The organism is Asaia platycodi JCM 25414 (assembly GCF_000614545.1).
In the GTDB taxonomy this organism is placed as follows: domain Bacteria; phylum Pseudomonadota; class Alphaproteobacteria; order Acetobacterales; family Acetobacteraceae; genus Asaia; species Asaia platycodi.
Genome location: NZ_BAKW01000011.1, coordinates 57,517 through 104,049, shown reverse-complemented (window position 1 = coordinate 104,049; position 46,533 = coordinate 57,517). Strand labels below are relative to the sequence as shown.

Sequence of the window (46,533 nt, the reverse complement as noted above, 5' to 3'; positions counted from 1 at the left end):
CGAGCTACGCCACAGAATCGGGCCGGTTGGCCCCGGCCTGCCTGACGAGCACGAGTTTCCCGCCGATCTCTGGGCACAGATCCTGCGCCGTCAGGCACGACAGGCCCGTGGCGATGAAGCGGGGTATGGCAGCTATCATGGTGCGCGTGCTCTGCGTGAAACGCTTTGCGCGCGTCTGGCCAGCGACCGCGGTCTGACCGTCACGCCAGAGCAGATCCTGATTACCCCCGGCACGCAGGCGTCTCTCACGCTCGTCACCCAGATCATGACCGATCCGGGGGACACTATCGCGATCGAAGACCCCGGTTATGTCGGCGCCAAGGCCAGCTTTCTGGCAGCTGGCGCGACTCTCTACCCCGTGCCGGTGGATAGACATGGCATGCAGATCGAGGCGCTGCCGCAGGAAGCGCGCCTCGTTTATATCACGCCCTCCAACCAGTATCCGCTTGGCGGACGCATGGGGATCGAGCGACGCCTCGCGTTACTGGAACATGCGCGCAATCACGGCGCGCTGATCATTGAAGACGATTACGACAGCGAATTCCTCTGGCACGGTCGAGAAATCGCGGCTCTGGCCGCCCATGGCAGGGGCGCCGAATGCGTCTATCTCGGCTCAGCCTCAAAGGCGCTGCTGCCAGGCCTCAGGCTCGGCTGGATGGTCGTACCCCAAGCTTGATCGACCCGATGCGTGCGGCACATCGCAGCATGGGGTGCGCCGCCAATCTGCACGCCCAGCTGGCCTTGTCGGAATTGATGGAATCGGGCCAGTACCGCAGGCATCTGCGCCATATTGCGCGGCTCTATCAGGCCCGTGGCGAAGCGCTTTATGAGGCGCTGCGCAGCTGCGAGGGTGTCTCGGTCACCCGGCCGCGCGGCGGTGTACAACTGGGTCTGCGTTTCGAAAAAAAAGGGAGTGAATCGCGTAGTCAGAAAGCACTGGCCGAAGCGGGGTATCGCGTTGCCCGGCTTTCAGCCTTTGCCTCACCACGCCGCAGGAAGGACTCGTGATCGGTTTTGCCACACTCCGCCCGGACGACCCGGCGCGCATCGCGGCGGTGCTCGAAAAAGCCCTTTCCGCGCCGCTGCAAGCCTGACGCACAGGGAAACTCGCGGGCCAGCTAGTTTTTCTGCCACTGCCCGAGCTGGCAGAGATATTCCCACTCGCTTTCGCGCACCGGCGCTACGGAAAGACGCGACTGACGCAAAAGTGCCATTTCGGAGAGGGTTGGATCAGATTTGATCATGGCAAGCGAAACCGGATTGGCAAACGCGCCACGCGCCTTCACATCGACGCAAACCCATTTTCCGCCCTCGCCAGTCGGGTCGGGATAGGCCTCACGCACCACCTCGACCACACCGACGATCTCCTTGTCGGAGACAGAATGGTAGAAAAAGGCCAGGTCGCCACAGCGCATGGATGAGAGGTTGTTACGCGCCTGATAATTACGCACCCCTGTCCAGGGTTCGACCTCGTTTTCAACCTGCTGCTGCCAGGAAAACGTTTCTGGCTCGGATTTGATCAACCAGTATTGCATCAACGCGCCTCTTCCATCGGCCAAGCCTGTCGCGAACGGCCAGATTAATTGTTCCAGCCTGCTCCCCCCGTCGATTTTTTTGCCGTATCAAAACGAATTCCGATCGAAAAAACTGCATCGGACGGGGACGTTATCGGGCTATACCATGACCGAACGCCGCAGGAGAGAGGCCAAGAGTGACGAAAGCGACGCATCAAACCCTGCCAGGGCGGCCCGTGCAGGGAGGCTTCCTGCATCGCTTTGCCAATCCCGGTCGCTTTCTGCGTCTGTCTCGCTGGCTCTTCCCGTTTCTGTGCGTCACCTCCTGCTTTTTTCTCGCCATAGGCCTGATCTGGGCAGTGCTCTTTTCCCCCGCCGACTGGCAGCAAGGCGATGCGGTGCGCATCATGTATCTGCATGTCCCGATGGCGGTTCTGGCCTCGGCAGCTACGCCGCGCTGGCGCTGTGCGGTGTGCTGTCACTCGTCTGGAAACATCCTCTCGCCGATCTCGCCGCTGTCGAAATCGGGCCGGTCGGCGCCGTGGTGACGGCGCTCTGCCTGATCACGGGGGCTCTCTGGGGCAAGCCCATGTGGGGCGCCTGGTGGGTCTGGGACGCGAGACTGACCTCTGTGCTGGTACTGTTTTTTCTTTATCTCGGTCATATCGCGCTCATTCAGGCTTTCGACGACCCGCAACGCGGCTATCGTGCCGCCGCTGTTCTGGCGATTGCCGGAGTGATCGATCTGCCGATCATCAAGTTCAGCGTAAACTGGTGGAATACACTTCATCAGCCTGACAGCATCACCCTTACCCACGCACCGACCATGCCGTCTTCGATGCTGCTGCCGCTCTCGCTCTGCATGATCGGCTTTTCGACCGGATTTGCCGCACTCGTGACAGGGCGCGTGAAAGCCGCCATTCTCGAGACACGCGCCCAACAGATGCTGACCAGACGCGCCCGCCCTCTGAGCGATGCTGCATGATCCATAATCTTCACACCCACTGGCCCTATATCGCCGCCTCTTACGGCTTTGCGCTGCTCGCCATTCTCTGGCTGAGCGTTCAGCTTGCCCTACGCCTGCGCCGCGCTACCACGCAACTGGCCCTGCTCGAACGCCATGATGCGCGCAAAAGGCCGGGTTCATGACGTTACCCTCCTCTCCAACCGGAGCGGCACACCGCCAGACAGGCCGCCAGACACGACGTATGACCCGCAAGAGCCGCCGCCTCTGGCTGGTCCTGGCCTGTCTGGCCTCTTTCGCCGTGGCTGCCGGGCTGGTTCTGAACGCATTTTCGTCCAGCATCGTATTTTTCATGGCGCCGTCGCAGATCCTCAAGGCTCCCCCCGCCTCCGATCGGGTGATCCGTCTCGGGGGTATGGTAGTCGCAGGGTCTCTCAAGCGCAGCATCGACGGGCAGACCCCCGTCAACCTGTTCGAGATCACGGACGGGCAGGCCGCCATCGATGTGCGTTATGAGGGGATTCTTCCCGATCTTTTCCGCGAAGGGCAGAGCGTCGTAGCCCTTGGCACCTATCAACGCGGCTCCGCTTTCATCGCCTCGGAAGTTCTGGCCAAGCATGACGAGACCTATATGCCCAAGGAAGTCGCCGATGCCCTGCAACGCAGCGGCAAATGGGACCCGAGATTCGGCAAGCCACCATCGAGCGAGAGTTTGAACAGCATGGCCCGTGGGGCAACAGGTGGTTCGGGCGGTCGATGAGCAGTTTTTTTGGACCTGAACAGGGGCACTACGCTCTCGCACTCGCCTGCGTTCTGGCACTCACCCAATGCGTTTTGCCCCTCTGGGGGGCCTGGCGCGGGCAACGTTTCCTGCTCGATCTCGCGCCGCGTCTGGCCTTCGCCCAATTTCTGGCCCTGGCCTATTCTTTCATCAGCCTGATCGCCTGTGCGGTGCAGGATGATTTCTCGGTTCAGAATGTCGCCGCCAACTCAGCACTGAGCAAACCGCTTCTCTATAAAATCACCGGCGTCTGGGGCAATCACGAAGGGTCGGTGCTGCTCTGGGCCCTCATTCTCGCCCTGTGCGGCGGGGCCGTCGCCCTGCTGGGGCGGAGCTTGCCCCTGGTTCTGAAAGCGCGCGTTCTGGCCATTCTCGGCGGAGTCTCGACAGGGTTCCAGCTTTTCTGCCTGCTGACGTCGAACCCGTTTGCACGCATCTGGCCTGCACCAGCAGAAGGACAGGGCATGAACCCCCTGCTTCAGGACCCCGGCCTCGCCTTTCATCCCCCCGTTCTCTACACCGGCTATGTCGGCTTTGCTGTGCCCTTCGCCTTTGCCGTAGCCGCCTTGATCGAGGGCCGTGTCGATGCAGCATGGGGACGGTGGGTGCGGCCCTGGGCCGTCGCCGCCTGGTGCTTTCTGACCTGTGGCATCGCGATGGGCTCGTGGTGGTCGTATTATGTGCTCGGCTGGGGCGGCTACTGGTTCTGGGATCCGGTCGAGAATGCCTCGCTCATTCCCTGGCTGACCGGGACGGCGCTGGTCCATTCAGCCATCGTGGTCGAAAAACGCGACGCGCTGCGTATCTGGACCGTGCTGCTGGCCATCGCCAGTTTCTCATTTTCACTTTCCGGCACTTTCCTCGTGCGCTCGGGAATCCTGAATTCCGTTCACGCCTTCGCCAATGATCCGGCACGGGGTGTCTTCATTCTCGGCCTGCTGGCGCTGGTCATTGGCGGATCGCTTCTGCTTTTTGCCTGGCGGGCCCCCAGCCTTACAGCCGGAGGAATTTTTGCGCCCATCTCGCGAGAGGGCGGGCTGGTGCTCAACAATATCCTGCTCTGTGCGCTTTGCGCCGTGGTCGTGACCGGCACGATGTATCCACCCTTCATGCAGATCCTGACCGGGCGCACGCTCTCTGTCGGCAAACCCTTTTTTGACGCTACCACCATACCCCTGGCCCTGCCGCTGATGGGCGCCATGGCGCTTGGAACGTTGTTGCCGTGGAAGCGCGGCCATCTTCGCCCCCTGCTGCGCCGCCTGCGGATGGCAGGGGCGATCGCGCTGCTGGCGCTGATCGTCGGCAGCTTTCTGCTGAACGGCATTTTACCCGCTCTGTGCGCTGCCGCTGCCCTCTGGGTGATCATGGCGAGCGTGACCGATCTGGCCGCGCGTCTTGGCCTGCGCGATGGCGTGACCGTCATGCGCCAGCGCCTTCGCCGCCTGCCGCGCGCCATCTGGGGAAGTGCCATCGCCCATATCGGCATGGGGGTCACGGTACTGGGCATCACCGGCATGTCTCAGGCACATCACGCTGTCGTCGAGATCGGTATCGGCCAGACGCTTCAACAAGGCACGCTCGACTGGCGCCTGATGTCGGTCCGGCAAGAGACCGGGCCGAATTACAAGGCGCTCGTGGCGGATCTGACGGTTTCACGCCACGGCCATGTGATCGCCACACTGCATCCCTCGCGACGTGACTTTGTGAGCCAGCATCAGGTGACCACCGACGTCGCCATTCGCACCAATCTTCTGCGCGACCTCTATGCCGCCCTGGGCGAAAGTCACGGGTCCGGCACCGATGCGCGCTATGTGCTGCGCCTGCATAACAACCCCCTCGCTCCATGGATCTGGCTAGGCGGCGTCATCATGGCTCTCGGTGGCGCCCTCTCTCTCACCGACAGACGCCACCGCTTCGGAGCGCCGAGAAAGGCGCGTGATGGAAAAGATCCCGCTCCCATGGTTCAGGAAGGCCGCTCATGACGATTTCGACAAGGCGACGTCTGCTCATGACCCTGCCGGTCGCCGGGGCCGGACTAGCTGGTTTCGGATGCTGGAAAATGCTAACCGCCATGCAGGACGGCTCTTTCGACCCTCATGCCATACGCCGGGACAAGGGCAGCGCGATCGTGCCCGATTTCGCACTGCCCGGTCTTTCAGGCGCGGGTGACGGGTTCGATGCCGCCGCGCTCAGTCAGAATGCCAGACCTGTTCTGGTGAATTTCTTCGCCTCTTGGTGCATCCCCTGTGTCGCCGAAATGGCAGCGTTGAGGGGGATCGCGCGCCAGATCCCGCTCTGGGGCATTGCCTATAAAGACAAGCCTGAAGATGCCCGTCGCTTCATCACCCGCGACGGCTCGCCTTATACGCGGGTGGCGCTCGATCAGACCGGCATGACCGCCATCGATTGGGGGGTGAGCGGCGTTCCGGAGAGCTTTCTGATCCTGCCCGGCGGCCGTATAGCCTGGCATGGCGCTTCGGCACTCGATGAAACGCTGCTTCGTCGCGAAATCCTGCCGCTGGCGAACGCTGCCCTATGAAGAAACTCGCTGTCTCTGCCTGCCTGGCGCTCGGTCTGGGCGTTCTGGCCCTGCCCGCGCTCGCCCTCGATGATCCGTCCGAGATGTTGCCCAACCCGGCACAGGAAAAGCGGGCTGAAGCGATAGGCGCGCAACTGCGCTGCCTGGTCTGCCAAAACGAGTCGATCGAAGACAGTTCGGCGTCTCTGGCACGCGATCTGCGCCATGTCGTGCGTCAACATGTGGCTGGCGGAGAGAGCAACCAGCAGATCATGGCCTGGATGACGCAGCGTTATGGCGAATTCATCAGGCTGAAACCCCGCTTTACCGCCTCGACCCTTCTGCTCTGGGCGATGCCGGTTCTCGCTCTCGCCCTCGGAGGGATACTGGCTGCGCTGATGCTGCGCCGCCCTCGCAGCACCGAGCCCCTTGATGAAAGGGAAGAGAAGCGTCTTGCCGAAATTCTTCGCGAGCAGGATATTTCACGATGAACTGGCTCGGCTTTCTCATCCCCAGCTTCGTCATCCTGCTGCCGCTTCTGGCATTGCTCCTGCCTGGGCGAAGGGCCGTCACCGCCCCGGTCAGCGCGCGGCTTTCCGCGCTTACCCTCTACCGTCATCAGCTGCGCGATCTCGACCGCGATCGTGAAAACAGCCTGCTTGGTGACGACGAAAAAGCCCGCGCCGAACTTGAAATCCAACGACGCATTCTGGCAGCAGACCGACTTGCAGAAGCTGAGCTGACGGCACAGCCGCACCAGAAGCTGCGTTTCGCCTTGCTACTGGTGGCTCTGCCGTGCTTCGGCTTCGCGCTCTATCTCACCAATGGCCACCCCTCTCTGCCCGCTCAGCCTCACAGGGCCACGACACTCGCCGTGCCGCCCGCCATGCAGGCGCTTTTCGAGAAACTCGCGAGGCAGGTCGCAAACATGACGCCCGACGACCCCGATTATGTGCGTCAGTCTGTTCTGCTCGGTCAGGTCGATGAGGCGCTCAACCGCCCCGCTGACGCGCTGCGCGCCTATCGTCAGGCGCTGTCAGCCCACTTCATACCCGAACTGGCTGTGCAGATCGCCGAGCTTCAGACCCAGCAGGACGGCCATATCTCGGCCGACAGCCTCGCTTTGTATCGCAAGGCTCTCGACTCGGCGCCCTCCGATGCGCCTGGCGCCTAGCTGTTGAGGCCCGCATTGCCGCAGGGGAGCATGATCAGGCGCTCTGAATTTTCACCTTTCCCGAAACAGTACCGTCCGTCTTCGGAGAAAGCGTCATTGAGACATGATGGGCACGATGCTGCCATTTTGCTGTTGCAAAAACCTTTTCGATAACGGCAAGAGCGGTTCCATGGTGCGTCTCTCCCCCCTGCCCCGACAGCGATCCATTATAACCGGGAATTATCTGCCCGTGCCGCGCCCCCCCGCGCAGGAGACGATCGTGCTGTGCCCGGTTTGTCGCGGCAAGATGCAGCGCACCGACGAAGAGTGTCCTAATTGTCACGCCGTGCGCCATTTCGGTCCGACCCGGCGTGAAACCGCGCTGAGTGCCCTTATCGGTCTGGTGGGCGCCCCTTCTGTCTCCCTGCTGATCATCCGTCCATCATTCTGGACCGCCATCGTTGCTGTGGTTGGGTTACTGGGCGGGTTCTATGTCGCCCACAGTCGGCATGCGAGCGATCGATGGCTGCGTCAGCCGCACTGATCAGAAGACTTCGTAACAAGATGCAGCTTTCGGCAAGTCCGGCGAAACGCTAAGGGCAATAGTTATGTCTGCTTCGGCTTCACGCCCCCAACGTCGCCCGTATCTGCTGTTGCGCGAGCGCTATGTCCTGCGTCAGCTTTTTCTCGGATTGCTCGGCATCACAAGTGGCGCCATCGCCTCATCTGGCTGATGCAGTCGCTGCGCTTCGTATCGCTCGTGGTAGATCGTGGGCTCTCCCTTCGGGTGTTCATCCAGCTTACCTCCCTGATGATCCCGTCCTTCCTGGCTGTCATTCTGCCGATCACGACCTTTCTGGTTGTGCTGTTCGGCTATCAGCGCATGGCAGGCGATCGCGAAGTGACGGTTATGCAGGCTGCCGGATTATCGCCATTCCAGCTGGCGCGCCCTGCCATGGCCTGCGCACTCATCACCACGATACTGGGCTATATTCTCAATCTATGGCTGGTGCCCGTCTCCTACCATGCGTTCAGGCGCTATGAGTTCGAGATCCGAAATCGCATGGCAGCCTTCCTGCTGCAGGATGGCGTCTTCACCCAGTTGTCGAAAGATATGACCGTTTACGTGCGTACGCGCGACCGCAGTGGTGAGATGCATGGCGTTTTCGTCGAGGACGACCGCCTGCCGAACGCCCGCGCGACGATCATTGCCGAGCGCGGCAATATGGTGGTCATCGACAACCAGCCACGCGTCGTGCTGTTCAACGGCTCACGCCAGGAAATCGACCATCATACGGGGCGGCTCAACGTACTGACATTCGAACGAAATTCGATCGACCTCTCAAGCAGGAAACAGGCCGAAACCGAAGTGCGTGACGCTTCTGAAATGTCACTTCCCGAGCTGTTCCACCCTGACCCGCAATATGTCTCTCAGCGCGATTGGGGCAAGTTTGCTGTGGAAGGCTGGCGACGTCTGACGGCGCCACTCACAACTTTCTCGTTCAGCATGATTGCTCTTGTCGCCGTGCTGAGCGGCGCCTTTTCGCGTCACGGCAATGTCAAGCGACCTCTGGCCGCCATCCTGTCGGTCGTCGGGCTGATGGCCGCATCGTTGATGCTGCAAAATCTCGCAGGGCGTAACCTCGGCCTGGTCCCCCTGCTCTGGATCGTCGCCGTCGTGCCGGCCCTTGCATGCAGCTACTGGCTGTTTGCCTCTGAAAGCGTGAGAACCGCGCGAAAGAAGACCCATGGCACGTAGTCCCCTCGCCCTGATGAGGGGCAGTTCGGCTGGCGTATCGGTTACGCTGTCGATCTACATCTCGCGCATTTTCACGCTCTTCGCCCTGGCCATGATTGCCGCCTTGACGGGACTTGTCTCGCTTTTCGACTTTATCGATCTGCTTCGGCGCGTAGCAACAAAGCCGGATGTGCCGACCAGCCTCGTGACAGAGATCGCCGGGCTGCATGTGCCCTATTTCATGATCATGATCATGCCGTTCGGCATCCTGCTGGGTGGTATCGTCTGTTTCTGGCGTCTCACGCGATCGTCCGAACTGATCGTCGCGCGTGCTGCCGGCATCTCGGCCTGGCAGTTTCTCGCCGCACCTCTGGCCTGCGCCATTCTGATGGGCACGTTCGGCACGCTCGCGCTGTCGCCACTCTCATCGTCTATGTTTCGCAAGGCCGAACTTCTGGACGAGGCCTATCTCAAGACCGGCGGGGGGCCACTCTCGCTGAATGGAGGAGCACTCTGGCTACGCCAGCTCGACGACGATGAAGGCAGCAAGGGTGTGGCTATTCTGCATGCACGTCGCGTTTTCATGCATGATCGCAGATTGAGCATCAACGACATCAGCATCTTCCGCCTCGACACACACGATCAGCTCGTCATTCGTATCGAAGCGCCCCGTGGAGAGCTGGTCGAGGGCGCCTGGAAGCTGGAGGATGCGGCAACCGTGCGCCCCAATCACCTGCCCACACGCATCGGTGACTACCTCCTGCCGACCAATCTCTCCCTGACCCGTGTTGAACAGAGCTTCGCCTCGCCCGACACGCTCTCGGTCTGGTCCCTGCCCGGTTTCATACGCCTTCTGGAACGGTCGGGTTTTTCATCCATACGGCATCGACTGCACTTCCAGACTCTGTTAGCTCTTCCGATCCTGTGCGGTACAATGGCACTCGTCTCGGCTGGGTTCTCCATGCGCCCCTCGCGGCGCGGCGGTGTGGCGCGCATGCTTGGCTCGGGAATCGCTGCGGGTTTTGCGCTTTTCACCATTTCGAAGGTGGCAGCGCAGTTTGGTGAATCCGGTGCTCTTCCGCCTGTCATGGCGGCCTGGGCGCCGACTGGCGCAGGTCTCTGCTTGGCGGTAGCTTGCTTCTGCATCTGGAGGATGGTTGATGTCGAAACGGCGCGTTGCGCATAGAAGGCGCAAGTCCTGGCTGGCTGCGTCCATGCTGGCTGGTACCGCGACATTCGGCCTCATACCCGAAGCCGATGCAACGATGCAGCGCCAGACCGGCCCGAAAGTTGCCGTAGGCAAACCCTCTGCTCAATCCGACCCGGTTACTTACTTGGCCGATCAGGAGAGCTACACCCGCTCGGGCGTGGCGACCTGGACGGGCAATGTGCAGGTCTGGCAGGGCGAACATGCCATGCGCGCTGACAAGATCGTCTATGATCGCAATACCGGCGTCATGACGGCCACCGGCCATGTAGCCATGGTCGAGCCTGACGGCAGTACCAGCTATGCCAGCTATGTCGAGCTGAGCAACGGCATGCATGATGGTGTTGCGCGGGCGATTTTCCTGCGCATGGAAGACAATGCCAAGATGGCGGCCAATGGCATGCGCCGCACCAATGGCAAGATCAACGACATGGGCAAGGCCGTTTATACGGCCTGCGAAATTTGCGCCAAGGACCCGTCGCGCGCGCCTTTCTGGCAATTGCGCGCCTATAACGCGACGCAGGACACCGAGCACAAGCGCATCAATTTCAGCCATGCCTATCTGGATATGCTGGGCGTTCCCATCGTTTACCTGCCGATTTTCTCGATGACAGACCCGAGTGTTAAAAGACAGAGCGGCTTTCTCATGCCGGGCATCAACCCGCATGATCGCTATCTGGGCACCTATTTCACCATCCCCTATTTCTGGGCGATCGACGACCAGCAGGATCTGACCGTTCAGGGGCTGGTTTCTACCCGCACGGGGCCACAGGTAAGCGGCCAGTATCGAAACCAGCTCAATTTCGGCAAGATCAACTTTACCGGCGGTGTTGCCTACAGCACGCGCAAGGAAGGAAGCTACGTCAACACCTTTGGCAACACGGTGGACGGCACTAACGACAACGGCATTCAGGGTTATGTACGCGGCAGTGCCGTGTTCGATCTCGACGATCACTGGCGGGCTGGCGCCAACGTCAATCTGGCATCGTCGGCCAACTACATGCGTGACTACCGCATTACCGGCTACGGCAACGAAACACTGCAATCGACAGCCTATATCGACGGATTCGGGGTCGGGTCATACACCCGACTGGATGGGCAGTTCTATCAGGGCCTGAACCAGGGCGTCATCCGCAACACGAATCTGCCCTTCGTCCTGCCGCGTCTGAATTACGCCTTTCAGGCGCAGACCGATCCACTGGGCGGGACGTTCTCGCTGAACACGAACGACTTCAACGTCTATCGTCCTGAAGGCACGCGTGACCAGCGCGGGCAGATCCAGATGAACTGGAACCGCCCGTTCCATAACGTTCTTGGGCAGATCTGGCTTCTGACGGCTCGGGTGGACGCCACGGTCTATCAGGCAAGCCACCTCACCGAGCAGCCGCTCTATTATACCTCGACAGGCACGCATACGACCGGCTGGGTTCTGCCGACAGTTGCTCTGAAAATGAACTGGCCGTTCATGCGTCGCTTCGCCCACGGGCATGGCTCCCAGATTCTGGAGCCCATCGTTCAGGCGATCGCAGCTCCCAATATGGGCAACAGTGCAACCCGCATGATCCCGAACGAAGACAGCCTGCAATACGAGTTTACCGATAGCACGCTGTTCTCGCTCAACCGCTATACCGGCACGGATCGCCTTGATGGCGGGTTACGCGGCAATGTAGGCGTGCATGGCAACTGGACGTGGCGCGGTCATGTGGTCGATTTTCTGGTGGGTGAAAGCATTCAGCAGCATATTACCCATAACCGCATGGCCTATTCGGGCCTGGACCACCATCTCTCTTCGCCTGTGGCCCGTGTTCGTGTCAGCCCCAACCAGTATCTCGACCTGACAGCGCGCGGGCGCTACGATCCGTGGCGCAAGAGTTTCGATTACGGTGAAGGGCTCGTCAGCGTCGGCGTACCAGTATTCCATGTGAATGCGGGCTATATCTACGAGCCGGTCACGCCATATTATTTCTACGCGACGAATTACCGTCTGAATGGCCCCACGCAGGTCTATTATACGAAGACCAACGAAGTGACGGCTGGCGTATCGACCGCGTGGAAGCAATACCACGCCTCGGTCTATGGACGCCGGTCGCTCTCGCGCAAAGAGTTCGTCAGCCTTGGCGGCGATATCGGCTATTCGAACGACTGCTTCGGCTTGGACATCCTTGCGATCAAGCAATATACCTCGATCGGTGGCCAGCAGCGCAACACGACCGTGCTGTTCAATCTCACCTTCAAGACGATCGGTACCTTCGGAATCAATGGCTGACGGACGCGCAATGAGCTTTTCTGCCCCCATCCTTCGGGCTGCCCCGCACTCCGGTTTTTCCCGGTCGATGCGTACGACGCTTCTCGGCTTTACGGCGCTGCTCGCCTTTCCCGTGCTTGGCGCGCAGGCGGCTCCGACGCATCACGGGCAGACCCAGCGTGCACACCCGGGGCATGGCTCGGTGGTCGAGCCGGTCACTCCGCCCGAAGATGCCATTCTCGGCACGATCAATGGGCAGGTTCTGACCGAGCGCGATGTCGATAACCGTGGCAAGCTTTTCGCTCTGTCGACAGGGCTCAATATCAGCCCCGATCTGATGCAGCGTCTGCGCCCGCAGATCATCCGCCAGCTGACCGACGAGCGCATCAAGACCCAGGAAATTCTCAAGCGTCACATCAATGTCGAGCCGCAGCAGATCGCCCAGGCCATCAACAATATCGAATCCCGCAACGGCATGCCCAAGAATGCCCTGCGCGATCGACTGGCTCAGGACGGGGTGTCGCTCACCACGCTGATCGACCAGATTCGTGTCCAGATCGGCTGGATGCAGGTGTTGCGTGAGGAAATTTCAGGGCGTGGCCGCATCACGGCGCGCGAGATCGCCCAGCGCGAAGAAGCCCTTCGCGCCGAAGAGGGCCGCGCGCAGTATAATGTGAGCGAGATTTTCATTCCTGTGGCCGATCCGCGCCACTCGGAAACGGAACTCGAATTCACCAAGACGATCATTACCCAGCTGCGCAATGGTGCTCCCTTCCCAATCGTGGCGGCACAGTTCTCCCAGGCACAGACCGCACTCGATGGCGGTACGATGGGCTGGGTGCAGGAAGACAGCCTTGATCCGCCTGTGGTGGAAATCGTGCGCCAGATGCCGATCGGTGCCATTTCCAACCCGGTCAAGGTGGCGGGCGGCTATGTGATCGTCACGGTCAATGGCAAGCGCACTATCGGTCATCAGAACGTGACCATGGTGACCGTGCGTCAGGCTTTCTTCCCGTTCTCGTCGCCCCTGAACCCGCAGAATCCGACGGACCAGCAGAAGATGACGCTTCAAAAGGCGTCTTCTGCCGCGCAATCTGTCCATGGATGTGACGCGATGGAAGCGCTCAACCATTCTCTAGGGGAAAAGCATCCCTCCGATCCGGGCGGTCAGCTCGTGCTGGAACGGCTCAATCCGCAGATGCGTCAGGTTCTGTCCGACATGCCCATCGGCCAGTCGAGCCACCCGCTCGTTTCCACCGATGGTATCGCCCTGCTAACGATCTGCTCTCGCGGGCAGAAGAACATCGCCCAGCAGAGCCCGAGCGAAATCGCCGATAGCCTCATGAATGAGCGCGTCGAACAGGCGTCACGCCAGCTCGAACGCGACCTCGAGCGTCGTTCGGTGATTGAGATGCGCAAGGACGACAAGGCCGCAACCGCCAAATCGCCTGACGACGCGCCAGGCGACGACGAGGCCCCCGCCAAAAAGCCGCATGGCAAACCTGCGTCAGGTCAGGGATGACCCTTCCCAGCCTGCGCGACGCCATACGTATCCATGGCCTCGACGCTAAGAAATCATTCGGTCAGCATTTTCTTCTCGATCCGGGCATCGTTGCCCGGATCGCTTCCCTCGCGGGCGACATGGCTGGGCGTCATGTGGTCGAGATCGGCCCCGGGCCAGGCGGGCTGACAAGAGCCCTGCTCGACACCAGCAGATGCGTACATGCGGTAGAAATCGACCAGCGCGCCTGGCCTCTGCTCGATGAGCTTGTTGCTCATGCCGATGGCAGGCTGGTTCTGGTCAAGGCGGATGCCACCAGCCTCGATACGGCGACACTCTGCCCTGCGCCGCGCAAGATCGTGGCCAACCTGCCCTATAATGTCGGCACCCCCCTTCTGATCGGCTGGTTGCGTCAGGCTGCGCTCTGGGAACGCATGACGCTGATGTTCCAGCTTGAAGTGGCCGACCGCATCTGCGCCGCTCCCGACACATCGGCATATGGTCGGCTCGGCGTGATCGCCCAGTGGTGCGCAACCTGCAATGTGGTCATGAAGGTCCCTGCGGGAGCTTTTTCACCGCCCCCCAAAGTCGAGTCGGCCGTGGTCGATCTTGTACCCAAGGCGGAGCAACCCTCAGCCGCGCTGTTCAAGGCAATGGAGCATGTCACCCATCTGGCTTTCGGCCAGAGACGCAAGATGCTGCGCGCCTCTCTCAGGCCGATAGGGGGTGAGGCCCTGCTCGAAAAAGCGGGTATTCTCGCGACCCGCCGGGCAGAAACGCTTTCGATCGACGAATTCGCGACGCTGGCAAAACTGGTCTGCACGGGAAACTGATAGCGAGAGGCGCTTGCACTACCTGCCGCAAGCGCCCATACAGGACCAAGACGGGTGCACTTGCCCGAAAGGTCGAATGCATGTGGCATTTCGATTCGTTTCGCAGGAGCATGTCTGCACGCAAAATTTTTCTGCGTGCCCGTCGTACTATCAAGGAGCCTTGTTATGGCAACAGGCACCGTCAAGTGGTTCAACTCAACCAAGGGCTTCGGCTTCATCAAGCCGGATGCCGGTGGCGATGACGTGTTCGTGCACATCTCGGCAGTTGAGAAGGCCAATCTTTCCACCCTCGCAGACGGCCAGGCGCTCTCTTACGACACCGAAGTCGGCCGTAACGGCAAGACGTCGGCTGTTTCGCTCAAGCTGAGCTGAGCCGCCCCCCTCCTCGGAGGGGAGACGACGAGGAACTGTCGAAAGCGCGGCCTGGCATCCGGATGGAGCCGCAACGCGCTTTCAGCACGCTCCAAGCCTGAGAGCAGCCAGCAAAGGAGGAATGCCTCCTCTACCTCGCTGCATCAGGCTGTCGGCACTGACGGGCATTCTGCCCGGTAGCGCCCTTTTTGATACCCCCCCCAAGCGGCCACGCGCATATCAGCGCCCCATGACGAATTGGCCGAAATCAGCGCGACCAGCGCCCTCACTCCGCACCATTCGCTCTCCAAAAAAAAACCTAGAACGCAATGCTTGTCGCGACAGCGAAGCTACGACCCTGCCCCCAGCTATTGCGAAAAGCCGACCCTGTCGGGGTGATGATATAGCCCTGATTCAGCAGATTGACGGCGTTGAGTTGCAAACTGACCTGGCGTGAAAACAGTTTCGGTACTGTCCATGACGCAAAGGCATCAACCGTGCCGTAGCCCGGAACCTGAAAACTGTTGTCGAGCGTCGCCGCACGCGTGCCGACAAGCTGCACACCGCCGCCAGCCCGCATCGCGATTTTGTACCACGGCAAGGCACCGTTCCAGGTCAGGAAAATACTGCCGCTGTTCTTGGGAACACCGATCAATTGATATCCTTCTGTCTCGGGCGCGTCCCGCAAGGTCCGGGCATCTGTCCAGGCATAGGACAGGATTGCATTCCAATGGCGGGTCAGAGCGCCAGTAAGACTCGCTTCGAACCCTTTCGATCCAGCAAGCCCCGTCAGCCGCTGTATCATGTTGCCGTTGGTGTCCAGCCCTGCCGTCTGAAGCACATTCTTCTTGCGGATATGATAGAGCGCCACATCTGCTGTAAGTCCGTGATTTTCGTAGCGGGCACCCAGTTCGAACTCGCGCCCGGTTGTCGCTTGTATCCGCCCTGAAGAACCGTACCGGCAGAGAGAAGGTTGGCACCGAAAGACTGTGAATAATCGCCGTAAAGAGAAACGCTCCTGAATGGCTGCCAGACGAGCGCGGCAAAGGGCAAGGGCTTAGTGCAGGAGGCATTCGCCGTCTCTACAAAGGGAATACCGCTGCCATAGCGCAAAGCAAACCACTGATAACGCACGCCTCCGCTCGCTATCAGGCTCTTCGTGAGATGGATATTATCCTTCAGATACCCCGAGGCGCTGTTGATATTCTGCTGCAGATTGCTGCTTGCCGGGTTGAGTCGGCCTGTCGGGGCGAGGCCGCCATAGACAGGCCTGGACGGGTTGAAGCCGCCCTGATTGGCCGATTGATAGAAGGCGCCCTGATCCTGGTTGCGGTTCTCATAATCGGCCCCGGCGGTGATTTCATGCTTCATGCGCCAAAGTTCGTGGGTGCCAATATAGTCCAGTGCCGCGCTGCCATTGGCGCGTAGCGTCCCGCTATTGGAGCGATAGCGTCGCATCAGGATCCCGGTGCGCGGATTGTAGCTGGAGGGATCAGCCTGTCGATCGTGATAATCATCCCTGTTATAGCCGCCCGACAGCCTCAACCGGTCATGCGCTCCCAGCCGGTAGCCAAGATGCGAGGCAATGAGATGACGGGCGCCGAAAGAGGCCGTCCAGGCTTCGTCCAGGCGCTTCTGCGGACCGGAGACTGGGTTATTGCCAACAAACACGGCGCCACGATCCAGTACATTGTGATAATCGGCGAACTCGTAAGACAGCGCCCCGTCCCAGCGATCATGACGCCAGTTGAGCGTCGGCGCGACGAGGACCTGCTTGTTAGCGCCGAAATTACGCCAGTAATTCTCATTGCGGAAACCACCGATCAGACGAAAGGCGAAATCCCGACCAAGCGGGCCTGTGAAATCCAGATGGCCATTGCCGCCCCTTAACGAACTCCACTGCGTGCCGAAATTGGCGCCCAGCCGATGAAAGTCGGGGGCTTTGGTGATGACATTGATCACACCACCCGGCTCCTGCATGCCATAGAAAAGCGAGGCTGGCCCCTTGAGCACCTCCACGCGCTCTGTCGTATCGCCCTGATAATTGCGGCCGACCGGCATTCTCACGCCATCGCGCAGGATCGACCCATCATCGTTCGAGCCAAAGCCACGCTTGATCAGAGAGTCCTGCGTTCCGCCGAAATTATTACCGACGACCATGCCGGGAACGTATTTCGCCATGTCTTCCATGGTCTGAGGCGCGAAATCCACCAGGGTTTGATGCGTGACGACATTGGTGGTCTGCGTCTGCTCCAGAAAGGGCATGGCCCTTTTATCGCCCATACTGCTATCGGTAGCCGCGTAGGATCCGCGTTCACCGCGCACGGTGATCAGTTCCTTGCCCGCCTTGCGTCGGCTCGTGCCGGCCGGCTGGAGCGTTCCCTTTCCCCGGGACGTTGCGGCTATTACCGTTTTCGAGTCTACAGAAGGACTGCTCCGGGCAACGATACCGCCCGTCTCCGTCCCCCCTCTCTGAGCCAGAGCGTCGGGAGAGCCTGCGAAGCCGAGCGTGGTCACGCAAGAGGCAACAAGGACGGAGCGAGAGGGCCGAACCGCTCTCAGTACTTTTCTATTGCGAATAGGTCTCATTCGCTAATTGCGACACAGATCGTGACACGGCGAAACACGGAATCACGATTCCGAGAGCTTGAACTGTTACTTATCGTTACTGCTCACCCGAGCTGGACGGTTTTAGCCACCCTTCTCCCTCCCGACTGACGCCATATTCACGTTTCCAACCCCGAGGCCTTACTCGCCGCGATACTGATAGTCTCGCGTGAGTGGCACAGCATTCAGATCGGGCGAGAGCTGGATCTGGAAATTCATGTGCCCCTGCAGGCGGAAGGAGAGTTCCGCCCCTGTCAGATAGAATTCGAACATGCGACAGAAACGCTCATCATAAAGCGCCTCGATCTTCTTCCGATTGGCGGCAAAACGCTCACGCCAGATCTTGATCGTCCTGGCGTAATGCAGCCTCAGGATCTCGCAATCTGTCATCCATAACCCTGCGCGTTCTATCGACGGAAGCACCTCACTCAGCGCAGGCGAGTAGCCACCGGGGAAGATGTATTTATCGATCCAGGGATTGGTCGAACCGGGGCAGTCCATGCGGCCGATCGAGTGGATCAACGCGATACCATCGGCGTTGAGCGCTTTACGTAATGTGCGAAAATAGATGTCGTACTGACCGATCCCAACATGTTCGAACATACCGACGGAGACGATACGGTCGAATTTGCGGGTGAGCTTGCGATAATCCATGAGCAGGAACTGCACCTGACCTTCGAGACCCGCCTCGCTTGCACGCTGCTGCGCCACGTGCAATTGCTCTCGCGACAGGGTGATGCCGGTCACCCTCGCCCCGTAATCCTTCGCCAGAGTAAGCGCCATCCCCCCCCAGCCGCAGCCGATATCGAGCACTTCAAGCCCTGGCCGGTTGAGGCACAGCTTAGCCGCGATATGGCGCTTCTTGGCGCGTTGCGCCTCTTCGAGTGTCATATCTTCTGACGTAAAGTAGGCGCAGGAATATTGGCGGTCTTCGTCGAGGAAAAGATCGTAGAGCGCGCCGTTCAGATCATAGTGGTGGGCCACATTGCTGCGGGACCGACGCTGATTGTTCCACTGCCTAAAAAACCGGGTGATAAAACGCGCTTTTTCTTCCAGCCTGTTCAGGAAATGATGACTGTCATGGATGTTGAGCATCAGCACACCCAGAACATCCTCGAGCGCGCAACCGACAGCTACGATCTCGCCATCCATCCAGCCCTCGCCGAAGGCGAGTCCCGAGTTGAGCAGAAGCGCCTTGAGTGCTTTGTCGGTCTTGACGTGAATGGCAGCAGACGGCCCCGGCAGCCTGCCTTCGTAGTGCCGCTTCCTGCCACTGGCAGAATCACATCAAGAGCACCCGCCTTGATGAATCGCTTCAATACCTGATCAAGCAGAAATGCCATGGTAGACCCCGATCTTTTTCAGACAGTTCAAGTATTTGAACGTCCAAAACGGGCGGTCGTCAACAGAGGCAGACAAAACAAAACCCGGCTGCCTGAGGCCGCCGGGTTTCGTATTCAGTCGTCAAACGCGGTGTCTATTATACAGCAGCGCCTTCAACTTCACCTTCGATCGCGGATTCGTCACCCTCGACTTCGGTTTCGAGAACGTATTCGTCCTCTTCAGCGACGACGGCTTCGCCACGTGCCTGACGCTCGGCTTCTTCTTCCGAACGGGCGACGTTGACAGTTACCGGGATCGACACTTCAGGGTGAAGATCGACGCGCGCTTCGACCAGACCCAGCATCTTGATCGGCTCAACCAGAACGACCTGGTTGCGGCCGACCGTGAGGCCGGATGCGGTCACGGCAAGCGCGATATCACGCGTGGTAACGGAGCCGTAGAGGCTGCCGCTGTCACCAGCCTGACGGATGATGACGACGCTCAGGCCATGCATACGCTCAGCAAGACGCTCGGCCTCTTCACGACGCTTGAGGTTCTGAGCCTCAAGCTGCGCGCGCTCGGTTTCAAAACGCTGACGGTTCTGGGCGTTGGCGCGGAGCGCCTTGCCCTGCGGCAGCAGGAAGTTGCGCGCATAGCCGGGCTTGACGCGGACGATTTCGCCCATCTGGCCCAGATGCTCAACGCGCTGCAACAGGATGACTTCAGTCTGTGACATGCCTGTCTCCTCAGTTCATCACGTAGGGGAGCAGGGCAAGGAAGCGGGCGCGCTTGATCGCCTGCGCCAGCTCACGCTGCTTCTTGGCCGAAACCGCCGTGATGCGGCTCGGAACGATCTTGCCGCGCTCGGAGAGGAAGCGGCTCAGCAGACGCACGTCCTTGTAGTCGATCTTCGGCGCGTTGGGGCCGGAGAACGGGCAGGACTTGCGGCGGCGATAGAACGGACGACGGGCGCCGACGGCGATGCGACGGGCGGCCGGGTTGATCTCGTTGGTGTTCTCGTCAGACATCGCGATTACTCCGCATCCATCTCGGCACCCTCACGGGCGCGGTATTCTTCACGATCGTCGCCACGACGGCCGCCACGGCCGCTGTCGAAACGACCAGCAGGCTTGGAGTTGCCACCACGGAAATTGCCGCGATCGCCACGATCATCGCCCTTGCGGGACAGGATCGGAGACGGGTCCTGGGTGATCTCTTCAACGCGCAGCGTGAGAACGCGCAGAACATCTTCGTTCAGGCTCAGCTGACGCTCCAATTCGCGGATCTGGTCCGGACGGGCATTCAGGCCGAGAAGAACGTAATGGCCCTTGCGGTTCTTCTTGATGCGGTATGCGAGCGAACGCAGACCCCAGAACTCGCGCTTCTCAATGGAACCGCCATCCTGGGTGAGGAGGGTTTCGATCTGCTCGACGAGGGTTTCGACCTGCGCCTGCGAGATATCGTTACGTGCGATAAGCACGCTTTCATACAAGGGCATATGTGCTCCCTTCGGATTGCTTCAACCCAACTGTCGACCGCAACCGGTCGGGTCAGCGCCTCTTCCACAAGGCTCGGGTATAGCCGGGACGATGCCTTCGTCCGGCAGGGGAAGGCGGCATAGAGCACATTCTGCAGGAGAGGGGCAAGACAAAAGCGGCATGCCCTCCGCGAATATACGTCTGAGCGTTCAGTTCACCTGGTGACGCAGGTGCTCGGGCAGGACGAGGCCCAGATCGTCAGGGATGCTCCAATGCTCCTGTTCGACCATGATCGGCACGAAGCCAGCGGCCTTGTAGGTAGGCAGGGCATTGGGATGATCGGCCGTGCAGGTGTTGACACGTAACACACGGGTCTCTTTCTGCCACGCTTGCTGGATTGCCGCTTTCAGGAGTTTCCTGCCCAGCCCTTTGCCCTGGGCCTCGGGAACGAGGCCGAGATAGGACAGATAGGGTGTCTCCGGCTTTTCGAGGTCGAGTTCGAAAAATCCCGTCACACCTTCGGGTCCCAGCAGGCGGCAGATATAGGTATGAGATGATGCGATGATGCGGTGCAGCGTCGCTTTGGGCATCAGATAGCGCATCCACCAGCAATGGGGCGCACCAACGAGGCGGTAAAGCGCGAGGTAATCCGGGATGTCAGGATGCCATCGCTCCAGACGATAGCCCTCGGGCCAGACAACCCGGCCTGGCAGAGGCGCCTGAGGCGCTCGAGGAAGGTCACATCAACCGTCACTTCGGTTGTCGGACGCTCCGGAGCCACCTCAAGCCACTTATCCATGATCAGTTATCGTCGAGGAACGAGCGCAGCTTGCGGCTGCGGCTGGGGTGCTTGAGCTTGCGCAGCGCCTTGGCCTCAATCTGGCGGATACGTTCGCGGGTCACGTTGAACTGTTGCCCGACTTCCTCGAGCGTATGGTCGGTGTTCATGCCGATACCAAAACGCATACGCAGCACGCGCTCTTCACGCGGGGTGAGCGAGGCCAGAACGCGCGTGGTCGCTTCACGCAGATTGGTCTGGATCGCGGCGTCGAGCGGGATGACCGCTGTCTTGTCCTCAATGAAATCGCCCAGATGGCTGTCTTCCTCGTCGCCAATCGGCGTTTCGAGAGAGATCGGCTCTTTGGCAATCTTGAGCACCTTGCGCACTTTTTCAAGCGGCATGCCGAGCTTCTCGGCCAGCTCTTCGGGGGCAGGCTCGCGACCGATCTCGTGCAACATCTGACGCGAGGTACGCACCAGCTTGTTGATCGTCTCGATCATATGCACCGGAATACGGATGGTGCGCGCCTGATCGGCGATCGACCGCGTGATGGCCTGACGAATCCACCAGGTCGCATAAGTCGAGAATTTATAGCCGCGACGGTACTCGAATTTATCGACGGCCTTCATCAGACCGATATTGCCTTCCTGGATCAGATCCAGGAATTGCAGACCGCGATTGGTGTATTTCTTGGCAATCGAAATCACGAGACGCAGATTCGCCTCGATCATTTCCTTCTTGGCGCGCGTCGTATCGCGCTCACCACGAGAGACGACCGCATAGACACGACGGAACTCGCCAACCGGCAGGCCGGTGCTATGCGCCAGATCGGCCACCTGATTACGCAGATCGATAATCTGCTCGGCGTAGCGTGTGGTGAAGTTTTTCCACGATTTACCGGTCAGCGCAGAAACCGACGCCAACCAGTTCGGGTCGAGTTCGTAGCCGCGATATTTCTGCAGAAAGTCGTCACGCGACACGCGGCAGCTTTCGGCCATGCGCAGCATACGGCCTTCAAGTGTGTTCAGACGCTGAAATTGGACCTTGAGCTGGGTTACCAGCTCTTCGATCCGGTTGTTGTGCAAATGCACCTGCTCGACCATCTTGACCAGTTCGGTGCGCAGCTTCTCGTATTCAGCTTCCGAAGCGCCGGTCGCTTCGGAGCCGCTGGTCAGCGTCTCGATGCGACGCACCTGAAGCGCGCGCAGCGTGTCGTAAAGCGGCTCAATAGCTTCGAAATGGGCGAGGATCTCGGGCTTGAGCTTTTCCTCGAGCGCTGACAGCGATAGGCCGGAGCTTTCCGGGTCGCCACCTTCCTCGTTTGCGGGCTCTTCGTCGAGGTTGTCCTCGTTCTCTTCACCGTTTTCGGTCTCGGCTGTCTCTTCCTCGGAAGGGCCGCCCTGCATGGCTTCAAGATCGACGATGTCGCGCAGCAACATCTCGCCTTCCTTGAGCTTGTCATGCCAGGAGATGATGGCACGGAAGGTGAGCGGGCTCTCGCAGAGACCACCGATCATTTCATCGCGACCGGCCTCGATTCGCTTGGCGATGGCGATTTCGCCTTCACGCGACAGCAACTCGACCGAGCCCATCTCGCGCAGATACATGCGCACCGGATCATCGGTACGGCCCGCGCTTTCGCTCACATTGCCAGTAGGCGATTCTTCGGCTTCTTCGGCCTCTTCCTTTTCCTCGGCCTTTTCCTCGGCGTCTTCCGCTTCCTCGTTGTCTTCGTTCTCGACAACCTGAATGCCCATTTCGGAGAAGATGGCCATGATGTCTTCGATCTGCTCGGAAGACATCTGGTCCTGGGGAAGAACGGCGTTCAGTTCGTCAAAGGTGATATGGCCGCGCTCACGTCCCTTGGCGATAAGCCGCTTGACCGCACCGGACTGCGTGTCGAGGACATTGGTATCGCCGTCCTGGTCCTGCGCATTCCGCTCCGTTCCCGTGGCCGCTTTCGTCGCCATACCCTACTCCCTGCTCCCGCACGCCCTGTCGGGCGTAACGCTTAAAACCAGCCATGAAAGAAACGCGTCAACCCAGCGCACTGCAAGAGCAATGCGCCGCCCGACCCGGCCAGCCCACCGGCCAACCTCTCTTCCAACTGCGATCCACCAGCGTCAGCGCTAGCAATTTCGGCAGCGTGCAGGTGGGCGATCCAACGCCCGAAGTCAAGGGTCTGCCCCTCTCTTTTCGTGTCCGACCGACGCGCAGCGTCACTCCTCGTCGTCACTTTCTTCACCCCGGCGCAGACGATCGAGCGTGCGCAAACGCACCAGGAGAGCCTCTGGCAGGCCTTCGAGCGACGGGTTGGAAAGGGCTGCCTGCATGTCCTGCTCGACTTCGCGCACAAAAGCGGGATAATTCACCAGGCCGAAAAAATGCCACCATTGCTGGATGGGTTCGAGCGAGAATAATCCGTTCCTGTTCGCCTGCGTGGCAGGCAAGAGTCCGTTATTGAGCAAGCTGCGTGCCTCGTCCCCAAGGCCGCTTGCCTCAAGGGCCTCGAGACAGGATTCTGACGTCAGCCCCTCCTCAGATGACAATTCGGCAAACCAGTCCAGTATCGTGTCGCGTATTTCATCAAGCGGCGATGGCAGCTCAAGACGACCGTATTGATCCTCGATTTCCAGCAAAAGAGACGGCGTACGCAGAACCAGAACGGTCAGAAGGCGCAAGCGCTCCAGCGCGCCCGTATCGATCGCCCCACTGCGCAGCGGTGCCTTTGCACCACGCGGTTTCGCCGCCCCATTGCGGCCACCACGCCGTGAGGAGGCGAAAAACCGCTCCATCAGGGCACGGCGATATTCCGACGCGAGATCCTTGTCGGCAATCAGCGCGGCAGCCGCTTCGAGACGCTTTTTCAACGCCGCACGCTGCTCGGGCACGTCCTGTTGCACACCGGCCATCATGAGCTGAAAAAGCTCTTCAGCCAGAGAAGTCGCGCCATCAAGCACGCGTTTCATCGCCTGCGGGCCTTCGCGACGGATCAGACTATCCGGATCATCCTTTGGGTCGAGACGGCAGAAATTCAGACTGCGCTCATGCGTGAGCAGGGGCAGCGCCAGCTCTGCAACGCGCAAAGCCGCGCGCGCACCGGCAGCATCGCCATCGAGACAAAGGATCGGATGAGAGGCTTCGCGCCAGAGCAGTTCGAGCTGCTCTGCCCCCATAGCCGTTCCGAGCGGCGCCACAGCCGCCTCGAAACCCGCCTGGGCCAGGGCGATGACATCCATATACCCCTCAACCACGATCAGCTTCTGCGCCGGATCACGCAAGGCAGCACGGGCAAGATCGAGGTTGTAAAGCGCCCGCCGCTTGGAGAAGAGCGCCGTCTCCGGGCCATTCACATATTTCGGCTGGGCGTCGCCAAGCGTGCGGCCACCGAACGAGATCAACCTGCCGCGCCGGTCGCGTATCGGAAACATGACGCGAGAGAAAAACAACTCGCCCCTTGGCGCACCGCGCTCATCCACGCGCATGAGCCGGCCTGAACCAGTTGCTCCGGCGTGATGTTCTGACCGCGCAGCGCCTCGGCCAGCGCCCCGCGCCCCTCACCCGCCCAGCCGAGGCCGAAACGCTCGATGGTCGCATCCGACAATCCGCGCCGACGAAGATAGGCCAGTGCCTGACGCCCGGCAGGCTGGAAAAGCGCCTGACGATAAACTGCCTGCACGGCTTCGAGCACATCGCCGAGCGAACGCGCCTCCTGCGCACGCGCCTCCTGACGCGGGTCCTGACGAGGCATGTCGAGCCCCGCCTCGCTGGCGAGTTGCTCCACAGCTTCGGGGAAGCTGCGCCCCTCGCTCTGCATGACGAAGGAAATGACATCGCCATGCACTCCACAGCCAAAGCAGTGGAAATGGTCGTCATAAACGTAGAATGACGGCGTCTTTTCCCCATGAAAGGGGCAGCATGCCTTCCAGTGACGGCCTGAACGGCTGAGCTTTGTCCGCCGCCCGATCACCGCAGCGATCGGGGTGCGGGCGCGCAGCTCGTCGAGAAAGCCGGGGTCGAACGCCATCTCTCAGCCCGAAATCAGGACAGGCGGCCTTTGACGACCGAATTCACGCGACCCATATCGAGTGCGCTGCCGAACTTGGCCTTGAGCACGGCCATGACCTTACCCATCTCCTTCATGCTGGTGGCACCAGCCTCGGCAATGGCCGCATCGATTTCAGCCGTCAGCGCTGCCTCATCCATTTCTGGCGGGAGATAGGCCTTGATCGTCGCAATTTCGGCCTCTTCCTTCTCTGCCAGCTCGGGGCGGCCGCCCTCGCGATACATGGTGGCGGATTCGGTGCGCGACTTGATCATGCTGCGCAGCATCGGGAGAATATCCTCATCCCCGATTTCCTTGCCATTGGCGCGCGCCGCGACGTCGAGGTCCTTGATGCGGGCGGTAATGCCGCGAATCTGCGCTACACGATCCATTTCCTTCGCCTTCATGGCGGTCTTGAGATCGGTCGAGATCTGTTCTCTCAGGGACATTGTCTTTTTCCTTTTCCTGACCTGCGCCACACGAGATCGGGAATATTTTTCCCACATATCGAGCGGCGGTTGAGAGTGGGAAAAAACTTCCCAATCCCGTCTCAAAGGCTTATCTAGCATCAACACTCGCGCGTCCGAGTGGAAAAGGACGCAAGGGAGACGGGTATGGACATCGAAGAGATCATCGAGAAGGCAGGAGGCGCCGAGGCGCTGGCCAGCCTTACCGGCGTCGGCACCGAGGCCATTCGCAAATGGCGCCAGTCGCGCGCCATTCCCGGCAAGCATTGGGCGGCGCTGCTACGCCTGCCCGGCATCACTCTCTCTGACCTCGATCCGCAGACGCCTCAGGAGAAGACCCCGACCATGACCGATACCTGCCCTGAAGGCGCCAATGCCGCCCTCGTCCTTGCTGACGGGACCATTCTCTGGGGTGTCGGTTTCGCGCCCATACCGAGGGCGCCGCCATAGGCGAGCTGTGCTTCAACACCGGCATGACTGGCTATCAGGAGACGCTCACCGATCCGTCCTTCGCCGGCCAGATCGTGACCTTTACCTTTCCGCATATCGGCAATGTCGGCACCAATGCCGAAGATGACGAAGCCCAGCGCGTCGCCGCGCGCGGCGTGGTGGTGAAGGAAGATGTCACCCTACCCGCCAACTGGCGCTCGACCCAGAAATTCGCCCAGTGGATGATCGGCCAGAACCTGCCGGGCATTGCAGGCATCGATACGCGCCTCATCACCCGTCGCCTGCGCGATGGCGGCCCGCAGACCGCCGTGCTTGCCTTCCCGAAGGATGGCCAGTTCGACCTCGCTACCCTGCGCGGCCAGGCCGTCTCCTGGCCCGGCCTCGAGGGCATGGATCTGGCGAAGGACGTGACCTGCACCCAGAGCTATAACTGGGGTCTCGGCGTCTGGCAGAAGCCTGAGGCAGAGCGCAGCACACGCCGCAGGGTGGTAGCTGTCGATTATGGTGCCAAGCGCAACATCCTTCGCTGCCTCGTGACCGCTGGCTGTGACGTGACTGTCGTGCCGGCCACCGCCACGACCGAAGAGATCCTGCGGCACAACCCTGAGGGCGTGTTCCTCTCCAATGGCCCCGGCGATCCAGCCGCGACCGGCGTTTATGCCGTGCCCGCCATCAAGGGCGTGCTCGCTGCCAATGTGCCGGTTTTCGGCATCTGCCTCGGCCATCAACTTCTGGCACAGGCGCTCGGCGCCAAGACCTACAAGCTGGAGCGCGGCCATCGTGGCGCCAACCAGCCGGTGAAGGATCTCGCTTCGGGCCGCGTGGAAATCACCAGCCAGAACCATGGCTTTGCGGTGGATGACAAATCCCTGCCCGAAGACGTGATCATCACCCATACCAGCCTGTTCGACGGCTCCAATGAGGGTATTCGCAGCACGAAGCTCGATGCGTTCTCGGTGCAGTACCATCCCGAGGCGAGCCCCGGACCGTCCGATTCATTCTATCTCTTCGAGCGCTTCGTCGCCCTCATGGACAAGAAGGCAGCCTGACCCATGCCGAAACGTACAGATATCTCGTCGATCCTCATCATCGGCGCCGGCCCCATCGTGATCGGTCAGGCCTGTGAATTCGACTATTCCGGCACGCAGGCCTGCAAGGCGCTGAAAGAGGAAGGCTATCGCGTCATCCTCATCAACTCGAACCCGGCCACGATCATGACCGATCCGGGCCTGGCCGATGCCACCTATGTCGAGCCGATCACCCCGGAATTCGTCGAGCGTATCATCCTCAAAGAGAAGCCCGACGCGGTTCTGCCCACAATGGGTGGACAGACGGCGCTGAACGCCGCCATGGCGCTCGACAAGTCGGGCTTTCTGAAAAAGCATAATGTCGAGCTTATCGGCGCCAATGCCGAAGTCATCGACCGTGCCGAAGACCGCCAGAAATTCCGCGAGGCCATGGACGAGATCGGCGTTGAATCGCCGCGTAGCACCATCGCCCATACACTCGAAGAGGCCCGCGCTGCGCTTGAAACCGTGGGCCTGCCCGCGATCATCCGCCCGTCCTTCACCATGGGCGGTGCCGGTGGCGGCATTGCCTATAACCGCGAGGAGTTCGACCAGATCGTCGCTGGCGGTCTCGATGCTTCCCCCACCACCGAGGTTCTGATTGAAGAATCCGTGCTGGGATGGAAGGAATTCGAAATGGAAGTCGTCCGCGACAAGGCGGATAACTGCATTATCGTCTGCTCCATCGAGAATATCGACCCGATGGGTGTGCATACGGGCGATTCCATCACTGTCGCTCCGGCGCTGACGCTGACCGACAAGGAATTCCAGAACCTTCGCGACATCTCGATCGCCTGCCTGCGCAAGATCGGCGTCGAGACGGGCGGCTCGAACGTGCAGTTCGGCATCAACCCCGATGATGGCCGTATCGTCGTCATCGAAATGAACCCGCGCGTCTCGCGCTCCTCGGCGCTCGCCTCCAAGGCGACCGGCTTCCCCATCGCCAAGATCGCGGCCAAGCTAGCTGTCGGCTATACGCTTGACGAGCTTGCCAACGACATCACCGGCACGACGCCCGCCAGCTTCGAGCCGACCATCGACTATGTCGTCGTCAAGATCCCGCGCTTCACCTTCGAGAAATTCCCCGGCGCCCCTGCCCTGCTCTCGACTTCGATGAAGTCCGTTGGCGAGGCCATGTCGGTCGGCCGCTCCTTCGCCGAAGCGCTGCAAAAAGGTCTGCGTTCGATGGAAACGGGGCTTACCGGCCTCGACCCTGTCGAAGCCCCCGGCGACGGCTCGCTCGATGCCTATCGCGCCGCCCTGTCCGAGCCGCGCCCCGAGCGCATCCTGATGGCAGCCCAGGCCATTCGCGCGGGCCTGAGCCTTGAAGACATCAATGCAGCCTGCCGCTTCGAACCCTGGTTCCTCCGCCAGTTGCACGATATCGTCGTGTCCGAAAACGAGATTGCTGCCAATGGTCTGCCCAAGGATGCCCGCAACCTGCGCCGCATCAAGGCACAGGGCTTCTCCGATCGCCAGCTTGCCCGCCTGACGGGTCAGAGCATCGACGAAGTGGCGGCACTGCGCCTGAAGCTTGGTGTAACGCCCGCCTATAAGCGCATCGATACCTGCGCAGGCGAATTCGCCTCTGACACGCCCTATCTCTACTCGACCTATGAAGGCGGGTTCGGCGTGCCGGAATGCGAGAGCCGCCCGACCGACCGCAAGAAGATCGTCATTCTCGGCGGCGGCCCGAACCGCATCGGCCAGGGTATCGAATTCGATTATTGCTGCGTGCATGCCGCTTATGCGCTGCGCGAAGCCGGGTTCGAGACCATCATGGTCAATTGCAACCCCGAGACCGTCTCGACCGATTACGACACGTCCGATCGTCTGTATTTCGAGCCGCTGACCGATGAGGATGTAATTTCCCTCATCCGCACTGAACAGGCCAATGGCGAAATTCTGGGCTGCATCGTACAGTATGGCGGTCAGACCCCTCTCAAGCTGTCACGCGCACTCGAAACCGCAGGTATTCCGCTGCTCGGCACACCGGCTGACGCCATTGATCGCGCCGAAGATCGCGAGCGTTTTCAGGCTCTACTGCGCAAGCTTGGTCTGCGTCAGCCCGAGAACGGCATTGCCCGCACGCCGGGGGAAGCCGAGGCCGTGGCCGAAAAGGTTGGCTACCCTGTCGTGGTTCGCCCGTCCTATGTGCTGGGCGGTCGCGCCATGGAGATCGTGTACGATCCGGCCGGTCTGCAACGCTATCTGCGCAACACGCTGGTTCTGGCCGGTGCCGAAGTGTCCTCCGGCCCGATCCTGCTCGATCGCTATCTGAACGACGCCATTGAAGCGGACGTGGACTGCATCTGCGACGGACAGGATGTCTATGTGGCTGGCGTGATGGAGCATATCGAAGAGGCAGGCATCCATTCGGGTGACTCGGCCTGCTCGCTTCCGCCCTACACGCTTTCTCCTGCCATCGTGACCGAGCTGAAGGCCCAGACCGAAGCCATGGCGCGCGAGCTGGGCATTGTCGGGCTGATGAACGTGCAATACGCCATCAAGGACCACGAGGTTTTCGTGCTCGAAGTGAACCCGCGCGCCTCGCGCACGGTGCCCTTCGTCGCCAAGGCCACCGGTGTTCCCGTTGCCAAGATCGGCGCTTGCGTCATGGCTGGCGCCAAGCTGTCGAGCTTCAAGCTCGATGGTGACGCCATCGCTCCGCATGTGGCGGTCAAGGAAGCCGTTTTCCCCTTCCATCGCTTTGCCGATACCGACACCATCCTCGGCCCGGAAATGCGCTCGACGGGTGAAGTCATCGGTCTCGACAGCAGCTTCGAACGCGCTTTCGCCAAATCCCAGCTCGCCGCAGGCGTCGTTCTGCCGCAGGCTGGCACAGTACTGCTCTCGGTGCGTGACGGCCACAAGACCCAGGTTCAGGCACTCGGTCGCAAGCTGATCGAGATGGGCTTCAGCATCATGGCCACGCGCGGCACGGCTGCCCGCCTCGAAGAGGCCGGTATCGCCGTCAAGCGCGTCAACAAGGTGCTGGAAGGCCGCCCGAACTGCGTGGATGCCATCCGCTCCGGCGATGTCCAGCTCGTGATCAACACGGCGCAGGGTTCGCAGGCCGTGCGTGACAGCTTCGATATCCGTCGCTCATCCCTGCTCGGCGGTGTGCCGCATTTCACCACGCTGGCAGGCGCCCGCGCGGCGATCTACGCCATCTCGGCCATCAAGGATGGCGGGCTCGACGTTGCGCCGTTGCAGTCCTATTTCAAGCGGGAGTTCTAAAGGAATCGGGGCTCTGCCCCACTCCCCGGAAAGGGGCTCGCCCCTTTCATCCCCTCAAATGGGTGCGCACAGGGCGACAGTCCTTTGACGGGTTTCAGGACAGCGTCCTGAGCAACGTTCCTCTAATCCAGCGGGGAACTCGCCCCCACTCTCCAGCAGGAGGCTCGCCCCTTTCATCCCCTCAAATGGGTTTGCAAAGGGCGACGGCCCTTTGACGGGTTTCAGGGCAGCACCCTGAGACAACATTGGTAATCCCCGATCAATTCTGCATAAAACCAGGCAGAACCCTCGGCTTGCCTTGAACTTGCCCCCCGGAAGACCTAGCTTAAATGATCAATTTGCGGGCTGGGATTGTCTCAAGCCCGGTTATGCCCCGTGCAGGGCCTCGGGACAGGGTGTCCCAGAGGCTTTACGCGTGGGCCGAACTCGTTTTGGGGAATGCGCTGTGCAGAAGATTCCGATGACCGGTGAAGGTTTGACCCGTCTAGAAGATGAACTGCGTCGTCTGAAGAGCGAAGACCGCCCGGCTGTCATCCGCGCCATCGCGGAGGCCCGCGCCCATGGCGATTTGTCTGAAAACGCCGAATATCATGCCGCTCGCGACCGCCAGTCTTTCATTGAGGGGCGTGTGCTCGAGCTTGAAGAGATCATCTCCACAGCCGAAGTCATCGACCCGTCACAGCTTTCAGGTGATATGGTGAAATTCGGTGCGCATATCGAACTGGTGGATGAAGAAACCGACAAGGAGAGCGGTTACCAGATCGTCGGCATGCATGAGGCCGATATCAAGCTCGGCCGTCTGTCTGTCTCCTCGCCGCTCGCCAAGGCGCTGATCGGCAAATCGGTCGGCGACAGCGTTACCGTGCCGACTCCAGGTGGCGACAAGAGCTACGAAATCCTGACCGTCACCTACAAGTAAGTCGCGTCCTGAAACAGGGCGGGCCAATCCGGTCCGCCAACACGAAAAGAAGAACGTGTCCGAAGTTCATTCTCTCACCTTCGCCGATATTCTTGCCGCTCATGAGCGGATCGCTCCGCATATTGTTCGTACGCCAAGCATTCGATGCGCCGCGCTTTCGAAAATGACGGGCGCAGATATCTGGCTGAAGCTGGAGAACCTTCAGGCGGTCGCTTCGTTCAAGGAACGCGGCGCCGCCAACAAGCTGGCCCTCCTCAGTGAGGAAGAAAAGAAGCGCGGTGTGATTGCGGTCTCGGCTGGCAATCACTCTCAGGGCGTGGCGCGTCATGCCAGCCTTCTGGGCATTGACGCTACCATTGTCATGCCGCGTCACACCCCGTCGGCCAAGGTCGAACGCACCCGAGGGTGGGGCGCCCGTGTCGTCACGGAGGGCGAGGATTTTGCCGAGGCTCCAAGGTTGCGGAAGTGCTGCGCGAACGGGAAGGTCTGGTTCTGGTCCATCCCTTCAATGACGTCGCCGTCATGGCGGGACAGGGCACGTTCGCCGTCGAACTGATTGAAGACAGCCCGGCGCTCGATATGCTGGTGCTTCCTATCGGGGGGGGCGGGCTGATCAGCGGCTCCGCTATCGCGGCTGCTGCGCTCAGCCCCGAAACAAGGATCATCGGCGTTCAGGTAGAGAGTCATGCTTCGCTTTCCGCCTTTCCTGAGGCCGCGGTAGCTGCGCGTGGGGGCTCGACCATCGCCGAGGGGATTGCGGTCATGCAGATCGGCAATCGGTGTCTCGAAGCTGTCAGCCTGCTGCTGGATCGTGTGCTGGTCGTGACCGAGCTACAGGTCGAGTCTGCGATCGCGCATCTGGCGGAACAGGCCAAGCAGGTCTCGGAAGGAGCAGGCGCAGCAGCGTTGGCGGCCGTCATGACCTATCCGGAAATCTTCGCTGGCAAGCGTGTCGCGCTGCCGATCACAGGTGGGAATATCGGCACGCGGATTTTTGCCAATACCCTGCTTCGTGCCCTACGACGTGACGGGCGGCTTCTGTCACTGACGCTGCAGATTCCCGATCGTCCGGGTGTGCTGGCCGATATCTCGACGCGTATCGGTAACGCGGGGGGCAATATTATCGAAGTATCGCATCAGCGGCTTTTCGCAGCGCCATCGGTACAGACTGCCGAACTGGAAATCATGATCGAGGCGCGCGATGGAGACCATGCCGACGAGATTGAGGCCGATCTACGCAGCCATTATCACCTGACACGCGGCTGAGCGCTCAGCGCGCTCGACTATCGGTTGGGAAATTATCGGTCATCCAGTCTACCGCGTCGGACCGGCTATAGCCTCAGGCAGGGCATAAAGCGTGCTGAGCAGAGACTTGTCGTAGGCTGTCATGGGGCCAGTCGGACCCTGTAAAACAGATGTTTCGGTAAATCGCAGCAGGCTTGTCGCGTCATACCCGGTGCGCAGATGAGGCCCTGCGAAGGCAATCACCGAGAGAAGATCATTCAGCATTCCCCAGGGCTCGTTTTTTAACCGCGTGATGTCTACGATAATCAGCACAATCTCTATGTCACGCCGGGTCTGCTCATTGGCCACAAATGACGGGTAGCCCTGTGTCGCATAAACGATGCCGTCAGCCGTGGAGATGACGAGGGGCGGCGTGCCATCCTTACTGCGCATGGCTGAGGATGTCAGCCAGCGCACAGCCCGTGGTTTGAGAAACTCGCTGATCTCGGCCTTCGTCGCCATAACCTTGTTCTCTCTGAATTCGATCGACCTGTCTAAGCCGACAAAAAGAGTAGGGTTGAGATTCTGGATTTTCGCTGCGAGCGCGTCAGACTGATCGGTAAAGAATACGAAGAGGCGTGCGTCCTTGCATTTCTGCCTTACCTGAAGCCCAAGACCTTTGCCGACAGACTGCAAATGACCGAAGAGCGCCGAGGCAAATTGATCCTGGATGCCGTGAATATCCACGCAGACAGTCTCATGCCAGCGCGGCATGGTGTCGAATTGCCGCTCACCGAGTTCGGCCTCGATATGGTCCTCAAGAGCATCGCGGCTCATGCCACGTATCGTATAGTCTTCCTGTGCCCCGGTTTGCGCTGCACCGAAGCACAACATCAAGATGCCAATCAGTCCGGGAAATACACGCCGTATCGTTCGCGTCATGATCGTCCTTTTGGAGCAAGGGGAATCAACGCTAGCGTGCTGTTACGAATGTCACATTTAAATTAATCGAAATCATTCCCTCGGTTCTGTCGGCAAGGCGCTTTGTCGCCAACAGAACCGCAAGCAGAATCAGACCTCACCCTTCGAGAAAGCCTTCGCTCTTGAGCACTTCGATGGCGGCGCGAATGCGATGACCATAGGTATGTTCGTCCATCGTGCGCGCCTGGGCGCGGCGGGCCATTTCGATGCAGAGCGGTGTGTCATCGATATAACGCGCGACGATACGGTCGAAATCGATCTTGTTGGAGAAGGTCGGGATTTCCTCTGCCGTGAAATAGCGGCGCAGTTCGTAAGTGTCTTCGTGAAACACCTGAAAGGCCCCGGCGGCGGCTGCCTCGAAAGTACGTGGCCCGGGTGTCGACGGGGCAACCATGAAGCGCTTGTTTTCGAAATGCAGCGAACGACCCAGATTCAGCACCAGCTTCGAGCGGCGATACAACTCGATGAGCTGCGCCTTTTCGATGCGCGCATCCGAAAAGCCGATCCCGAATTCGCCCCAGCCTGGGCCGATGATCTTGACGTTCAGGTTGCGCAGGGTTGGCATCAGATTGCGCACGATATCCTTTCGGCTCGTGAATGCGACGCCGCAGAAGAGCACGTCGATGGATTTCTCCACCTCCTTCTCGATCGGCGCATAATGTAGCTTGCGGCTCGCAGCGAGCGGCAGATGGAAGACCCGTTCACGCTGATAGAAATTATGGCCCCAGCGATCGCAGGAGAAAATCACGTCGAAATCATCGGTAATCCGATAATTTGCATCCTGTTCATAGGGGTCTTCCGTCGCCAGAACACGGTGATCGCCCCGATTTTTCTGGCCTCGCGGCAGACCTCACCGAAATAGGTGCTTTCTGGCAGATAGGAGCCAATCGCGAAAACGATGGTCGGCTTCAGACGCTCGATGGACGCAGCGGCGCCGCTGATATGCACAGCGATGACATTCTCTTCGCCGAAGCACTCAGCCCAGCCATCCATGATCGATTCACGGATCTGCGCATTTGCCTGAGATTCGTAACGGCCGCCGCTACAGATGAGCACACGCTGAGTCGTGCCAGCGGCCCGGGATTTAACGTTTTTCTTACCTGCTGACATGGTCTCTCAATCCGTCTCTCTAGTGATGAGGCTGGCCCTCGGCCCCGCCCAGCCTGATATCAGATATGGCCGATAACAGAGGCCACACTGTCATTGATAATCTCTCCCAGCCTCGCTTTGAAACGGGCCGGATCGCAGTCGCGCTCGACAGCCCGAAGAGCGCCTGAACGGATCATCCTCCACTTTTCCTCGTTCTCGTAAGTCTCTGCCATGACGAGTGCAAACGCGATGGGATCTTCCGAAGAGGCGCTGACGAGCTCATACCCATCTGCCCAACCCATCTGCTTTGCAAGAAGACGGGTTGCAACCACAGGGAGACCATACGAAGCCGCCTCGTGCACCTTGTAGGGAATCCCGCCTGCATAGCGTGTCGGCGCGATAAACAAACGGTGCGTTGCGTAAAGCGCCGTCAGGTCATCGACTGGACCAAGCCAGTTCACACGTCTTGAAGCGCGCAAGGTCGACACGTCTACCGAAGGATGCACGAAACCTGCGACTGTCAACTTCACTTCTTCGGGCAAATACTCATCCAGCTCGGGCAAAACATCATGAATGAGCCAGAAGAGACTGTCGAAATTGGGAGCGTCCTCATCATGCAGCGCGCCGACGAACAGAAAATCTCGTCGCTCAGCAAAAGATTCCCGCCCCGGTCGCAGCGGCATGGAATGCCCGAGAATAGCGACATTCTCGTAACCCGCATCCCTGACAAGCGCTGCATCATGTTCGGAGACTACAACAACCTGCTGACAATACTGAGCCGATTCCAGCTCGCTCGCGACCATCTCATCCAGAGGTGCCAGCTTTTGGGCCGGGGGGTGGAACCGCGCCTTTTCGATGGTTCTCGGCGCAGCGATCACCTCTGTATCGAGGATCACGCTTTCGACCGGGAGGTGTCGGCTATGCTCGGCCAGAACCGGTAAAAGCCGGACGAGATTATGCGTCCGCCCAATCCAGACGAGATCGTAATATCCGGCGCGCTCCTCAATAAACTGATCGAGAGTCGAAAGATCGCTTCGGGTCATCACTTCGACATCGTCAGGGAAATCGGCAGCGAGATCTGCGTAACTCGCCGCGCGTGGCAAGACCGGGAAAACCGTAACCTGCAGCCCGAGCTGGCTCATCGCCCAGACAAGGTCGTTCGAGCGCACATAGCCTGAGCCGAGCGAACGCAGGGGAATACGATCCTCAATGAAAAGCACCTTGCGACGCGTGCTGCGATGCGAGCGCGCCAGGACTGCATTCCGCAAATGTCCGGGCAACTGCTTGCGCAGATAGTCCTGATGCTGACGCCCGAAAACACGATGATTGATGACCATCTGCGCTCGAGAACCTTCTGATCCCGAACTGCCGAATTCGAGATGCTCAACCATTACCGTCGGATCATAAACGACGCGCTTACCCGAACGAATCGTCCGCAAGCAGAGATCGGTATCCTCGAAATAGGCGGGTCGGTAGAGAGGATCGAAGCCATTGAGCGCACGAGCTGTTGCACTCCGAACAAGCAGAAACGCTGCCGAGCAGTAGTCGACATCGCGCGCGAAATTGGCCTCGGGGATATTGGGGTTGTCCTGACGACGATAGCCATAGGTCGACCCGTCGCGCCAGATGATAGACCTGCCTCCTGCAGCCACATATTACTTCGGATCAGCTTGGCCCCGACTGCCGCTATATCCCCTGCGCTGTACAGACGGGCAAGGGCGTTGCGCAGGGCGTTCGGATAAAGACGCAGATCATTGTTCAGATAGAGCAGAGCGGGCGCTGACATGCGCCAGCGCCTCGTTACAGCCGTCGAGATAACCTACATTATAGCGAAACCGCAGCATCTGAGCGCCGCGTACAATATGTTCGATCCGGGTTGTCTCATCGCTCGATGCGGAATCGACGAGAATAAGCTGAATACTGCCCGTGTAGTTGGCGCGCAGCGAGGCTAAGGCCTGCAATGACAGAGCATATTTATCATGGAGAACCATGATGACCGAAAGCTCCGGCACGCCATCAAAGGCAAATTCTAGACCTCCCCGGCTGACGATTTTCCGCTGGAGCGACGCCTCGGCTTCAAAATAGCGACGTGTCTGGTCTTCATCCGCCGCCGACAGATCAGCGCCCTCGCCATAACGAGCACGCTGTGCAATCCAGCAGGCGTAAAGACTGTCATAGAGGCCCGCCTTGATAAGCGCCCTGATCTCCGGCCGCTCGCCAAAGGGCTTCAGCGCGACATTCTCTATCGGGCCACGTCCCTCTGCTGCTCCGTAGCGGACGAAATGATCATAAGCGTTTCTGAAAGAACCGTTCTCGATGCTTGGCAGTACATCGCCATTGATGCGGGTGTAGTAGCCTCATCGAAAAAAGCCTGAGGGTTAAAATGCCTCGGGGTCTGGTTGGTAAGATAATGATGTAAAACAGAGCTGTACCGCCCGGCCGCTATCTCGCGCGTCACATCAGGATAGGTCTCACGATACCAGATCGGATCGAAATACCATGAAAGACGGCCCTGATCGGCAAGAGACGGTGCAAGCTCGGTAACGACACGAAACGCCCCGCTACCTGCGATCATCTCGCGCTGCGATTGATCCGTGATGGCCGCCAGACATTTAGGGTCAAGAAACCAGTGCCCGGCCAGGCCCTCGAGATCGCCTGTTTCAAGGAAATGATCATAGCCGTTGCGGAAGAAACCGTCAGCGACGATCTCTGACACCAGCGAGGCATGACGGGCACGATAATAGCTTTCCGAAAAAAGCCAGTGAGGCGCGTGGGTCGCGTAACCCTTCGCACAATAATGGTCGAAACCCGACGCCAGCTCACCCCGGCAGATCTCTGCGTAAAGTTCCGGATAGGCCTGTCGATACCAGGTCTCATCGAAATACCTGTTCGGTGAAAACCCGAAGGATTTACCTATCGCTTGATAATGCTCTGCCGCATCGTAATATCCGTTAGCAGCCATCTCCTCGGCTGCAGACGGATATTGGGCGAGATACCACGCCTCATCGACGACCTGCCATTTAGGCTTGCGCTCGCTCTGCATCAGGACGTCTCTTGGGGCTTCAGGCCATGACCGCAGGTGCGAGGCTGGACTCGATCGCTGCATTAATCTGCGCAACGACCGATTCGTCTACCTCCGCATGAGCGACCGACGCAATAACGCCTTCTGAAACGGTTACGAGAACATCGAGCGCCTTGATCCCGATCTGCTCACCGACAGTGTTGACGAGACATAGCCTGTAAACACCTTCCATATCGGCAGCATAACCCGAAGCGATTGACAGCCAGCCCTCGAATCCGACGCAAAGCGGCGCATCCGGGAAAATGGTCTTCACGTCATGGCGCAGGAAGCGGTTGAGAGCGAAGAAGAACGCCTCGTTCGTCTCTCCACCGATCAGCGCCACAGACATGGTACCCGCGCGTTCGAGCTGACGCAGAAAGCCCCAGCCGCGGATGAACAGATTGCCGTCATCCGTCAAAAGTGGTGCCGGATCGCCGATCAGTCCGCTCAGCGAGTCGATATAATGCTGGAAATCATTTTCAGCCTGATGATACCGCGCGTGAGGATGCAGGCGACTCAACTTGATACCGCGCAGATGACCGTCAGCATGCGAGATACGATCGAAGTCGCGCATGATCTGGTCATTAGACGGACGCTCTACCTGGATCTCGTTGACCTTGCCATCCTTGACCGTGATCTCGACCGACGTGACCATGAAAGCGCCTGCGCCGTTGACCACGTTAACCAGCCCGACGCGGAACGTGCCTTCGCACCATTTACCGCGCAAAGCCGCCTGACCGGCGAAACCCGCCCGACGAGGCGCATTGGGGTAAATCGACAGAACGTCACCACGTGCTTCGCGTATGCAGGGCAGGAAGACGAGCGGCGCTTTGTCGTCGCCGATCAGCACCGCGTAAATCGACCCGGCGGAGCTTACGCCCGGCAGGACATGCCACCCGCGAATATGAAATTCGTAAGATCCGGCAAAGTCTTCAGGCTCGTTCTCAGCAAACACGAAGTGGCAGACATCATCGATATAATATTCTGCGCCCTGGATCGAGAACCAGTCCGAAACCGGCTCAGGCATTTCGACCGAAAGATCGCGAATGGTCGGCGGATCGAAAATATGGCGCGGGGGTGCCTGATGACGCCACGACGCGTGCGGAAGCAGATGCACTTGTCCCGCATCAATCTGCATTTCAGCCGTACCAAGCTCACGTACGGGCGCCGCCTCGCGATAAACGTCGCGCATGTCGTTGGCGTAGGTTTCGGCCTGCGTCCAAAGCGCGGGGGAGATATTGCCCATGATCGAACGGCGTATGCCCTCCGACGAGCGCAGCAATTCGAGACGTTCGAGCACCATATTGGCACGGCCAATCGGCACCTTGAAACCATTGACGCCATCTTCCACGCGGTCGCCAAGCGCCCCCACATCGGTCACGATCGGTATCAGGCCGTTCTGCCAGGCCTCGGACAGCGAGATGCAATAGGTCTCTGGCCAGATAGACAGATTGAGCGCGACATCGGCAACCTGAAGGGCTGCAATATCGCCAGCATTGTAACGTCCGTAGACCTTCACATTAGGACGCGGCTTGCCGTTGATGACCGCATCATATTCGGGGTGAATATAGCCGAAAATATGGAACTCGATGTGATCGGGATGAGCGATCTCGATCAGATTGAGGATCGTATCGGCGCCCTTGGTACGCAGGAAATTGCCTACAATTGCCACCTTTAGCGGACGCTCGCCCAGAGGCTCATAGAGTTTGGGAACGATGGGGATCGTGTTTTCGGGTGACGGGATACCGAGGATCAGACTCTTTTTCTCATCGAGGATCGGATAGATCTCATGAGTCAGATTGCGTGAATGCTTGGTTCCGAACAGGATCATATCGACCGAATGCAGCATTTTGGCGATGAACGCGCGTCGCGTCTGCTCGCCGCCATATTCGATGTTTTCGGCAACCTTGAGGATGATATCGCTCGCAACGACCGACTTCACCTCATCCTCGATATAACGCAGATCCTGATTGAGCAGGTTGTAGCGCGACGAGATCAGCCAGAAATCATGGGCCGAGAACACCACACCGGCACCGCAGGCCTTGGCAATGATCGGCAGCGACAGGGCATGATGACCGAGATGCTGAAAATGGACGATATCGAAGTTGTACTGGCTGATCGCGTTCGAAAAGGCCATTTCCTCCGGCCCATCGCACATCGCATCCATCCAGCCCACTTCGGGCACGTCATAGCGCTCGACCTCCTGCCCATTGGCTGTGGTCAGGCGGCAATGCGTACCGCGACGCAACCAGTAGAAAAATTCGATCTCACGCCCAAGCATGGAACAAAGCGTTTGCTGATAGACCTCGACGCCACCCCATGCGGCTTCATGAATGGTCGAATGCGTGCACATGAGCACACGCAGGCGACGACGGCGCGGGGCCAACTCGGTTCCGGGCACAACGCGACCGAAATTGGCACCGGTGACTTCGGCCATACGGCGCAAACGATGCTCGTAAAGGTGCCCTTCCTGAGCTGATTTCTGCCCGGAGAGCGCCACACTGTGGCGCAAGGCACGGTCATTGAGCAGGGCAGCGACCGCGCTCACAACACCATCGACATCACGCGCAAGGAACGTGCCTTCGATCTCCGCGAAATATTTGGTGTCCATGCTGTCAGGCGCTTCAACCACCTGAGCCGCACCCGCTAGAGCCAGTTCGTAGAAGCGCGGTCCCGGAGCCGTCGCCTGACTGACATCACCATGACTCGCATAGTCACGGAACATGGTCAGCGTAACGGCACTCGCATTGGCGAAATCGATGAATGCCTCATGACTGACCGGGCGCTGGATTGCCAGTTCGGCCAGATCGGCAGGCAAAGGCGGCAGATACTCATTGCCAGGGCAGATGAGCTTCAGACGGGCCTGCGGAAAGGCGGCGATGATACGACGAAGCGTCTCGACGCGGTTCGGCACATGGTGCCGGCAAAGAAGATATCGTAATCGAGCGCCTCGCCCTCTTTCACGTCCCGCTGATGAATGGTCCGACTGGCGCCGAGGGGGAGATAATGCCCCTTGCCGCGATAATGATCCGCGCAGGAGGGATCGTTCGTGAAGACGAAATCGAAAAGATTGGAGTTCTCGACATTGAAATCCCGCATGAACGGGTCTTCGAACGTCCAGAGGATCATCGTCTTGAAAGCCGGGCGGATGCGTCGCATCAGCTGCGTGTTAATGCGCTGGCCATCAATACAGATCAGCGTGTCATGCTCGCCTGAAGCCGCAGCCTGAGCCAGAGTCATGTTATCGGCGAGCAGAACCTGATCTGCGCCAAAAAGAGCACGCGCGGCACGCTCTACCGCCAAGGTCAGATAGGAGTTGGGATTATGGGTGTAGTTCGTATTGTAAATAACAGCCATGAAGCCCCCGCAACCGCATCCTTGCAACAAGTAGGGGCAATTCCCCCTTGCCGATCAGATTGTGTCTAACCCAAACACTGGACGTGCAAAAGTCTTCAGAAGCAGATTTCGGATTAAGTTGACTGTCAGTTCAACAACAAAAAATAAAAGGGCTGCCGAAGCAGCCCTTTCATAGTGTTTCAACAAGATGACTGTTGATTACACTTCGGTATTACGGCGACGGATCGCCGCACCGAGAATGTCACCCAGCGATGCACCGCTGTCAGACGAACCGTATTCGTTGATAGCAGCCTTGTCTTCCTCGACCTCACGGCCGCGGATGGTCAGAGCGAGCTTGCGCGAAGCGCGATCGACGGAAACAACCTTCGCGTCGACCTTCTCGCCAACCGCGAAGCGCTCGGGGCGCTGCTCGGCCTTGTCACGAGCCAGTTCGGCGCGACGGATGAAGCCGGTCAGAACGTCGTCAACCTTGACTTCAATACCGTTGGTCTGAACCGACGTCACGAGGCAGGTCACGATGTCGCCCTTGTGGACGCGCGACAGGGTGTCGGCTGCCGGATCTTCCTGCAGCTGCTTGATGCCAAGCGAGATGCGCTCCTTCTCGGCGTCAACGTCGAGCACCTTGGCCTGAACAACCTGACCCTTCTCGAACTTGGCCATGGCAGCTTCGCCGGCCTCGTCCCAGGAAAGATCGGACATATGCACCATGCCATCAATATCGGCAGAGAGACCCACGAACAGACCGAATTCGGTGATGTTGCGGATTTCGCCTTCGATGGTCGAACCGACCTTGTGCTCTTCGGCGAACTGCTCCCAGGGGTTGCGCTGAACCTGCTTGAGGCCGAGCGAGATACGACGCTTGGCGCTGTCCACGTCGAGAACCATGACGTCGACTTCCTGCGAGGTCGCGACAAGCTTGCCCGGATGGACGTTCTTCTTCGTCCAGGACATTTCGGAAACGTGCACCAGACCTTCGACGCCCGGCTCGAGCTCAACGAACGCACCGTAATCGGTGATGTTCGTGACGCGACCCGAATAGCGAGCACCCTGCGGATACTTGATCGCCACGTTCTCCCACGGATCAGCCTCAAGCTGCTTCATGCCCAGCGAGATACGCTGCGTGTCGGAGTTGAAGCGGATGACCTGAACGCGAACCGGCATGCCGATCTGCAGGGCTTCGGACGGGTGGTTGATGCGCTTCCAGGCAATGTCGGTGACATGCAGGAGGCCATCGACACCGCCGAGATCGACGAACGCACCGTAATCGGTGATGTTCTTGACCACGCCATCGAGGATCATACCTTCCTTCAGGCCCTGGATCAGCTCGGAACGCTGCTCTGCACGGGTCTCTTCAAGAACGGCACGACGCGAGACAACGATGTTGCCACGGGCGCGATCCATCTTGAGGATCTGGAAAGGCTGGGGCTGACCCATAAGCGGAGCGACATCGCGCACGGGGCGGATATCGACCTGGCTGCCCGGAAGGAACGCCATGGCGCCGCCGAGATCAACCGTGAAGCCGCCCTTGACGCGACCATAGATCGTGCCGTTGACGCGCTGGTTGTTCGCGAATGCGCGCTCGAGCGAGGTCCATGCCTCTTCACGACGGGCCTTCTCGCGCGACAGCACGATGGAGCCGTCACGATCTTCATAGCGCTCGACATAAAGCTCGATCACGTCGCCCGGACGCACGTCAGGCGCAGCGCCCGGCGGTCCGAATTCCTTGAGCGAAACGCGGCCTTCGCTCTTGAGGCCAACATCAACGATCGCGAATTCATCCGTCAGGCGGATGACGCGACCGGTAACGACGGAGCCGTCAAAGCCCGTGTCCTGGCCGAGGGTCTCGTCAAGAAGAGCTGCGAAGTCTTCGACGGTGTTGGTGGCTGAAGCCATGTGTTTTCGTAATCCTGGGCCGATCGTGACGATCGGGCCAATGTCTGCGCCCGGCACACAGGTCGGACGGCGTGCTCATGAACCTCGGTCCACCCATGAGCCTTCATAAGAAAAAAGCGCCCGTTCGACAGTAGGAGAACGAGCAAGCGCAGGTGACATTACGCTGCATGACGTCAGACACCCGTGACCGGGTGCTTGTCAATAAAAACCTCAGGTCTCTTGCCGTTTAGGGCGATTCCCTGTCCGATCCTGGCCCGGAGAGGCGCTTGATACCTTAGCCTGCCCGCCCCTTAGGCTTGCGGGCAGGCTAAGGGAGCACAGCTCCTGCTGGATACGTTGCTCAGGCGATGAAGCGCGCCCTTACCACTGAGAGTGCGTGTGCCAGAACGGCCTGCGCATCAAGATGATCGGTTTCAACCAGCACCGCATCATCCGCCTTGCGCAACGGCGAAACCGGACGCTCGGCGTCCTTGCGGTCGCGTGCCTCGATTTCAGCAGCCAACTCTGCGAGCTCTGTCGGCACCGGATCAGCTGCGCCATGCATCTGCTGATAACGACGCAAAGCTCTGACCGCGGCGCTGGCCGTGACGAAGAATTTGAGATCGGCGTCAGGAAAAACCACGGTGCCGATATCGCGCCCGTCGATTACCGCCCCACTCGCCGTCGCGAACTCGCGCTGACGTTTCAGCAGCGCCGCACGGACGGGCGTCTGGGTCGCAACAGCACTTGCGCCACGATCAATTTCGGGCACACGCAGATCGTCGCGCTGAAGATCTTCAGGTTGCAGGGCATGGGCCGTCTGTTCGCCGTCATCTTCGGCCGGGTCCAGCCCGGCAAGGATCATCTGACGTGCCACGGCACGATAAAGAAGCCCTGTATCCAGATGCGGCAAACCGAGAGCGGCAGCAAGCGCCTTGGCAAGCGTGCCTTTTCCCGCAGCGGCAGGTCCGTCGACAGCGATAATGAGGCGCATCAGAGAACCGCCCCGAGGGCAGTCATAAGCGACACGAAACCTGGAAAGCTCGTATTGATGAAGCCGGTATCATCGACGATCACGGGCTTTTCCGCAGCAAGGCCGAACACGATTGCGCTCATCGCAAGACGATGATCCATCTGTGTTTCCACCAGTCCGCCGCCAAGACCTTCCGCACTGCCACGTCCTTCGATGATCATGTCATCGCCCTCGACGCGCACATCCGCCCCGTTGGCCTTGAGCAGGGCCACCGTAGCCGAGAGCCTGTCGCTTTCCTTGACGCGCAGTTCTTCCAGACCACGCAGGCGCGACGTGCCGCTGGCAAAGGCGCAGGCTACGGCCAGCACGGGGTATTCGTCGATCATGGATGGCGCACGATTGGCAGGCACATCGACACCGCGCAGGGCAGCGCCACGCACAACGAGATCGCCCACAGGCTCGCCGCCCTCGATGCGCTCATTTTCGATATCAAGAACTGCCCCCATTTCACGTAGCGTCGTGAACAACCCGGTGCGCAGCGGGTTGAGACCGACGCCCGGCAGGCGAATTTCAGACCCAGGCACGAGACTTGCCGCCACGATCGGGAATGCTGCTGAAGACGGATCGGCAGGAACGACGACATCACGTGCGACGAGGCGTGCGCGGCCTTCAAGCGTGATGATACGCCCGCCTGTCGGCGTCAGCCCGACATCCACGCCGACACCGAAATGACGCAACATGTTTTCGGTATGGTCGCGCGTTGCAACCGGCTCTTCTACACGGGTCTTGCCCTGAGCATTCAGACCGGCAAGCAGGATGGCCGATTTCACCTGAGCGGAAGCAACCGGCAGACAGTAGGAAAGCGCCGTCGCCTCACCCGTACCGATAATGGCCATGGGCAGCTTCTCGCCAAGACGCGTGGCGAAGCAGGCGCCATTACCGGCAAGCGGTTGGGTCACGCGGCGCATGGGGCGCCCGCGCAAACTCGCATCACCCGTCATGAAACTGGTAATCGCATGGCTCGACAGGATACCCGACAGCAAACGCGCTGCTGTGCCAGAATTACCCATATCGAGCACGTCTGACGGCTCTATGAGCGCCCCGACACCCTTGCCGTCGATCACCCACGATCGGCCTCACGCGTGATGGTGGCGCCGAGCGCGCGCATGGCGTCGGCGGTACGCAGAACGTCTTCCCCTTCGAGCAGCCCCGTTACGACGGTGCGTCCCTCTGCGAGAGAGGCGAGCATCAGCGCCCGGTGCTGATGGATTTGTCGCCGGGAACGCGAATCGTACCGCGAAGCGGACCGGGATTGCGCGTGACAGAGAGAGGAATGACGGGGGCAGAAGGATGATGTTCCATGATAGCGTTCATTCCGATGCAGCGCCGCAGCTGTCAATTGCCACGATCTGTTTTCCTGCTTGTTTTAACATGAAAAACCGAGGTTGCATTTGACATGGCGAACGCAAGCTGGCATGGCCCCGTGCTTCGCGGCGCAAGCCGTTCTCCTTCTTCAACCGGTTCAGGATCGACAGGTAGTCATCATGGCAAAACCAGAACTCGGTCTGAAGCGCGTATGCGTCTCTTGTAGCGCGCGTTTCTACGACCTGAATCGCGCTCCCGCGATTTGCCCGAAATGTGGCGCAGAACAGCCCAGCGATATACCGCAGCCCAAGCGCGGTAACGATATCCCTGTCGATCAGACGAAAGACGCTCCCAAGAGCGACGGGGAAGATATCGACGTCGATCTGGACTCGGATGACGATGATGACGACGACGTCATGGAAGATACGTCGGACCTCGACGACGATGACGACGATCTCGGATCGGAGATCGAAGTCACCACCGATAACGACGATAATGAAAATTGATGTTGTCGAGAAAAGCCGGTCTGACCGGCTTTTTTCTTTTGTGCATGGCGCCCTTTCCCTCCATGGCGGAAACCGCATCGCGTCTGAGCCGGGCTCTCAATGCGCAGAACAGCGCCACTAAGGTGCTGCAGGGTTACTGCCAGCATCTCTACCCCGGTGTGAAGATCACGGCGGTTGCCCTACCCACTGATCAGCTCATCCCTCCCCTTCCGCATCATGAGTTCTTCATCCTGGCGAAGGGTGAGACTATCCGCACGCGCCATGTCAGCCTGCGCTGCGGCGATCTCGCGCTCTCAGATGCGTGGAACTGGTATGTACCGCAGCGCCTGGCACCCGAGATGAACCGGGCTCTCGAAACGACCAACAGCCCTTTCGGACATATCGTCGCCCCTCTCCGCTTTACCCGCAGGCCACTTGAGAGCCGATCGACAGACCTCCCACCCGGCATTCTTCTGCGCAATCGGGCGGTGCTCCTGCGCGGCGACGGCCTGCCCTTTTCGCTCGTTGAAGAGAATTATCTCGTTTCGGGTTTTTCAGCGTTCGACGCGCTCAAACCGTAATAGCCCAGTCATTCCACACCACGCAGCGCGCGCCATTCATCGACAAGAGCACACCATCTTTCGCGCACGTCAGCAGCAATACGGTCATCCTGCTGTATGATCCTCGCGCTCTGCTCGACAAACGCGAGAGACTGGGACTGAAAGCGTCGCTCGACTTCTGTCTGCGCCACAGCAACCCCAGACAGGGCCAGAAGTCGCCTGATACCACGACGGATATCGTCGGCCAGAACGCGCACCGGCTGCGCCCCCTCGGCCTCGAAACGGGTCGTGAAGAGATCAAAGATGCCGGGATTATTATAGCGGAAATGCTTCTGTTTCAGCACACCAGTGCCGTCATTCTCACCGCGCGCGAACTTCCAGACA

36 protein-coding genes and 9 pseudogenes (1 of these 45 only partly in view) are annotated in these 46,533 nt (G+C 59.7%); 22 read left to right on the top strand and 23 right to left on the bottom strand.

Annotation, left to right across the window (positions count from 1 at the left end; translation table 11 throughout):
* Both JCM25414_RS21780 and JCM25414_RS21775 read left to right on the top strand, forming a co-directional pair.
* On the top strand, positions 1-676 hold a 676-nt coding region (locus JCM25414_RS21780; protein ID WP_148301039.1), incomplete at its 5' end, for an aminotransferase-like domain-containing protein.
* A gap of 8 nt (positions 677-684) precedes the next feature.
* On the top strand, positions 685-1,008 hold the full coding sequence (locus JCM25414_RS21775; RefSeq protein ID WP_159101744.1) for an aminotransferase-like domain-containing protein: 324 nt from the start codon (positions 685-687) through the stop codon (positions 1,006-1,008).
* A gap of 110 nt (positions 1,009-1,118) precedes the next feature.
* Here the strand turns inward: JCM25414_RS21775 and JCM25414_RS09800 are convergent, their stop codons facing one another.
* Positions 1,119-1,535 carry an EVE domain-containing protein gene (locus JCM25414_RS09800; RefSeq protein WP_025841524.1) on the bottom strand — a complete coding sequence of 139 codons (417 nt, stop codon included), beginning with the start codon at positions 1,533-1,535 and terminating at the stop codon, positions 1,119-1,121.
* 200 nt (positions 1,536-1,735) lie between these two features.
* On the opposite strand from JCM25414_RS09800, the pseudogene JCM25414_RS19025 reads away from it, so the two are divergent.
* From JCM25414_RS19025 to JCM25414_RS09730, 14 genes and pseudogenes are all read left to right on the top strand, one after another.
* Positions 1,736-2,499: pseudogene (locus tag JCM25414_RS19025) on the top strand (heme ABC transporter permease).
* Positions 2,496-2,663, top strand: coding sequence for a heme exporter protein CcmD (locus JCM25414_RS22475; protein WP_081775870.1), 168 nt, complete (start codon positions 2,496-2,498; stop codon positions 2,661-2,663). Before JCM25414_RS19025 ends, JCM25414_RS22475 begins: the two are co-directional and overlap by 4 nt.
* 59 nt (positions 2,664-2,722) lie before the next feature.
* Positions 2,723-3,238, top strand: a complete 516-nt coding sequence (gene ccmE / locus JCM25414_RS09785) for a cytochrome c maturation protein CcmE (RefSeq protein WP_025841523.1) — start codon at positions 2,723-2,725, stop codon at positions 3,236-3,238.
* Positions 3,235-5,241 carry a heme lyase CcmF/NrfE family subunit gene (locus tag JCM25414_RS09780; RefSeq protein WP_025841522.1) on the top strand — a complete coding sequence of 669 codons (2,007 nt, stop codon included), beginning with the start codon at positions 3,235-3,237 and terminating at the stop codon, positions 5,239-5,241. The genes ccmE and JCM25414_RS09780 overlap by 4 nt, the downstream gene beginning before the upstream one ends.
* Positions 5,238-5,798, top strand: coding sequence for a redoxin domain-containing protein (locus JCM25414_RS09775; protein WP_035443086.1), 561 nt, complete (start codon positions 5,238-5,240; stop codon positions 5,796-5,798). Before JCM25414_RS09780 ends, JCM25414_RS09775 begins: the two co-directional genes overlap by 4 nt.
* On the top strand, positions 5,795-6,268 hold the full coding sequence (locus JCM25414_RS09770; RefSeq protein WP_025841520.1) for a cytochrome c-type biogenesis protein: 474 nt from the start codon (positions 5,795-5,797) through the stop codon (positions 6,266-6,268). The genes JCM25414_RS09775 and JCM25414_RS09770 overlap by 4 nt, the downstream gene beginning before the upstream one ends.
* Positions 6,265-6,951, top strand: coding sequence for a c-type cytochrome biogenesis protein CcmI (ccmI, locus tag JCM25414_RS19020; protein WP_051535809.1), 687 nt, complete (start codon positions 6,265-6,267; stop codon positions 6,949-6,951). Before JCM25414_RS09770 ends, ccmI begins: the two co-directional genes overlap by 4 nt.
* 169 nt (positions 6,952-7,120) lie before the next feature.
* On the top strand, positions 7,121-7,474 hold the full coding sequence (locus JCM25414_RS19015; protein ID WP_148301037.1) for a hypothetical protein: 354 nt from the start codon (positions 7,121-7,123) through the stop codon (positions 7,472-7,474).
* A 64-nt stretch (positions 7,475-7,538) separates the two neighbouring features.
* Positions 7,539-8,689 (top strand): annotated as a pseudogene (gene lptF, locus JCM25414_RS19010) (LPS export ABC transporter permease LptF).
* A gap of 13 nt (positions 8,690-8,702) precedes the next feature.
* Positions 8,703-9,829, top strand: a pseudogene (gene lptG / locus JCM25414_RS19005) (LPS export ABC transporter permease LptG).
* Positions 9,829-12,141 (top strand): LPS-assembly protein LptD, encoded by a 2,313-nt coding sequence (locus tag JCM25414_RS09745; RefSeq protein WP_025841518.1) that lies wholly within the window; start codon positions 9,829-9,831, stop codon positions 12,139-12,141. Before lptG ends, JCM25414_RS09745 begins: the two are co-directional and overlap by 1 nt.
* Before the next feature lie 67 nt (positions 12,142-12,208).
* A complete protein-coding gene (locus JCM25414_RS19000; RefSeq protein WP_148301042.1) occupies positions 12,209-13,642 on the top strand; it encodes a peptidylprolyl isomerase in 1,434 nt (477 codons plus the stop codon).
* On the top strand, positions 13,639-14,454 hold the full coding sequence (gene rsmA, locus JCM25414_RS09735; RefSeq protein ID WP_025841516.1) for a 16S rRNA (adenine(1518)-N(6)/adenine(1519)-N(6))-dimethyltransferase RsmA: 816 nt from the start codon (positions 13,639-13,641) through the stop codon (positions 14,452-14,454). The genes JCM25414_RS19000 and rsmA overlap by 4 nt, the downstream gene beginning before the upstream one ends.
* Positions 14,455-14,619: 165 nt before the next feature.
* Positions 14,620-14,826, top strand: coding sequence for a cold-shock protein (locus tag JCM25414_RS09730; RefSeq protein WP_025841515.1), 207 nt, complete (start codon positions 14,620-14,622; stop codon positions 14,824-14,826).
* A gap of 298 nt (positions 14,827-15,124) precedes the next feature.
* Here the strand turns inward: JCM25414_RS09730 and JCM25414_RS26630 are convergent, their stop codons facing one another.
* The 11 genes and pseudogenes from JCM25414_RS26630 to JCM25414_RS09680 form a co-directional block, all read right to left on the bottom strand.
* The gene (locus JCM25414_RS26630; RefSeq protein WP_081775869.1) at positions 15,125-15,715 is read right to left on the bottom strand and encodes a TonB-dependent receptor domain-containing protein; all 591 of its coding nucleotides are present in this window, start codon (positions 15,713-15,715) and stop codon (positions 15,125-15,127) included.
* Positions 15,607-17,130: a TonB-dependent receptor gene (locus JCM25414_RS18995; protein WP_159101742.1), complete on the bottom strand. Its 1,524-nt coding sequence runs from the start codon at positions 17,128-17,130 to the stop codon at positions 15,607-15,609. The genes JCM25414_RS26630 and JCM25414_RS18995 overlap by 109 nt, the downstream gene beginning before the upstream one ends.
* 423 nt (positions 17,131-17,553) lie before the next feature.
* A pseudogene (locus tag JCM25414_RS18990) lies at positions 17,554-18,755 on the bottom strand (class I SAM-dependent methyltransferase).
* Between the two features lie 137 nt (positions 18,756-18,892).
* On the bottom strand, positions 18,893-19,471 hold the full coding sequence (rplI, locus tag JCM25414_RS09715) for a 50S ribosomal protein L9 (protein ID WP_025841514.1): 579 nt from the start codon (positions 19,469-19,471) through the stop codon (positions 18,893-18,895).
* Positions 19,472-19,481: 10 nt separating this feature from the next.
* Entirely contained in the window at positions 19,482-19,763 is a 282-nt protein-coding gene (gene rpsR / locus JCM25414_RS09710) for a 30S ribosomal protein S18 (RefSeq protein ID WP_023977644.1), read from the bottom strand.
* Positions 19,764-19,768: 5 nt separating this feature from the next.
* A complete protein-coding gene (gene rpsF, locus JCM25414_RS09705; protein WP_023977643.1) occupies positions 19,769-20,233 on the bottom strand; it encodes a 30S ribosomal protein S6 in 465 nt (154 codons plus the stop codon).
* Between the two features lie 189 nt (positions 20,234-20,422).
* The gene (locus JCM25414_RS18985) at positions 20,423-20,803 is read right to left on the bottom strand and encodes a GNAT family N-acetyltransferase (RefSeq protein ID WP_051535806.1); all 381 of its coding nucleotides are present in this window, start codon (positions 20,801-20,803) and stop codon (positions 20,423-20,425) included.
* A complete protein-coding gene (locus JCM25414_RS18980; RefSeq protein ID WP_035443083.1) occupies positions 20,803-21,012 on the bottom strand; it encodes a hypothetical protein in 210 nt (69 codons plus the stop codon). Before JCM25414_RS18980 ends, JCM25414_RS18985 begins: the two co-directional genes overlap by 1 nt.
* Before the next feature lie 2 nt (positions 21,013-21,014).
* Positions 21,015-22,964, bottom strand: a complete 1,950-nt coding sequence (rpoD, locus tag JCM25414_RS09695) for an RNA polymerase sigma factor RpoD (RefSeq protein WP_025841513.1) — start codon at positions 22,962-22,964, stop codon at positions 21,015-21,017.
* A gap of 249 nt (positions 22,965-23,213) precedes the next feature.
* Positions 23,214-25,021: pseudogene (gene dnaG / locus JCM25414_RS26050) on the bottom strand (DNA primase).
* Between the two features lie 14 nt (positions 25,022-25,035).
* Positions 25,036-25,488 (bottom strand): GatB/YqeY domain-containing protein, encoded by a 453-nt coding sequence (locus JCM25414_RS09680; RefSeq protein ID WP_025841511.1) that lies wholly within the window; start codon positions 25,486-25,488, stop codon positions 25,036-25,038.
* A gap of 165 nt (positions 25,489-25,653) precedes the next feature.
* Here JCM25414_RS09680 and carA point away from each other — a divergent pair.
* The 4 genes and pseudogenes from carA to JCM25414_RS18965 all read left to right on the top strand — a co-directional run bounded on the left by carA (position 25,654) and on the right by JCM25414_RS18965 (position 32,448).
* A pseudogene (carA, locus tag JCM25414_RS18970) lies at positions 25,654-27,005 on the top strand (glutamine-hydrolyzing carbamoyl-phosphate synthase small subunit).
* 3 nt (positions 27,006-27,008) lie between these two features.
* The gene (gene carB, locus JCM25414_RS09670; protein WP_025841510.1) at positions 27,009-30,263 is read left to right on the top strand and encodes a carbamoyl-phosphate synthase large subunit; all 3,255 of its coding nucleotides are present in this window, start codon (positions 27,009-27,011) and stop codon (positions 30,261-30,263) included.
* 445 nt (positions 30,264-30,708) lie between these two features.
* Complete coding sequence (gene greA, locus JCM25414_RS09665) at positions 30,709-31,182, top strand: transcription elongation factor GreA (protein ID WP_025841509.1); 474 nt, start codon at positions 30,709-30,711, stop codon at positions 31,180-31,182.
* 55 nt (positions 31,183-31,237) lie between these two features.
* Positions 31,238-32,448, top strand: a pseudogene (locus tag JCM25414_RS18965) (threonine ammonia-lyase).
* A 48-nt stretch (positions 32,449-32,496) separates the two neighbouring features.
* On the opposite strand, the gene JCM25414_RS09655 reads toward JCM25414_RS18965, so the two are convergent.
* From JCM25414_RS09655 to aroA, 10 genes and pseudogenes are all read right to left on the bottom strand, one after another.
* A complete protein-coding gene (locus JCM25414_RS09655) occupies positions 32,497-33,348 on the bottom strand; it encodes a hypothetical protein (RefSeq protein WP_025841508.1) in 852 nt (283 codons plus the stop codon).
* A 136-nt stretch (positions 33,349-33,484) separates the two neighbouring features.
* Positions 33,485-34,497 (bottom strand): annotated as a pseudogene (locus JCM25414_RS18960) (CgeB family protein).
* A 59-nt stretch (positions 34,498-34,556) separates the two neighbouring features.
* Complete coding sequence (locus JCM25414_RS24990; RefSeq protein WP_242403484.1) at positions 34,557-36,128, bottom strand: glycosyltransferase; 1,572 nt, start codon at positions 36,126-36,128, stop codon at positions 34,557-34,559.
* A 99-nt stretch (positions 36,129-36,227) separates the two neighbouring features.
* Positions 36,228-36,467 carry a glycosyltransferase family 2 protein gene (locus JCM25414_RS24985; RefSeq protein ID WP_242403483.1) on the bottom strand — a complete coding sequence of 80 codons (240 nt, stop codon included), beginning with the start codon at positions 36,465-36,467 and terminating at the stop codon, positions 36,228-36,230.
* Between the two features lie 251 nt (positions 36,468-36,718).
* Entirely contained in the window at positions 36,719-37,519 is an 801-nt protein-coding gene (locus tag JCM25414_RS24980; RefSeq protein WP_242403482.1) for a hypothetical protein, read from the bottom strand.
* Between the two features lie 19 nt (positions 37,520-37,538).
* Positions 37,539-40,451 carry a glycosyltransferase family protein gene (locus tag JCM25414_RS18950; protein WP_242403481.1) on the bottom strand — a complete coding sequence of 971 codons (2,913 nt, stop codon included), beginning with the start codon at positions 40,449-40,451 and terminating at the stop codon, positions 37,539-37,541.
* A complete protein-coding gene (locus tag JCM25414_RS24975) occupies positions 40,391-40,894 on the bottom strand; it encodes a CgeB family protein (RefSeq protein ID WP_242403480.1) in 504 nt (167 codons plus the stop codon). The genes JCM25414_RS18950 and JCM25414_RS24975 overlap by 61 nt, the downstream gene beginning before the upstream one ends.
* A 198-nt stretch (positions 40,895-41,092) precedes the next feature.
* Positions 41,093-42,787, bottom strand: coding sequence for a 30S ribosomal protein S1 (gene rpsA, locus JCM25414_RS09635; protein ID WP_025841507.1), 1,695 nt, complete (start codon positions 42,785-42,787; stop codon positions 41,093-41,095).
* A gap of 340 nt (positions 42,788-43,127) precedes the next feature.
* Complete coding sequence (cmk, locus tag JCM25414_RS09630) at positions 43,128-43,760, bottom strand: (d)CMP kinase (protein ID WP_035443080.1); 633 nt, start codon at positions 43,758-43,760, stop codon at positions 43,128-43,130.
* Positions 43,760-45,101: pseudogene (aroA, locus tag JCM25414_RS18945) on the bottom strand (3-phosphoshikimate 1-carboxyvinyltransferase). Before aroA ends, cmk begins: the two are co-directional and overlap by 1 nt.
* Before the next feature lie 182 nt (positions 45,102-45,283).
* Between aroA and JCM25414_RS09620 the strand changes: the two are divergent.
* Together JCM25414_RS09620 and JCM25414_RS18940 are read left to right on the top strand one after the other, a co-directional pair.
* Positions 45,284-45,610 carry an FYDLN acid domain-containing protein gene (locus tag JCM25414_RS09620; protein WP_025841505.1) on the top strand — a complete coding sequence of 109 codons (327 nt, stop codon included), beginning with the start codon at positions 45,284-45,286 and terminating at the stop codon, positions 45,608-45,610.
* A gap of 62 nt (positions 45,611-45,672) precedes the next feature.
* Positions 45,673-46,170, top strand: a complete 498-nt coding sequence (locus JCM25414_RS18940) for a hypothetical protein (protein WP_159101741.1) — start codon at positions 45,673-45,675, stop codon at positions 46,168-46,170.
* Positions 46,171-46,178: 8 nt separating this feature from the next.
* On the opposite strand, the gene JCM25414_RS09610 is transcribed toward JCM25414_RS18940, so the two are convergent.
* Positions 46,179-46,533 carry the 3' portion of a hypothetical protein gene (locus JCM25414_RS09610; RefSeq protein WP_025841503.1) on the bottom strand. It continues 122 nt past the right edge of the window, so 355 of the gene's 477 nt are visible here — the last part of the coding sequence; its start codon lies beyond the right edge, outside the window — the gene reads right to left on this strand; its stop codon occupies positions 46,179-46,181.

Coding starts and splice junctions, on each gene's coding strand:
- JCM25414_RS21775 (WP_159101744.1), top strand. CDS start 685: ATGCGTGCGGCACATCGCAGCATGGGGTGCGCCGCCAATCTGCACGCC.
- JCM25414_RS09800 (WP_025841524.1), bottom strand. CDS start 1,535: ATGCAATACTGGTTGATCAAATCCGAGCCAGAAACGTTTTCCTGGCAG.
- JCM25414_RS22475 (WP_081775870.1), top strand. CDS start 2,496: ATGATCCATAATCTTCACACCCACTGGCCCTATATCGCCGCCTCTTAC.
- ccmE (WP_025841523.1), top strand. CDS start 2,723: ATGACCCGCAAGAGCCGCCGCCTCTGGCTGGTCCTGGCCTGTCTGGCC.
- JCM25414_RS09780 (WP_025841522.1), top strand. CDS start 3,235: ATGAGCAGTTTTTTTGGACCTGAACAGGGGCACTACGCTCTCGCACTC.
- JCM25414_RS09775 (WP_035443086.1), top strand. CDS start 5,238: ATGACGATTTCGACAAGGCGACGTCTGCTCATGACCCTGCCGGTCGCC.
- JCM25414_RS09770 (WP_025841520.1), top strand. CDS start 5,795: ATGAAGAAACTCGCTGTCTCTGCCTGCCTGGCGCTCGGTCTGGGCGTT.
- ccmI (WP_051535809.1), top strand. CDS start 6,265: ATGAACTGGCTCGGCTTTCTCATCCCCAGCTTCGTCATCCTGCTGCCG.
- JCM25414_RS19015 (WP_148301037.1), top strand. CDS start 7,121: ATGGTGCGTCTCTCCCCCCTGCCCCGACAGCGATCCATTATAACCGGG.
- JCM25414_RS09745 (WP_025841518.1), top strand. CDS start 9,829: ATGTCGAAACGGCGCGTTGCGCATAGAAGGCGCAAGTCCTGGCTGGCT.
- JCM25414_RS19000 (WP_148301042.1), top strand. CDS start 12,209: ATGCGTACGACGCTTCTCGGCTTTACGGCGCTGCTCGCCTTTCCCGTG.
- rsmA (WP_025841516.1), top strand. CDS start 13,639: ATGACCCTTCCCAGCCTGCGCGACGCCATACGTATCCATGGCCTCGAC.
- JCM25414_RS09730 (WP_025841515.1), top strand. CDS start 14,620: ATGGCAACAGGCACCGTCAAGTGGTTCAACTCAACCAAGGGCTTCGGC.
- rplI (WP_025841514.1), bottom strand. CDS start 19,471: ATGTCACAGACTGAAGTCATCCTGTTGCAGCGCGTTGAGCATCTGGGC.
- rpsR (WP_023977644.1), bottom strand. CDS start 19,763: ATGTCTGACGAGAACACCAACGAGATCAACCCGGCCGCCCGTCGCATC.
- rpsF (WP_023977643.1), bottom strand. CDS start 20,233: ATGCCCTTGTATGAAAGCGTGCTTATCGCACGTAACGATATCTCGCAG.
- JCM25414_RS18985 (WP_051535806.1), bottom strand. CDS start 20,803: ATGCCCAAAGCGACGCTGCACCGCATCATCGCATCATCTCATACCTAT.
- JCM25414_RS18980 (WP_035443083.1), bottom strand. CDS start 21,012: ATGGATAAGTGGCTTGAGGTGGCTCCGGAGCGTCCGACAACCGAAGTG.
- rpoD (WP_025841513.1), bottom strand. CDS start 22,964: ATGGCGACGAAAGCGGCCACGGGAACGGAGCGGAATGCGCAGGACCAG.
- JCM25414_RS09680 (WP_025841511.1), bottom strand. CDS start 25,488: ATGTCCCTGAGAGAACAGATCTCGACCGATCTCAAGACCGCCATGAAG.
- carB (WP_025841510.1), top strand. CDS start 27,009: ATGCCGAAACGTACAGATATCTCGTCGATCCTCATCATCGGCGCCGGC.
- JCM25414_RS09655 (WP_025841508.1), bottom strand. CDS start 33,348: ATGACGCGAACGATACGGCGTGTATTTCCCGGACTGATTGGCATCTTG.
- JCM25414_RS24985 (WP_242403483.1), bottom strand. CDS start 36,467: ATGGTTCTCCATGATAAATATGCTCTGTCATTGCAGGCCTTAGCCTCG.
- JCM25414_RS24980 (WP_242403482.1), bottom strand. CDS start 37,519: ATGCAGAGCGAGCGCAAGCCTAAATGGCAGGTCGTCGATGAGGCGTGG.
- JCM25414_RS24975 (WP_242403480.1), bottom strand. CDS start 40,894: ATGGCTGTTATTTACAATACGAACTACACCCATAATCCCAACTCCTAT.
- rpsA (WP_025841507.1), bottom strand. CDS start 42,787: ATGGCTTCAGCCACCAACACCGTCGAAGACTTCGCAGCTCTTCTTGAC.
- cmk (WP_035443080.1), bottom strand. CDS start 43,760: ATGCGCCTCATTATCGCTGTCGACGGACCTGCCGCTGCGGGAAAAGGC.
- JCM25414_RS09620 (WP_025841505.1), top strand. CDS start 45,284: ATGGCAAAACCAGAACTCGGTCTGAAGCGCGTATGCGTCTCTTGTAGC.
- JCM25414_RS18940 (WP_159101741.1), top strand. CDS start 45,673: ATGGCGGAAACCGCATCGCGTCTGAGCCGGGCTCTCAATGCGCAGAAC.